The organism is Corynebacterium sp. ACRQP (genome assembly GCF_022345915.1).
Lineage (GTDB): Bacteria > Actinomycetota > Actinomycetes > Mycobacteriales > Mycobacteriaceae > Corynebacterium > Corynebacterium lehmanniae.
On sequence record NZ_JAKRMZ010000018.1, the window covers coordinates 1 to 54,381 of the forward strand.

Sequence of the window (54,381 nt, forward strand, 5' to 3'; positions counted from 1 at the left end):
TCCCAGAATCCTTGACCGGCTCGCCGCCGGTGCCGAGCCCGGGTGAGCCTCCGCTACCGGGTACTCACTCAGCCGCTACCGGATACTCACCACACCGCTACCATTTCGGTCTTTTGAACACTCCGTGTACGCATCCTGGCCGACGACCAATTCCACGTCCTCCGGAGCGTGGCGCACGTGGCTGCCGGTGGCGTCTTCCTTCAGGTCCAAGGTCAGCTCGCCGCCGTCCGCCGTGACGTTGAACGCATCGATGTGGCCTTGATCCAAGCGCTGCACCTGCGCGTGCGCCGGCGTGATGCCCAGCACCGCGAGTAGGAACACCACCAAACTAATGAAAACTCTTTTCAACACTTAATGGAGATTAGTTTCAATAGCTATTGGCGCGGGAAATTTACCCCCATCACGGGGAAAACGCAAGGGTCTTGTCCGGCTGTGGACAACGTTGTTACTGGTGTGGCGAGTTATCCACAGATTTTGGTTCGGGGGTTGTGCGGGGTTGTGTGCTGTTTAGTGTTCGTGGCATGAACCCGTTCGACGCGTTTATCGAGGCGATGGCCGCAGCATCCATGGAGACGCTGCGGCACTTCGACCTGCCTGTTGCGTTGGGCGCTGGGATGGCGCCGGATCGGGCGCGCGCGTGGGACGGGATGCAGAAGGTGTACTACGGGCCGACGAAATTCACCCGGAAGCAGGCCTTGGCAGTACAGAAGGCCCGCGGGTTCTCCCTGGACGAGCTCGCGCTGATTGAACGCCGCGTCGGCGGTGTGAAGGATCTTGGGAAGCGGTGGCGGCTTCGCCTGGCCTTGTTGGACGTTGAAGGCGGGTACCGCGCGATTGAGCGCGCCGCACGCGAGTTGGTGCCCCGCGACGATGACAGCCCGACAAAGAAACAAGTCGCGTTCTCCGCACCGAAGAACGGGCGGGCGCGCATCACCATCGACACCACCGACCGCAAAGCCGCAGACCTCGAACACCGCCTCAAGCAAGGCATCGACGCCACACTGCCGGCAGCACCCCAGATGGAGGAGGCGTTCTGGCGCATCGTCGAAGGCAAAACCGGCGGGGTCGTCGCCGCGGCACCCAGGCCCATTGTGATGGTGCCGATTTCGGAGCACGCACGCATCATGGCCGGTGACGGCGACGACGTCATCCTCACCTTGACTGACGGCACCACCATGACCGGGGCGGAGTACATGCAGCAAGAGTTCGGCGAGGCCTTGGAGGTTGCCGCCTTCCACCCGGAGGAAGGGGCGGTGAACCTCTACGACACCGAGCGTTTCGCCAACCAGAAGCAGCGCGACATGGCCTGCATGGTCTCACCCGTGTGCGCCTTCCCCGGGTGTAGGCACGGGGCGTACGGTGCCGAGATTCACCACGTGGATGCGTGGAAACACGGCGGCTACACCAACATGAACAACCTGGTGCCGCTGTGCCGCTACCACAACCGCATCAACGACGACGACCCCTGGCGCAAATCCCGCGGCCGCATCGCCATGATCAGAGGCGCACCCTGGTGGGTCTCACCACGCGGGTACCACCTGAGAAACACCGACCGCGGAGCACTCGACCAACTCTTCGGACCCCGAAGCACAGGCCCCTAACAACGCGAAACGCCGCCGCCCAACAACGGACGACGGCGATTCGGCGCGCGCGAAAGAAGACGAACTACTTGGTGGCGTAGTTCTTCTCCACGGAGGTGTCCACCGGAACACCCGGGCCCTGGGTAGCGGAGACGGTGATCTTCTTCAGGTAGATGCCCTTGGCGGACGCCGGCTTCAGGCGGATGACCTCGTCGAGCAGCGCGCCGTAGTTCTCAGCGAGCTGCTCCGGGGTAAACGACGCCTTGCCGATGATGGCGTGCAGGTTGGACGCCTTGTCCACGCGGAAGGCGATCTTGCCGCCCTTGGAGTCGGCGACAGCCTTAGCCACGTCCGGGGTGACGGTGCCGGTCTTCGGGTTCGGCATCAGACCACGCGGGCCCAGCACGCGGGCGACGCGGCCGACCTTGGCCATCTGGTCCGGCGTAGCGATAGCCACGTCGAAGTCGATGGTGCCTGCGTTGATCTGCTCGATCAGCTCGTCGGTGCCGACGATGTCCGCGCCAGCCTCCTGCGCCTTGGTTGCGTTCTCGCCCTCGGCGAAGACAGCGACGCGGACGGTCTTACCGGTGCCGTGCGGCAGGTTGACGGTGCCGCGAACCAGCTGGTCGGCCTTGCGCGGGTCGACGGACAGGCGCATTGCAACGTCGATGGTTGCGTCGTACTTGTCGGAGGAGGTCTCCTTCGCAAGCGTGACGGCGTCGAGCGGGTGGTAGAAGCTGTCGCGGTCGACCTTCGCCAGCTGCTCGATGTAGTGCTTGGACTTCTTAGCCATGTTGGGTTCCTTTCAGGAGTTGTGGTTTGCGGGCCTGGCTTACGGCCCTTCCACGTGAAGCTCTTTACTTCTCGACGTCAATACCCATGGAACGGGCAGTACCAGCGATGATCGCAGCACCTGCCTCGATGTCGCGGGCGTTGAGGTCGTTCTTCTTGGTCTCGGCGATCTCCTTGCACTGCTCCCAGGTGACCTTGCCAACCTTGTCAGTGTGCGGGACGCCGGAGCCCTTCTTCAGGCCTGCAGCCTTCAGCAGCAGCGACGCTGCCGGCGGGGACTTCAGGATGAAGTCGAAGGAGCGGTCTTCGTAGACCGTGATCTCCACCGGCACGATGTTGCCGCGCATGGACTCGGTTGCGGCGTTGTAGGCCTTGGTGAACTCGACGATGTTGACGCCGTGCGCACCCAGGGCCGGACCGACCGGCGGGGCCGGGTTGGCCATGCCTGCTTCGATCTGCAGCTTGATCAGGCCGGTGACCTTCTTCTTTGCCATCGCAGTACCTCCTAGTTACAGCACCCGCAGCCACGATGAGCTGCCGCGGGGCTTCCGGATGCCGGGGGTAGACCCAGCCACCGGGGATTTACAAGAATTGAAAACGTCGCGCGTGCGTGCACGCGCGACGAATTAGGATACGCCGTGAGGACGTCGAGAAGCAAAACGCTCCTACATGATGCGCTCGATCTGGTCGGCGGTCAGCTCCACCGGGGTCTCGCGGCCGAAGATGGACACCAGCGCCTCGATCTTGCCGGTCTCCGGGTCGATCGCGTTGATGGTGGCGGACACGCTCGCCAGCGCGCCGGAGAGGATCGTGACAGCCTCGCCAACCTTGTAGTCGTGCGCGAGCTTCTTCGGCGCCTCTTCCTCCGGCATCGCCACGACGGTCTCGCCCTCGGCGTTGACCTCCGGCTTCGCACCGGTTGCGGCGGACTTGGGAAGCAAGAACTTAGCGACGTCCCGGTGCTTCACCGGCGTCGCATTACCCTCATTGCCCACGAACGAGGTCACACCCGGGGTCTCGCGGACCACGGACCAGGCAGCGTCGTTCATGTCCATGCGCACAAGCACGTAGCCCGGCAGAAGCTTGCGCTTGACCAGCTTCTTCTTGCCGTCCTTGTTCTCGATGGCCTGCTCGATGGGCACGACAACCTCGTAGATGGAGTCCTCGACCTCGAGGGTCTGGGAACGCATCTCCAGGTTGGTCTTTACCTTGTTTTCGTAGCCGGAGTAGGACTGGATGATGTACCAGTCGCCCGGCTGCTTCTTCAGCTCGCGGGTGTACTCGCGCAGGCGGCGCTTGTACTCGCTGTCGGAATTGGCGTCAGCATCAGCCTCGCCTTCGACGGCGTTGAGGTCAGTCTCCTGGACCGGCTCCTCGACGGCACCGTCGGCGTCGGTCGCAGCGTCTGCCGCCTCGTCCGCCTCAGCGTCGACGGCGTCCTGCGCCGCGTCCTGCACCTCGGCGTCGCTTAGCTCCGCGCCAGCGTCGTCCGCGTCCGCAGCATCAGCGTCGCTGCTACTGTCGCTCTCCTCGTCGGAGGAGTCACCGCCCTCGGTGCCGGCCGGGTCGTCGTCGCCGCCGCTGAGGGCCGGGTCGGTGGACGGCTGCACGGGCGCGCCCTCGTCGATCATTTCCTGCTCGTTGTTCTCGATGGCGCCTTGAACGTCTTTGTTTGCCTCAGTCATGGCTTTGTCTCCTCATCCGTCGAAACGTGTGCGCCCCAGGGTACCGGGGCAAAAATTATCCCGCCCTCCTCGGCGTCCGAGGCGGCGGGAAAAGTTTGTGCGCGTTGAATTGTACCTAGCGGATGAAGATCCAGCGAATCAGCCACGATGCCAGCGCGTCGGTGCCCCACACGAAGATGGTCAGCACGATCAGGAACGCAAACACGATGAGGGTGTAGTTGAGCATCTGCTTGCCGGTCGGCCAGATGACTTTGTTCATCTCGGAGACGACTTCACCCGGGAAGGCGGCGACGCTGGAGCCGTCCTTCTCGTCCGCGTCGTCGGCGACGGGGGCACGCTTCGCTTCGTAGCCCTCGGAGGAAACGGGAGAAGCCCCACGCAGCTGACGCTTGCCGGTCGGCTGTGCGGGGTTTTGACCGTTGGGGTTAGTCACAAAAACTCCTCCAGGTTGTTTTGGCAGGGGCGACAGGACTCGAACCTGCAACCTACGGTTTTGGAGACCGTTGCGCTACCAATTGCGCCACGCCCCTAGGGCACTCGTTCAAGTGCGCCTAACCCTACCACGGTCACCTTTCGGCTCCCGTTTGAGGTGAGTAGCGATGGAGAGAATTGAACTCTCGACACAGCGATTATGAGTCGCTTGCTCTACCACTGAGCTACACCGCCCTGGTGTTCGCCGGGCCAAAAGGCCCTAGCAAACAACAGAGCCCCCTGACAGAATCGAACTGTCGACCTTTTCCTTACCATGGAAACGCTCTGCCGACTGAGCTAAGGGGGCACAGCCTCTGTGTTGTGAATCTTCGCTTTCGCTCTGACCCGCTCCGTTGAAGCCTTGGAAAGATTAACCTGATGTTGTTTTCAAACACAAATCGCCAGGCAGTTGCGGGTTTTTAGACGGTTACGGTGCGCACTTTAGGCGTCGTGAAGCAATTGCTTAACGACGAAACCCCGCCGGTGAAACCGACGGGGTTTGTGTGTGGTGCCAGGTAGAAGATTCGAACTTCTGAAGGCAATGCCGGCGGATTTACAGTCCGCTCCCTTTGGCCGCTCGGGCAACCTGGCAAGCACGTTCAAAGTGCGGGATTTACCTTACAACACCGCCCCGCGATCGGTGCAAATCGGCTGGTTAACCGACTCGTTCGACGGTCAGGCGGGTCATGGTGCGAAGCGCTTCGCGGGCGGGGCCGTCCGGCAGGGCGTCGAGTTCGCGCTCGACGTCGTCGACGTAGCCGCGCACGGTCTCCAGGGCGCGCTCGCGTCCGCGGGTCTGGCCGAGCAGTTCGAGCGCCCGGGCGACGTCCGCGTCGTCGGTCAGTGGGCCGGTGAGCAGGCCGCGCAGCGCCTCGCCGGCGGGCGAGTCCTCCTCGAGCGCGTAGAGCACTGGCAGGGTGAACACGCCCTCGCGCAGGTCGGTGCCGGGGGTCTTTCCGGACTGTTCGGGGTCGGAGAAGATGTCGATGATGTCGTCGACGATCTGGAAGACCATGCCCACCGCGTCGCCGATGCGGGAGCAGCGCGCCACCACCTCGTCGGAGGCGCCGGCGTGGCGTGCGCCCAGGTAGGCGGCCGAGGAGATGAGCACACCGGTCTTTTCCTCGATGACCTTCAGGTAGTGCTCCACCGGGTCTGCGGCGCCCGCGCCGTCCGCGCCGACGGTTTCGCGCATCTGGCCGGTGACCAGCTCGGAGAACGTGTCGGCGAAGTGGGCCACGGTGTCGAGGTCCATGAGCGCCATCTGGCGCGACGCGTGGGCGAACAGGATGTCGCCGGCGAGGATGGCCACGGTGTTGGTCCACCGGGTGTTGGCGGATGCCACGCCGCGGCGGCGCTCGGCTTCGTCCATGACGTCGTCGTGGTAGAGCGTGGCCAGGTGCACCATCTCGGTCACCGCTGCCCCGCGGATGACGTTTTCGGTGCCGGGGTTCGGCCCGAACTCGCTGCACAGCAGCGCCATCATGGGGCGGAAGCGTTTGCCGCCAGCTTTGGCCAGGTGGGTGACTTTGTCGGTGAGGAAGCTCTCCCCGCGGGAAAGTTCCGTAATCAGCAGCTCCTCCACCGCTTCGAGCCCGGTGTTGAGCCGGGTGTTGAGCGCGTCGTCGCCCAGGTCCAGGTTGAATCCGTGGCGCGGTGACGGAGTGGTGCCGTACGTCATAGATAACGTCCTTGCAGGTTGGATGGGCCCATGTGTAACGCACTAACCGTAGCCCAATTACCCCGCCGGGTGCACTTGCGGGTGGCGCTGGCAGAATGTGGCGCGTGAGTGAGTTGTTCGACCTCGTCGTTGTGGGCGCAGGCCCTGCGGGTTCCGCCGCCGCGATCGCCGCGCAAAGGGCCGGCATGAGCACCCTGCTTCTCGACGCGCAATCCCCCCGCCGCGACAAAACCTGCGGGGACGGGCTCACGCCGCGGGCCGTCGATACGCTTGCGCGCCTGGGGCTTGAGGTGCCCGCGTACCGCAACTTCGGGCTGAAGCTGCACGGCTTCGGCGGCGATGTGGTCGCGCCGTGGCCGCGCGGCGAGGGGTCCGCGTCCCCGCGCGCGAAATTCGACGCCATGCTTGTCGACGAAGCTTCGCTCGCCGGCGCCACCGTCCGCCACGACTGCGCCGCGACGGGGGTGCGTTTCAGCGACGGGGCGATCAGCGCGGTGGAGACTTCCGGCGGCGTGGTCCGCGCCCGCTGGGTGATCGTGGCGGACGGGGTGCGCTCCCCCTTCGGCAAGCTGCTGGGGCGAAAGTGGCACCGCGGGCAGGTCTACGGGATCGCGGCGCGCTCCTACTGCGCGTCTCCGTATGCGGACGAGCCGTGGATGCACTCGCACGTGGAGCTCCGCGACGCCGACCGGGTGATCCAGCCCGGCTACGGCTGGATCTTCCCACTCGGCGACGGCACCGTGAACCTCGGCTGCGGCGCACTGTCCACGGACGCGCGCCCGGCGAAGGTGAACACGAAGAAGCTGCTCGCCCTGTACGCCTCGCAGCAGCGCGAGGCGTGGCAGCTCGCCCCGGAGCAGTCGGTCGCCTCGGCGCTGCTGCCGATGGGCGGGGCGGTGTCCAACGTGGCGGGGCCGAACTGGGCGCTGGTCGGCGACGCCGCGGCGTGCGTGAACCCGCTCAACGGCGAGGGCATCGACTACGGGCTGGAAACGGCGGTCGCCGCCGTCGAGCTGATCGCGGACGGCGGGGACCTCACGCTCGCGTGGCCGGCGCTTCTGCGCGAGCACTACGGCGAGGCGTTCACCCTGGCCCGCACCCTGGCGCGTCTGCTCACCTACCCACAGTTTTTGCCGCTGGCGGGCCCGGTGGCGCTGCGCGGGCTGGGCGGGCGCTACCTCATGCCGGCGGCGGCGCGGCTGATGGGCAATCTGGTGACTGAGGAGGATACGGACCTCGTCGCAAGGCTGTGGCGTGCCGCGGGCAAGGGCGCGCGGGCGGTGTCGGGCGACCAGCCGCTTTGGGACGTGCGCTAGGCAGGCTTGACCGCGCTGTGCAGCGCGACAATACCGCCGGTGAGGTTCTGCCAGCCGGCATCGGCCCAGCCGTTGGCGTTAATCGCCGCGGCGAGCTCTTCCTGGCCCGGCCAGGCGCGGATGGATTCGGCGAGGTACTCGTAGGCCTCCGCATTGGAGGAAAATAGCTTCGCCAGCGCCGGCACCGCTAGCGGCAGGTACTCCTTGTACAGCGTGCGGAAACCCGGCACGACGGGGGTGGAGAACTCGTTGACGGCCAGACGCCCGCCCGGCTTGGTCACGCGCGCCATCTCGCGCAGGCCCGCCTCGAAGTCGTGGACGTTGCGCAGCCCGTAGGAGATGGTCACCGCGTCGAAGGTGCCATCGGCGAACGGCAGGTGCATCGCGTCGCCGACGACCTTGGGCACGTCGCGGTCCTTGCCGGCGGCGAGCATGCCCTGGGAAAAGTCGCAGGCAACCACCCACGCGCCGGACTTGCCCAGCTCCACGGTGGACACGGCGGTGCCGGCGGCGAGATCCAGCACGAGCTCGCCGGGCTGCAGGTTGAGGCGCTCGCGCGTGCGGCGTCGCCAGTACTTGTCCAGGCCGAACGACAGCACAGTGTTTGTTTTGTCGTAATTTTTGCCCACGTCGTCGAACATGCCGGCAACGTCGAAGGGCTTTTTCTCCAGATCCGCCTTGGCCATGGTGCGCAAGTCTACTTTGCCACCCACAAACGGAGGCCGTACGACAACACAACACTTGCAAGTTCGGCGTGCCGAACTTTATTATTCGCCGGTATGGGACTTGATGACTCCAACATGGGCGCATGGCTCGAAGCCATCGCATTGTTCGAGACCGCCCGCGAAGGCGACTACCTCGCGTCCGCGCGGCTCGTGCGCTCCAGCGCCAACCCGGAAGACGTCACGCTCAACCTGATGCGGCTGCTCGCCGTCTACCTGCACGACGAATCCCCGGAAAAGCTCGACCGATTCATTGCCACGTCCCACCGCGTCGGCCCGCCGCCGCTTCTCTAACCGCACGGAAAAGTACACAGAAAGAAAAGGACCAACATGCTGAAATCCAAGGTGCTCGCGCTCGCCGCCACGGCTGCGCTAACTGCCGGCCTCGCAGGCTGTTCGCAGGACAGCGCCGACGCCGCAGGCGGCAAAGACACCCCCGTGGTACTCACCACGTTCACGGTGATCCAGGACATCGCTTCGAACGTCGCCGGCGACCACCTGCGGGTGGAGTCCATCACCAAACCCGGCGCGGAAATCCACGGCTACGAGCCCACCCCGGGCGACATCTCGCGCGCCTCCGACGCCGACCTGATCCTGGACAACGGCATGAACCTGGAAAACTGGTTCTCCCAGTTCGTCGCCGACCTGGACGTGCCCCACGCCGTGGTCAGCGAAGGTGTCGACCCGATCGACATCGCGGAGGACGCCTACGCCGGCAAGCCCAACCCGCACGCCTGGATGAGTCCGGTGAACGTGCAGAAGTACGTGGACAACATCGTCGACGCGTTCAGCGAACTCGACCCGGAGCACGCCGATGATTTCAAGGCCAACGGCGAAACATACAAGCAGGAACTGCAGGCTGTGCAAGACGAGCTGGAAACCAAGCTCGCCGCTGTCCCCGACAAGCAGCGCGCCTTGGTCACCTGCGAAGGTGCGTTCTCCTATCTGGCTCGCGACGCGAAGTTGACCGAGCGCTACATCTGGCCGGTCAACGCTGAGCAGGAAGCCACCCCGCAGCAGATCGCCGGCGCGATCGAGTTTGTGAAGGAAAACAACGTCCCGTCTGTGTTCTGTGAATCCACGGTCTCTAACGCGCCGATGATGCAGGTCGTGAAGGCCACCGGCGCGGAGTACGGCGGCACCCTCTACGTCGATTCGCTTTCTGAGGAAAACGGTCCGGTGCCGACCTACCTGGATCTGATTCGCCACGACACGAAGGTGATCATCGACGGTTTGAACGGGGGCAAGCAGTGATCCCCGCAATCGCGGTTGACGATGTTGCGGTGCGCTACGGCGACGTCGTCGCGCTCGACGGCGCAACTTTGAGCGTCCAACCAGGCCGTATCTGTGGGCTGATCGGGATGAACGGCGCGGGCAAATCCACGCTACTCAAGGCGATCATGGGGTTGGTCAAGCCGGATCGCGGCACGGTTCGTATCAACGGCATCGACCCCATGCGCGCCCGCAAGACGCAGGTGCTGGGCTACGTCCCGCAGAGCGAGGACGTGGACTGGCAGTTCCCGGTCACAGTGCGTGATGTGGTCATGATGGGCCGCTACGGCCACATGGGCTTTACCCGCCACGCGCGTGCGGAGGACATTGCGGCTGTGGATCGCGCGCTTGAGCGCACCCACCTTGAGTCGTTCGCAGACCGCCAGATCGGTCAGCTTTCGGGTGGCCAGAAGAAGCGTGCCTTCATCGCCCGCGGTATCGCTCAGGGTGCGAGCATCATGCTTCTCGACGAACCCTTCGCCGGCGTGGACAAACATTCCGAGGCCACCATCACTGAGCTGCTGCGTGACCTCGCGGCAGAAGGCACCACTATTTTTGTGGTGACGCACGACCTGGTTGCCTTGCCCCAGCTCGCGCCGGAGACAGTGCTGTTGAACCGCCGGGTGTTGATGCACGCCCCGACTGAAGTGGTGTTAGAGCCGGACAATTTGGTACAGGGCTTCGGTATGGGGGTGTCAGCATGATTGCGCTGCTTACGGAGCCGTTTGGGTACGAGTTCATGATGCGTGCGCTTGCGACCTCGCTGGTGGCGTCGATTGTCTGCGCGCTGTTGTCGTGCTGGCTGGTGTTGGTTGGCTGGTCGCTGATGGGCGATGCGGTAAGCCACGCTGTCCTGCCCGGCGTGGTGCTGGCCTACATTCTGGGCGTGCCGTTTGCCGTCGGCGCGGTGGTGTTCGGGTTCCTTGCGGTGGCACTGATCGGGCTGGTGCGCGATACGTCCCGGGTGAAGGAGGATGCGGCCATTGGCATTGTGTTCACCACCATGTTCGCGCTGGGGCTCGTGCTCATTTCGGTAACCCCTTCGCACACGGATCTGAACCACATCATCTTCGGCAATCTGCTTGGTGTGTCCCGTGGGGACCTGCTGCAGGTGGCCATCCTGGGAGCGATCGTGTTGAGCGTGCTGGTGCTCAAGCGGCGCGACTTCACCCTCTACGCGTTCGATCCCACCCATGCACACGCGATTGGGTTGAATCCGCGCCTGCTCGGTGCGGCCCTGCTGGCACTGCTGGCGCTGACGTCAGTGGTGGCACTCCAGGCCGTTGGCGTGATCCTGGTGGTGGCGATGCTGATCATCCCGGGTGCGACCGCCTACCTGCTCACCAACAAGTTCGGCACGATGCTGGTCATCGCCCCGACCATGTCGGCAGCGTGTGCAATCGTGGGGTTGTACTGCTCCTACTACCTGGACACAGCCTCTGGCGGCATGATTGTGCTCGCCCAAGGTGTGGTGTTTGGTGTGGTGTACCTGTTCGGCCCGCATGGGGTGCTGCGGGGTCGTCGTTACGCATCCACGCGCACGAAGACGGAATCCGTGGCTTCCTCGCCGAGCGGCACCGCCTCCGCCGCGCCGGCAAGCCGGACCGCGACCGCGCCGGAGTAAGGGGCACCCTCTCCCACCTCGAGGGTTGCGCCGACGACGAGCCCATGGCTGTCAAGGAACTTCAGCAGCTTCGGGTCGTCGTCCGCGATGCGCTCGATCGTGGCCGTGTGCCCGGGTTGCACACCGGTCAGCGGCACCGCCGCGGGGGTGTCGACACGGCCGCTGGCTGAGGGGATGGGGTCGCCGTGGGGGTCGCGGCTGGGGTAGTCCAAAAACGCGTCGATACGGTCGACCATGAAGTCGCTCACCGAGTGTTCGAGGTTTTCGGCCTCGTCGTGCACCTGGTCCCAGGTGTAGCCCAACGCCTCCACCAAAAACGTTTCAATCAGGCGGTGGCGGCGGATCATCGCCACCGCGTACGTGCGGCCTGTGTCGGTCAGCTCGACGGCGCCGTAGGGCTTATGTTCCACCAGGCCCTGCTCGCCGAGCTTGCGCACCCCGTCGGAGACGGTGGATTTGCGCAGTCCAAGGTGCTTGGCCACCGACGACGGCGTCACCGGCGTATCTGACCACTCCGAAAGCGCCCAGATGCCTTTGAGGTAGTTCTGGGTGCTGGTGGACAGGTCGCCGACGGACATGCTCGCCACTCTACTTGGCGGCGCGCATGCGCCTACGCGGTATCGCCGCGCCGCGCTTGCCTGCGGGATTGGCCTAAGCGTGCCGGCGCCCAGCGCGGCAGGGCCACGTCGCGGCCGAACAGGTGCACCACGTTGCGCTCGTAGGTCTCCAGCACCTCGGTGTAGTAGCCCAGCAGCTGGTCGCCGAGAGCGGCCCAGGTCTTGTCAGCCACGGATTCGCGGGCGGCGGCCTGCAGGCTGGCGTGGCGGGCGTCGTCGAGGATCCAGCGCGCGGCGTCCGGCAGCTCGTCTTCGAAGGTGTCCACCTCAAGCAGCAGGCCGTTGTCTCCGTGCTTAATCAGGTCGATGGGGCCGCCGGCGCGCGGGCCGATCGTCGGCACGCCCGAGGCCTGCGCCTCCTGGATGGCCTGGCAGAACGTCTCAAACTCGCCGGTGTGCACGAACAGGTCCAGCGACGCGTAGGCGCGGGCGAGCTCCTCGCCGGACAGCGCGCCGGTGAACACGGCGGAAGGCAGGGTCTCGGCAAGGCAATCCCGCTCCGGGCCGTCGCCGACGATGACGAGTTGGACCGCAGGGTCGTCGACAAGCGGGGCAAGGCGGTGCACCGACTTCTCCGCGGCCAACCTGCCCACGAAGCCGACGATCTTCTTCTCGCCCGTGGGATCCCACATGCGGCGCAGCACGTCGGAGCGCTTTGCCGGATTGAACAGCTCGGTGTCCACGCCGCGGCCCCAGTGGCGCACGTTGTTGATGCCGTGGGACTCGAGCATGCGGATATAGCTCGACGACGGCGCCAGCGTCATCTCGCTCATATTGTGAATCGTGCGCGTCCAGTCCCACGCCAAATTCGCCACCATGGGCAGGTGGTACTTGGTGGCGAAGCCGGCGACGTCCGTCTGGTAAAGCGCCACCGCCGGCACCCCGAGCTGGCGCGCGGCGAACGCGCCCGCCCCGCCGAGGACGAACGGGCTGGCCAGGTGGATGATGTCCGGCTTGAACTGGGAAAGCGCCGCGGCGACGGTGGTGGTGGGCACGCCGATCGGCAGCGAATCCACCAGCGGGACCATCACAGTGGGCACGCGGACGATCTCGAAGCCGAGGTAGTCCGGGATCTCGTCCTGGAAGTCGCGCGCGCCTGGCGCGACCACCATCGCCTCGTGGCCTTCGCGCTTGAGGTGCTCGAGCACGCGCAGCACCGAATTGGTCACTCCGTTGACGTTGGGCAGGAAAGACTCCGCCACGATTCCCACTCGCATATCAGGCACTCTCCCACTGCAATTCGAACTTGCCACCAATTCTGGTTGAACCGGACATGAATTTTTTCTACCCCTCCGGCACCCACCGGCCCACGGCGAACCAGGCCCCGGCGGCGACGAGCGTGACCACAGCCCAGGTGGACAACGCGGGCAGAAGCGCCAGCGCCCAGCCGCGGCCCTCCACCTTGACAAGGTCGGGGTCGGTTTTGTCGTAGGTCACCCACACCTGCTGCCCCTCCCCCAGTCCGGTCGGGTACAGCAGCCCGCGCGGCGGGGAGACCAGCTGGCCGTCTTCCGTCTGGTACTCCACGAACGTGCGCATGGGTCCGGCTTCGGTGACGATGGCGGTGCCGCGGCCGGGGTTGGCTTGAATGCGGGCGTCGTTGAGCGCGGGGCCTGCGACCATGGCGACGCTGCCGAGGGTGGCAAACGCGTAGAGCGCGAGCACCACCTGGTGCGCGCGGCGGCGCCACCTCATCGGTTCAGGCGCGCCGCCAGCGCTCGACGGGTGGTGCGGGTGGTGGCGGCCTCCACGACGGTGATCGGGTTTGGCTGGGCCTCGAGCTCCAGCAGCACCTCGTTGAGCTCGGCGAGGGTGTCGGCGCGGCGGTAGTCGGCCCCGTACGCTTCCGCCAGCTTCTCCACGTCCGTGCCGTGGGGCGTGCCAAACACCCGCTCAAACGCGCCGCGGAGGTTGTCCGCGCCCGGCTCGAGGGCTTCGAAGATGCCGCCGCCGTCGTCGTTGGCCACCACGATGGTGAGGTTGCCCGGGCGTGGCTCGTCGGGCCCGATGAGCAGGCCGTTGGCTTCGTGGATAAAGGTCAGATCCCCCATCAGGGCGACGATACGCGGTGCGCGGATCTCGTCGGGCCGCAGCGCCTGGGTGGCAAGCGCCACGCCGACGGCCTGGGAGACGGTGCCGTCGATGCCCGCGGCGCCGCGCGCGGCATACGTGGATACCCCGTCGAAGGGCATGCCCACGAACGACGCGTCGCGCACCGGGTTGGACGAGCCGAGCACCAGCGTGTCGCCCACGCCGAGGGTGTCGCACACCGCGGCGGCGACGTGCAGGCCGGTGAACCCGAACTCGTCTTCGGTGAGCGCCTGGCGCACGGTGTCGGCGCCGACGTCGCCGGCGGCCTCGCAGATTTTCAGCCACGTGTCCGTGGGCTGGCCGGTGGCGTTGACGCGCGAGCCGCGTGTGTCCGGCTGGCCGGTAAACGTCCCGGTGCGCGAGATGCCGATGACCTCGATGTCCGGGTCCGCCAACAACGCCATCACGTCGCGGTGCAGCGTCGGGTGGCCCACCACGATGACCTGCTCCGGCTTGGTGTCGGCAGCGAAGTCGCCCCCGTCGTGGGAGATGGCCACCTCGGACTGGGCGAAAAATCGCGCGGCCAGCGGGTGCACCTGGTGGAACGGCGTGGGCGCGGTCGGCTCAGCGATGGTGGGCACGTGCTCCAGCCCCGGCACCTCCCAGGCCTCGTCGCCGGCAATGACCAGGGTGTTGCGGGTCAGGTCCACGTCCACGACGCCGTGATCCTCCCAGCCGCGCGAGCCCTCGAGGGCACCCGGCCCGACCCGGCGCGGCTGCCCCACCGGTTCCGGCAGCTGCTCCGGCACGAGCGGGGTGTCCAGGGCCACGTTGATGTGGACCTGGGGGGTGGCAAAGGAGGCTGCGTGGACGTCGTCAAGCGATTGCACCTGCTGCGTCTCGGCGTAGCGGCTGAAGATGCCCTGCTGCCAGATGGTCTGCGACGCGCCTGTGCCGACGAGGCGCTCCGGGCGGTCCGCGCTGATCACCGCGAGCGGGGTGTGGGACATGTGCGCTTCAATCACCGCCGGGTACGCATTCGCGACTGCGGTGCCGGAGGTCATCACCACGCCGACGTGGCGGCGCTGCACACGTGCCAAACCGAGGGCGGTAAACGCGGCGGAGCGCTCGTCGATACGCATGTGCACCCGCACGTCGCGGCGCGCCAAAAGCGCGTAGGCCAGCGGCGAGTTGCGCGAGCCCGGGCTCATGACCACATCGGTGCAATGCTTGGCGACGAGCTCCGCCACCGCCGCCGCAATCTCCATAGCTGCCATCTACTGCTCCTGTAGGTACTCGTCCGCGCCGCCGCGCAGCTGGTCCAGAATGTCGCGGGCGCCGTCGCGGATCTCGCGCTCAATCTCGTTCGGATCCGGAGCCGGCTCGGTCGGCTCCAGCGTGGCGGTGGGGTTGTCCCGGTCGCGGAAAATGGACGGGAACTTGGTGGTGGTCTCCGTCTTCGTCTCGCGCTCGGTGGTGGTTTGCACGATGGTGCTGGTCTCCGTCACCGGCGGCTTGTTCGCCTCCGCCGCCGCGCCGCGCCACAGCACGGCCAGCACCACCGCGGCGATGAAGCTCAGCGCCGCGAACACGCCGAGCGCAATCGCGCCTGCCGACGTGCCCTTCTCCGGCTCCGGCTCATACCCGTTGTCGTAGTACGGGTCCTGGTAGGGCTGCTGGTATTGCTGCTGCTCGTAGGCGGGCTGGGTGTAGCGCTCCTCGTAGCGGGGCTGCGCCTGCGGTTGCTGGTACTGGTTTTGGGACTGGTCCGGGAAGTACTGCCGGGGCCGCTCGCGGCGCGGCTCGCCACCCTGGGGGCCGTACTGTCTCGTCTCGTTATCCATGCGAAATACACTAGCGCGCCCCGCCAAAAGCTCTTGACGGGGCGCGGAAGTGTCGCAGCAGATTCGGGGCTTACAGCACCAGCCCGAACACAGGCACGGCGATGAAGTAGGTCGCCAGCGTGATCAGCACCATGGCGATGGCGTTGAGCCAGACGCCGCCCTTGATCATCTCGCCCATGGTGACGTAGCCGGAGGAGTACGCGATCGCGTTCGGCGGGGTCGCCACCGGCAGCATGAACGCACAGGTGGCGGCCAGTGCTACCGGGATGGCGAGGAGCATGACGTTCATCTCCGTGGCGTCGGTAAGCCCGATGCCCACTGCCACGCCGCCCATGATGGGCAGGAAGGTCGCCGCCGTGGCGGTGTTGGAGGTCAGCTCCGTCAAAATCAGCACGAGCGCTGCGACGGCGAGGATGAGCAGGAACATCGGCAGCGACGACAGACCCTTCGCCTTCTCGCCGATCCACAGGGACAGGCCGGTGGCGGTGAACATGGCGGACAGGGACAGGCCGCCGCCGAACAGCAGCAGCACATCCCACGGCATCTCGTTGGCCGTCTCCCAGTCCAAAAGGCGCTTGCCGTTGGACGTGCCCGGCACGATGAACATGAGCAGGCCGGCGATGATGCCCACGATGGCGTCGTCGTACGGGAAGTCCCAGCCAAACTGGTTGATGCCCAGCGGGATGAAGATCCACGCCAGGGCGGCCACCAGGAAGATCACGCCGACGGCGACCTGGGGGAAGGTCCAGGGGCCGAGCTTCTTCAGCTCGTCGTCGATGAGTTCGCGCCCACCCGGGATGTTGTCCACCTCCGGCTTGAACACGGTGATGAGCACCCACCACGCGATGAAGGTAAACAGCACGGCCACCGGCAGGCCCACCAGCATCCACTCGCCGAAGCCGATGACAATGCCGTGTGCTTCTTCCATGTAGCCCTTGAGCAGCGCATTCGGCGGAGTACCGATGAGCGTTGCCAGCGAGCCAATCGACGCCGAGTACGCGATCGCCAGCATCAGCGCGGTGGCGAACTTCTTCTGGTTGGCCATGCCGCCGACGGTGTCCGCGGTGAGCATGAGCACGGAGGTGCCGATGGGCAGCATCACCACGGCGGTGGCGGTGTTGGACACCCACATGGACATAAACCCGGTGGCGATCATGAAGCCCAAGATGATGCGCTTCGGGCTGGTGCCCACCACCTTGACCACCATCAGCGCCAGGCGGCGGTGCAGGTTCCAGCGCTGCAGGCCCAACGCCATGAGGAATCCGCCCATGAACAGGAAGATCGTCGCGGAGGCGTACGGCGAGGAGACGTCTTTAAACGGCGCGACTCCTGCCAGCGGGAACACGGCGATGGGCAGCAGCGCGGTGGCGGCCAGCGGGATCGCCTCGGTCATCCACCACGCGCCCATGAGCACAGTGGTGGCGGCGACGATGCGCATGGTGTCCGCGGAGTACTCCACGCCTTCCTTCGCGCCAGAGGACTGGGCGACGGTGTCCGCCGCGCCAGAGGGGAAGAAGATGTAGACAAGCACAGCCAGCACCACGCCGGTGATCAGGCCGATGAGCTGGCGGCGCCACTCGCCGGGTTCGGGCGATTTGGCCAGGTCGCCGTCGGAAAGTGCGGCGGATTCGTGGAGTACGGGAGTCGACATGGGCGAAAGATTAGCGGACACCCCCTATTCCCCACACCTGTTTCCGAAATTACACCCGGTTTCGGGGGTCTTGCCGCAGTACGTCTATGCAGGCGCGGACGCGGTCGAACCACCAGTCGCAGCGCTCGGCGGGCGCACGCAGCGCGTGCAGCCTGTCCGGATCGGGGGTAGTGCGGGAAACGGCCATGCGTCCGCGCACGATCTCGCGCGGCTCGGCGACGTCTTCGACAAACAGCCGCTGCGTGGCCAGCCCCGCCGCGCGCGAGCCGGCGAGTTTCGCGGCCACCAGCCCCGCGTCCATCCCGACGGCGGTGTCCAGCGCGCTGGCCACGGTCACACCGAGACGCAGGTCGCGGGCAATCCGCAGAAGCCTATCGACGCCACCTAACGGCGCGACCTTGCACACCGCCACATCAGCCGCCCCGAGCTCGGCCACACGGTACGGGTCGGCGGCGCGTCGGATGGACTCGTCCGCCGCAATCGGTGTCTTGGTGCGCCGTCGAACCTCCGCGAGTTCCTCCACGGTGGCGCAGGGCTGCTCGATGTATTCCAGCTCCCCCAGCTTCTCGGCGGCCTCGACGGCCTCGTCGACGCTCCAGCCGCGGTTGGCGTCCACGCGCAGTGTCGCGTCGGGGCGAAGCTTGCGGACGGCGGCGACGCGCCGGAGGTCGTCGTCAAGCGTCTGCCCCTTCTCGGCGACCTTGATTTTGAAGGTGGTGACGCCGGGGTAGCGCGCGAGCACCGGCTCGACGTCCTCCACGGCCGGGATGGTGCCGTTGACCTCGACTTCCCCGTGCGCTTCTGGCAGGCCCGTGAACGCGGCTTCGATGCCGGACGCGAGCCAGGCGGCGGACTCCTGCGGGCCGTATTCGGTGAACGGGGAGAATTCGCCCCAGCCGGCGGGGCCGTCGATGAGCAGGGCCTCGCGGGTGGTCACGCCGCGGAATTTCACGGCCATGGGCAGGGCGACGACGTGGGCGCGCTCGAGGATTTCGTCGGCGGAAGGCAGCATGGGTGCTTTATACCTCTTTATAGGTTGGGGTAGTTATAAAGAGTTATAAAGCAGGCGCATCGGCCAGTTCGCAGGACACTGCCCATCAAAGCAAAGCCGCCTGACTAGAAATGTCCGTGAGTACGATTACCCCATGCTGTACTCCACCGCCCAGCCCTTCGATCTCGCGCAGGGACCAACGGCAGGCAACATAACACTATGGGTCCTTTCAGTGATTCCGTCGAGGTCAGCACAGTTGGAATAACCTGCGACATCGTGAAGGCCCTCGCGTACACGCCCCATAACAATTGATTACGGCGCGGCATCCTCAGCCCATTTATAGAGACGCCCGCTGCCTGCAACGAATGCGTAGAGAAGAATCGGATAGAGCAAGGAAGCCGCAGAAAGTCCCCCCTGCCAAAACCCGATGACACCGGGGATGTACGCCGCAAACAATGGAGCAAAGGAACTGGGCAGAAATCGCCTGGGCTTCGTGCGGGAATACCTGGGAACCAAATAGAAGAGGGCTCCAAACACAATTACGGCTGCGGAGATGCCCCAACAATATTCAGCTGCAGACTGTGCATTGGTAATGCACGAATAAGCCAAGCCCAACGCGGGCACCGTCAGCGCGACCAGCCACGAGAGATTGAGGCCCCTCTCCCGCCTAGTGAGCCTGGCAGAGTGAAGATTTGCTCCAGAGATCGGCATCAGCTAAGCACATCCCTGCGTGTAGTGTTCCGGAGTTACTCCTAACGATGGAGGAGAAACGCTGCCCGTAGCGCCAACTTTGAGCGCGAGACATTTGTCCTGCGCCACCGCCGCTGTTGCCCAGACGGTCACGTTAACACTATTGTCTGCCCACCACGCCCCTAATACCTCGCCGAACGGGGGCGGAACCAGAACCCAGAAAGGTGAAATTGCTGCCCCCGCTGCCGATGAGGCAGCCATTCGCCGAGTTTCTTCCTTGCTGAAGTAAATATGACCGCTGACAATCCCCCAATTCACGCGGGGATCGGCTTCAATGGGATAGGCCACGTCGGGTTGATTCACCTCGACAACTTGGGTGAACGTATCGCCAGCGACTTCGTAGTGGGTGGGGAGCGCCTTTCCGGCAGCGTCGCGCGCCCACGGAGCGTCAATGAGCGCCACATCAGATCCGTCAACTCGGACGAGTAGAGCGCCACTGTTCCGATCGACATGCAGGTCAACCTGACCATCCGCCTCTACCCTGAACGACTTTTGATGTTCCTCTACGGGCGACTCAATACTCCACTCGAGTTGCACCCCCGAAGGAGTATCGATCTTCTCCCCGATCCCACCTCCCGAGGCATTCCGAATTGTAATGCTCTTTGCGGATGGAGAGACGCTACGCGCAGCGTCACTGTTGTTGTTCACGGTTACAATCTGATCTGAGTCGGTGACGTCTTTAGCATTCGCCTTTTCGGTCACAAATCCGCCGGAAAGGATCACCGAAACACTGAGACTTGCGAGCAATTTCTTCATGGACTACTCCTTGTGTCGACGCGAATCCAATACTCACGCATTGAATTAGGGCTGTCCCCAAAACCAGGGACTGCGAACTCCCTCTCCGAAGAGTCGGCCACTCGACTTAGGTTCTCCAGCCAAGAGGCTAGAACCCACATCCCGCGGGCGCAACCCGATTTTGAAAGTCGGCACTAAAGTAGATAAGAATTGCGTGAGTTTGCGCACGGGTGAGAATGATGGAAGGTATCGTCCGCACCCTTTACACGACAGTGGTGACGCCGTAAGCAAAAACCGACGCGAGCGATGTCGGAAAGGCCGTGGTTTTCACGATTACCCCCCGCCTGAGGTAAGCAATACCTAACTTCGGATTTCTCCACACTTCTGTTGTGAAATTGGCGACACGTAGGATGAGCCGCATGAGCTACTCCACCGCCCAGCCCTTCGACCCCAGCCAGTGGCGCGAGGTCGAGGGCTTCGATTTCACCGACATCACCTACCACCGCCACGTGGGCGACACGCGTGCCGACGGCACCGTGCGCATCGCGTTCGACCGCCCCGAGGTGCGCAACGCGTTTCGCCCCCACACCGTGGACGAGCTGTACCAGGCGCTCGACCACGCCCGGTGCGACCCGTCGGTGGGCGTGGTGTTGCTCACCGGCAACGGACCGAGCGAGAAGGACGGCGGCTGGGCGTTTTGCTCCGGCGGCGACCAGCGCATCCGCGGCCGCTCCGGCTACCAGTACGCGGGCGGCGAGACGGCGGAGACCGTCGATGAAGCGCGCGTGAAGGCCGAGGGCGGGCGCCTGCACATCCTGGAGGTCCAGCGTTTGATCCGCACGATGCCGAAGGTGGTCATCGCCGTGGTGAACGGTTGGGCGGCCGGCGGCGGGCACTCGCTACACGTGGTGTGCGACATGACCATCGCTTCGAAGGAGGAGGCCAGGTTCAAGCAGACCGACGCGGACGTGGGCTCCTTCGACGCCGGCTACGGCTCGGCGTACCTTGCCAAGATGGTGGGCCAGAAGTTCGCCCGCGAGATCTTCTTCCTGGGCCGGACCTACTCTGCGGAGGAGATGCAGCGCATGGGCGCGGTGAACATCGTCGCGCCGCATGCCTCGCTTGAGGACGAGGCGATCCAGGTCGCCCGCGAGATCAACGGCAAGTCCCCCACCGCGCAGCGCATGCTGAAATTCGCGTTCAACCTTGTCGACGACGGCCTGATGGGCCAGCAAGTCTTCGCCGGCGAGGCCACCCGCCTGGCGTACATGACTGACGAGGCCGTCGAGGGCCGCGACTCCTTCCTAGAGAAGCGCCCGCCGAACTGGGAGGAATTCCCCTTCTACTACTAGCGCTGCGTGGCCGCGCCGGCGAGCAGCTTCTCGACGGAGATCGCGCCGCCGGCGTTGCGGAACTCCTCCTGCGCGTCAGCGAGCAGCTGGGGGTCGTTGAGGATGTCCGCGATGGTTTGCGCCAGCCCGACCGCGGCGTCGAACGCGCCCTCAAACGCCTGGTCCGAGATCGCCGCCGCGGCGAAATCAGTGGTGTGCAGCGCGGTGCCCTCCGGCGCGATCTTCACCAGCGGATGGATGCCCGGAACCAGATGGGACACGTTGCCGAAATCGGTCGACGCGGCCTGCGAATCCGGCAGGGTGCCCGCCGGAAGCACGTCTCTTCCGCGTGACGCTTGCGTCGCACCCCACCGCCGGGCAAGCGTCGCGTTGTTGCGGACAGGCAGCGACATCGGATGTTCGTCCCACTGCGCATCTACGGTCGTGCCCGTCATCAGGGCCGCGCCTTTGAGGATGTCCTCCACGCGCTGGCTTAAGTCCATCAGCGTCTCGGTGTAGAGCGAGCGGACGTACATCTGCAGGGTGGCGGTCTCGGGGATGATCGAGGCGCGGGCTCCGCCGTCGGAAAGCACTGCATGCAACCTGTCCGAAGGCGGCATCTGCTGGCGCAGCAACCCGCACGCTTGATAGGCGAGCGTGGCCGCGTCGAGGGCGTTTCGCCCCATGTACGGCTGCATCGAGGCGTGCGCTGGCACACCGGTAAACGTCGCGGTCAGTGTGCGGCGCCCCACCCAGACGTGCGACACAAGGTCGTAGGAAAACGGGTGGATCATCACCGCGCAATCAACGCCGTCGAGCATCCCGCCGCGGATCATGTACTCCTTGCCGGTGTGCCCCTCCTCCGCGGGGGTGCCCAGGAACACGATCCGGCCGCTGCCACTTCCGACGGCGCCGAGGAATGCGCCGACCCCGGCCGCCGCGATGACGTTGTGCCCGCAGGCGTGGCCGATGCCGGGAAGCGCGTCGTACTCGGCCAACACGGCGACCGTGGGATGCACCGTCGAGTCAAAGTCGGCGCTGGACCATTCGGCCCGCAGTGCCGTCGATACGCCATGCGCTCCGCGTTCAACCTCGAACCCGTGGCGTTCAAGAACCCCGGCGATCACCGCTTGCGCGTGGTGCTCTTCAAACGCCTCTTCCGGGTGGGCGTGCAGGTCGCGAACGATGTGGTCGAGGTCCGCGCGGACCTTTTCCACCCGCGCCTCCGCGTCCTCCCAGGACTGCAGGTGCTCAGGGCTTCTGGTCCCAAGGTTAAAGTCCGGCTCCGCCTCCGCGAGCCGGTCCTGGACGGCTTCATCCATGCGCTCCAAGAACGCGCTGGAGGGGGCGGTCGGTCGGGCGGGTGGGTCGAAAGTAGACATTGGTGCTCAGCAGTGATCTTGTCGAAAAGGACATTTCGGCCGACGGTAACAAAAAGCCCGCGCACCACGTCGGAGCCAATTCCCCCGCTACTATTAGACACCTGTACGGGAATTTCAGGGCGCTTCAAGGTCCGCGGGTTACGCTCCGGGCATGTTGAGACGAACGATGACAGCCACAATCGTCGCCGCCTCGCTGACTCTGGCCGCGTGCGACGGGAACATTCCAGACACCCCGACCGCCGCTGATGCCGCCGATACCTCCGCGGAGGCGGCACCGCCTGCTGATGCCCCCGCCCCTGCTGAGCCTGCGACCCCGCCCGCCGACGATCCCGCTGCCGACCCTGTCGCGCCGGTTGCGGACGAAGACAACCTCCCCGCGCCCCCGCCATCGTCGGCGGTACCCAACAAGCGCGACGCGTACGCCGCAGCACTTGCGGACCCGGCGCAATACTTCGCCGACCAGGACGGCCTCGACGGCACGTTCACCTACGACCTCATCGATGTCGACGGCGACACCGAGCTCGAGCTGCTCCTGCGCGCCGGTAAGGAAGGCCCGGCACCGGTGCGCGTGCTGCAGCTTTTCGACGGCACCCTCACGGCCACCGCCGACTACCTGGTTGACGCCGCCGGCACCTACCCCACCGTGTTCACCGCCGGCGTGCAGCCGGGACTGACGCAATACGAAACGGACGGCACGACGCTGACCGCGACCCAGTTCGAACTGCACGGCAACCGCCTGGTCAAGGCGTTCGGCCCGGAGGAGACCGTCGTGGGCAACCCGCTGGACGACGTGACCCTGATCCACTGGACGCCCACCACGGACACCGCGCAGCTGGCGGAGATGGACCAGCCCGACCCTCTGAACGTGCCGCGCGAAGGCACCATGAAGCAGGTCTCCGACATCCCGGAGCTCAACGACCAGTCCTACCGGGTGCAGTTCGGCGCCCGCGACGGCGAGGGCCGCATCCCGGTGACCTACCCGGATCACGGCTGCGCCGGTCTCCTCGAGCCGGTGCACGCCTCCGCCGGCGAGGAGATCCAGGACGGTTTCCGCGAGAACATCACGGAAGGCACCTGCGACAACGGCGGCACCTGGCACTTCTCCATCAACGACTCCCGCGAGCGCGCCACCTACAACGCCCCCACCGGGCGCTACCACGCAGAAGGCCCGCTCAACCGCGCCGGCTGAGCGCGGCTCAGCGCCGAACCGGGCGCATCCCGCGCAGTACCCGGAGCAGCACAACCGCCACCGCGGCCAGCAGAATGGCGCCAACCGCGAGCGCAACCCACCCCCGCGGGCCAGTGGCGGTCACGGGCCAGGCGGGCACCGCGGCGATCCACAGGAAGGACTCCGCCAGCACGTCACCGCCGATGGTGGCAGAGACGATCGTGACCAGGATTGTCGCCGCCAGCGTCCACATCACGCCAAAGCGCACGGTCACGGCGAGCGCGGCGAGGGTGAGAACGGTGCCGGCAATCACGGCGAGCACACCAAAACGCGCGCTCCCAGCCACCACACCCGCGAGCAGGCACACAAGCGCAACAATGCTGGTAAACCAGCTCATCAACGCGACGCCGACTCGCGGGTGCTCCACTTGCATCAGCGCCCATGCCGGGCGGATCCGCGGCCACACAAGCGTGGGCAACACGCCCGCGCCTACCGGGAGGATCGCGTACGCGAACAGCGCCTGGCGCACGTCCGCCGGATAACGTATGGCGAACAGCAGCACCAGTGCGGTGAGCACAAGCACCATGCTTAACGACGGCATCCGCCCCGCCCTCGCAACCCCCTTCCACGCGGACACAAACCCGGTGCGCGCGGGCCTCGGCATGGCCGGCCCAGCAGGCGCGGGCGCAACGACTTCGTGGGTGGTGCGGCGCCTAAGAATGGGTCGCGTGCGGCGCGGGGTGAGCACGGCAGCGACGAATCCGGCCGCGGCTAGAAGCAAGGTGAGCGCGAGCGCAGGAAACGGCGACTCACCAGCCATGGGCGAGGTGTCCTCCAGCGGCAACAGGTTGAAGTGCATCTCCATCGTGGGCAGCGCCAAGCGCGCGGGCCAGGCACCGGGGTTGCACCACCACCAGCTTCGCTCCACGAAGTACCCGAGCTCGATGGTGAACACGAATGCGGCTACGAGCGTCGGCAACAGCCCAACACGGCGGGTGGCCGCGGCTGCCAGGCCCGCGGGGCCCAGCATGCCGAGCCACACAAACGCACCGACAAGCGCGACTCGCCCAGCGCCATCCAGGCCGAACACCAGCGCCACCGCAACGGGCACCGCGAAGTCCAAAACGACGAACACGGCCAAAGCCAGCCACACCACTGTGATGCGGGCAGCTCGGGTGCCCGTGGAAGAGACGGGCCGCCAGAGTGTGCCCCCGGCGCGGGTGTCGCGCTCGCGGTTTTCAGCCAGCCCCGCAAACAGCGCCGCTACGGGTGCGGCCATGCCGGTGACCAAAAGCCCCTGGGGATACAGCAGGGACTTCGCGGAGCCAACATCACCGACCAGCGAAAAAGCAGTCAGCAGCAGGCCAAGAAGCAGCCCCGCTCCTGCGAGCCACCACAGCGTTGAGCCTTTGGCGCGGATCCATTCGGCGCGAAGCAGACTCATTTCCTGCCCCCTGCGGTCAAGCGGAAGAAGGATTCCTCCAGGTTCGGGCCCAGCTCCGCAAGTTCTCCGGCGAAGCGGACGTCGCCGCCGGCGATGACGGTGGCGTCGTCCGCCATGTGCAGTACCTCGCCCAACTGATGGGAGCTGACCAGCACAGTGCGCCCGGCGCGGGCGTAGTCCTTCAGGTAGGCGCGCAGGTGGGCGATGCCCTCGGGGTCGAGGCCGTTTTGGGGCTCGTCCAAAATGAGCACCTCCGGCTCGCCGATGAGCGCCTGCGCCAGCGCCAACCTGCCTTTCATTCCGGTGGAGAAGGTGCCCGCCTTCTTCTTGCCTGCGCCCTGCAGGCCGACGAGTTGGAGCACCCGGTCAGCCTCCGAGTCGGGCAGGCCGAGCAGCGTCGTGTGCACGCGCAGATTGTTGCGCGCGCTCAGGTGGCTGTAGAAGGCGGGGTCATTGATCGAGGCGCCCACGTGCCGCAGCGCCTCGCGGGTGAACGGCTGGCCCATTAGTGTCACCTCGCCCGCGTCGGGTTGGATCAGGCCAAGCAGCACTGACATCAGCGTCGATTTCCCCGCGCCGTTGGGCCCCAACAACGCGTGGACGCGGCCCGGGGTGGTTGTCAGTGAAATATCGCGCAGCACCTGATGCCCGCCGAACGAAACTGCGACACCGCGGCAGGCGAGTTGTGTATCGGTCATGCCCCTATCGTCCGCGGTGAGCAAGCCTTACACATCGGTCGGCGGGACCACTATCCCTCCTCCTCTAGGAGGAGATGCCGGCGCGTTGCGCGATCAGCGCCAGCGCCACCCGGTCGCGCGCGCCGAGTTTGGCTAGCAGGCTGGATACGTGCGTTTTCACTGTGGTTTCCGCGATGTACAGCGCGGCGGCGATCTCTGCGTTGGTCGCTCCGCGGCCGATCTCGGCGAGCACGTCACGCTCGCGGGTGGTCAGCCCCTCCAGCGCAGTGGCCGACGCCGGGCTACCTGGACCTTCGCGCACCCACTCCATCACCCTGCCGGTCACGCCGGGCGCGAGGACGGATTCGCCGCTGGCTACCGCGCGCACCGCTCCCGCGAGCACGTCCGGCTCTGCGTCCTTGAGCAAAAATCCGTGGACGCCAGCGGCGATGGCTGCGTGGATGAGCGCGTCGTCGTCGAACGTGGTCAGCATGATCACCCGCGGGCCCAGCTCCATGATTGTGCGGGCGGCGCCGATGCCATCGAGCACCGGCATGCGGATGTCGAGCACGGCGACGTCGATGCGGTGCGCCCGCGCCTTCTCCACAGCCTCCGCCCCGTCGGCGGCTGTCGCCGCGACGGTGATGTCGTCTTGCGCGCCCAGGATGGTCTCGAGTGCGCTGAGCAGCAACGGTTGGTCGTCCGCAAGCAAAATCCGGATCATGCCGCCAACTCCGCCCGCACGGTGAATTCCTCTCCTGCCTGCCATGCTTCGAGCGTGCCGCCGGCGCTCGCGGCGCGCTCGCGCAGGCCTTCCAAACCGACGCCGGTGCCGGGCTGCGGGCACACCCGCCCGGTGGAGACCACCTCCACCACAACAGTCTGCCCCGGTGTCACTTTTACAGAGACGACCGGGTCCACTTGGTGGCGGGCCGCGTTGGTCAGCGCTTCAGTCACGATGCGGTGGATGGCAAGGGAGGTCACCGGTGGGACGTCGATAGGCGGGGCGTCGAGTGTGACCTGCATGCCGGCGTCGCGGAAGCGCTGCACCAGCGCGGGCAGCTCCGCGATCCCCGCCACCGGCGCGAACCCGCGATCACTTTCGCGCAGGCCGCGCACGAGCAGGCGGATCTCCGCCAGCGACTCACCCGCGGCAGCGTTGATTCGCTGCAGCGCCTCCCGCTCGCGCCCGGACGCGAGCCCCGCGTTGGCCTGCGCCTTGATCAGGGTCAACGAGTGCCCGAGCACGTCGTGGATGTCCCGCGCGATGGCCTGGCGCTCGTCCACCCGCGCCGCCGCCAGGCGTTGCTCCTTCGCTTCCGCGGCCCTGCGGCGGGCGGCCTCCTCCCCTGCCAGATTCGCACCCAGAAGGTACGCCACTGCGAACGCTGCCCAATGCAGCGCCAGCGTGAGCGCGCCGTCTGCGCCACGGCGGTAGAACAACACGAGTTGCTCGTCCCACGTCCACATAAACGGGGAGAGCAACGCCCACCCGCACGCCGCCGCCAGCACCCCAAGTGCGAAGCGTTTGCCGGCGTACCTGCCGGCGACGAACACCGCCACCGGCACTGCCAGCACCCACAGCGAATACCCCAGATTCACCGGCGCAGCCAGCCACACCAGCGCCCAGGCGGTGTTGAGCACCACTAACGCAGCCGACGCCGCCCGCGGCTTGCCGGTGAGCACCGCGAACGCAGCGACGAACCCCCACGACAGCAGCGCCTGCGCCCAGGCGGCGGCGCCCGGGCCGCTGATCGCACTCACGGTGTAGACGGCGGCAAGTACCGCCGCCGCCACCGCAAGCACTGCGTCACCCGTTTTCACATGCACGGGTGTCTAGCTTATCGACGGCTCCGCGCACCCACCTCCTCCCCAAGGAGGAGACCTACTTGGTCAACCCCGGGATCTGCGGAATGGTGGGCAGGCCCTTGACGCCCGCGTTCTGCAGCAGCGCGAACAGCGCGCCCAGGGCGGCGAGCACTGCGGCGACGATGCCGATGATCTGCGCCAGCTTGGCGTCGAAGGTCTCCGGTGCCTTTTCGTCCGGTGTCTCCACCGGGTCCTTCGGTGCGGGGCCCGGCTCAGGCGCGGTGTCGCCCAGGTCGGCGTTTTCCAGCTTCGGCGTCTCCGGCAGCTTCAGGTCCTGCGTGGGGAAGATGACGTGGCTGGTGCCGTCGTGGCAGGTCTTGGCCTCCTCGAGCGCGTAGTAATACGAGCTTTCCAACGTGTCCTGTACCTGGCCAAAGTAGGTCTTCTTCATGTTCGCGGCGAACGCGTCGCGCTGCCAACCCTCCACGTGTCGCAGCCACTGCGCGGTGTTCTGACCGGTGCGGCCGAACACGTAATCGTCGCCAAGCGGCTGCACCTTCGGCACTCCGCCGTCAATGCCCACGAACCAGTCGGCGTTGCCCTTCAGCGCGCGGCCGGCCGGACCCAGCGGAATTTGGGAGCCTTCCTTCATGTCCAGGTAGAAGTCGGCGTCGGTGGTGTGCAGGCCCAGCGGCGCCAGCTTCTCCTTCGCGGCGGCGCGGGCGTCGGCGCGGACGTCGCCCTCGGGCGTTTTGTCGTCCCGCAGCAGGCGCAAATGCTTGACGACGTCCGGCTCGGCCACGTAATCGTCGCCAAGCTTCTTAAGCTCCGGGAACGTCCCCTCGAACGCCTCGACGACCGAGGTGGCGTACATGCCGTGCGTGAGCGTTTTCGCGGCGCGTTCGGCTTGGTTGGCGGGGCCGCGCTCGACGTCGTTGAGCGTGACGCGGCAGTAGTTGGTGCCGTCCTTGGTGAACGGGGTCAAGGTGGCGGCGGTAGCAGTGGCAGGGACGGTGAGTGAAAGGGCGGTCGCCGCAGCGACGGCCGGTGCGATGATCTTCCTCATGTCTGTTTTATCGGTGGCAAGTGAGACCTGCGTTACAGGTGACTAGGAGCGGGGCAGCCAGGTCGATAGCTCGATGCCGATACTTCCAGGTCGATAGTTCCAGGTCAGCGCGTCGGGAGTATTTTCGGCCAAAACTCGACGAAACGCTGTGACCAGCAACTATCGACATCGAGATATCGACCTCGCCGCAAACGCCCGTTTATCCGCCCCGTCGCACCGCCCGCTCCACCGCCCACCGCGACCCGCCACGACCGCACCGGTATCGTTTCTGCCATGACGATGGGCCTTCTCATTCTGCAATTCGTCGGCTTGGCCGCTCTCGTGCTGGCCGCGTGGTTCGTGGGGAGGCGCAGGCTCGGCTTCAGGTGGGCGTCGCTCGGCTGGGGCACACTGGCGTTCCCACTGTCCCAGGTGGCCAGGTTCGCGCTGGTTATTCCGCTGCAGTTCCTGTTCAGCAAGACATTCGATCCAGCGACGGCCACCGCCCTGACCACTGCACTGTTCCTGGTCACCTCGGGCCTGTTCGAGGAGACCGCCCGCTGGATCGTGCTGCGTTTCTGGGACAAAAACACCCGCGAGTGGAACGACGGCGTCGGCTTCGGCCTGGGCCACGGCGGCATAGAGGCGCTGCTGCTCTTCACCAACCTGTTCATCGGCAACATCATGCTGCTGACCACCGGCGACGCAATCAAGGCGCAGGCCACCGGAAACGACGACCCCGCCACCGCGCAGGCCATTGCAGAGCAGATTGAGGCGCTGCAGAACATCGGCATGGGAATGATCGCCGCGAGCTGGTACGAGCGCGCGCTCGCGATCGCCGCACACGTGGTGTTCACCCTGATCGTGCTGCGCGCGGTGCGCGAGCGCCGCTGGCAGCTCTGGGCGCTGGCGGTTGTGTGCCACATCGGGTTCAACGCCGTTGCCGTGCTCATCGCGCCCCACAGCGCGCCGGTGATGTACGTGTTGCTCACCGCACTCACAGCCGCGGGGCTTTGGGCGACTATCGACGGCCCGCTGTCGCGCAAGACCTTCGCCCGCACCAACCCCACGACCCCTCTCGAGAACGAAACGCCCGCCAAGTGACCCACCTGCTGGAACTTCTCCCCGTCGACCCCGCCAACCCGCTGGCGATTGTCCCCGCGCTGGAAGAGGCGCTGACCGGCCAGCGCACACTCCTGCCAGTCCCCGCTAACGACCCGGCGCGCACGAACCTGCTGCGCAACACGCTGAAACCCGGCGCGCCCATCGACGACGACATCGCCCTGGTCGTGTCCACCTCCGGCTCCACGGGCAAGCCGAAGGGCGCGATGCTCACCCCGGCGAACCTGATCTCGAGTGCGGACGCGACCCACCAGGCGCTCGGCGGTGAGGGCCAGTGGCTGCTAGCCATGCCCGCCGCATACATCGCCGGCCTGCAAGTCCTCATCCGCAGCATGGTCGCCGGGGTCGAGCCCGCGTTCATTGACCTGACCCGCGGCTTCAACGTCGCGGAGTTTGCCGCCCGCGCCCACGAGCTCGCCCAAACCGGCGAGCGCACTTACACCGCGCTGACCCCGATGCAGCTGGCCAAGGCCACGTCCACGCTCAAGGGCATCGACGCGCTGCGCACGTTTTCCGCGGTCCTCGTCGGCGGAGCAGCAACCAACCCGCGCCTGCTCGACTCGGCTAAGAAGCTGCGCATCAACGTGGTCACCACCTACGGCTCCTCCGAAACCTCCGGCGGCTGCGTCTACGACGGCCGCCCCATCGCCGGCGCCCGCGTGCGCATCCAGAACGGCCGCATCCACCTCGGCGGCCCCATGGTCGCCCGCGGCTACCACCAGCTCGACTCCCCCGACCTCTCCGGCGGCTGGTTCCGCACCTCGGACGCCGGCGAGCTCGACGGCGGCGTGCTCACGGTCCTCGGCCGCACGGACAACGTCATTTCTTCCGGCGGCCTCAAGCTCCACCCCGAGGTGCTAGAAGAGGAGCTTTTGCTTATCGACGGCGTCACCGCCGCCACCGTCATCGGCAAAGACGACGACCGCTTCGGCCAGCGCATCTGCGCCGCCTACACCGGCTCCGCGACAGTGCCCGATATCCTGGACGCCCTCGCCGACGCGGAGGACGCTGGCCGCATCGCGCACTGGCAGATCCCCAAAGAACTCAAGATAGTGGCCGCGTTGCCGCAGCTCGGCCCGGGCAAAGTGGACCGCGCGGCCGTCAAGGAGCTGTTCGACTAAGACGGTTTTTCGGGGGCCTGCATGTAAGCGGCAACACCCCAAACTGCAGCACAGCAAAGAATCACCGGCACAGTGCCTGGCCACTCGATGAGTGCAATACCGAATATCGCAAGCGCCGATATCAAATCTCGAATAAGAAGTGATTGAACCGATTGCTTGGTCCTGTCTGCTTTCAACGCGGCCACTGCAACGAAGCACAGTGCCGCAGCGGCCATGACTGCGAAGAACACACCGGTAACCACAGGTGCATCTGCATAGGTGCCGTCATCGAGGTTGTGGCGTAGCGCAAGAGCAACGCCACCTACTAGCAGCGGACTCCAAAACCGCAGTCCCAGTTTCTTTTGCATAGCGCACGCCCTTTCTCATTCAATCTTTGGCTTAACTGGCGGAACCCCGGCCAACGTACTATGCAACGCCTTTATCTTGGAGCATCGCGCCCGTAATCTTGGCAGCAAAATCGATGAAGAAGCCGATTCCAAGGAGCGCTACTCCACCCGACAGCGCTACCCGGCCAGCTTCATTACAGCTACGACCGGTTTCGCCAGCTGGTGGCGATCTCCCCCTGGTGCGGCGGACGCTTGAGGCGCAGTCCGTCGAGAGACTTGATTTCCTTGTAGCTATACCGCATCTTCGCCGCTCCTTTTCCTTACCCGGCCGCCAACTCCGACGCTCGCTGGTACGACACCCCGAGCACCTGCCCCATCTCGCGGAGCGTGAACCCCTCGTCCTTCAACTTGCGGGCCAGCGCCGACCTCGCCGCCGCAGCATCATCCGATGCGGCTTTCGCCTTCACGCCGAGTTCGTCGGCACGCTTACGCAACGACTCAACCTCAGCAGGCAGGATAGGCACGACCTCGATCTTGAACTCGCCCGGCTTCAACCTGGACTGAAACGCGATCGCCTCCGCGACTTCATCCTGTGCGCGGTCGAGCCTCAGAGTCTGCGAGACCACCCCCAGTTCGTCGCATTCCAGCACCCAAGCGCCGCTCGGCCCACGCTCTGCAGTCACCGTGAACGCCTTCATCGCCACCACCCTTTTCCTAATTCGTTCTGAAATTGGTCAAAGAACTTCCGCGCCGCAAGATCATCAATCTCGTTATGTCTGCCCAGCGTCCGAGTCGTGTCTCCAACCCGGTATGCGTCATGGCGAGTTAGGCGTATCTCCTCAAATTCGAGTCCGCGTCTGCGCGCTTCAGCTCGCAACTTCCTAATTACTGCATAACACTTCATAGTTCAACCTCCCCCATCGCATATCTGTCAACCATAGATTGACACTCCGACATTCGCCCTTCACTTCTTTAGACGAAATGAACCCGCCGCCGGTTCCATGGAGCTTTTGCCTATCGACGCCCTCCGGTCCCCTCCCCCGCCGCCAACTCCGACGCCCGCTGGTACGACACCCCGAGCGCCTTCCCCATCTCGCGGAGCGTGAACCCACGTCCTTCAATTTGCGAGCCAGCGCAGTAGGCCACTTACTGCTCTAGTCTCGGGGAAGAAGATAAACGCACCGCCGGATGGAGAAGCAATGGACCAGGAGACAACCCGCACGGGACAGCCAGGCGATCCGCAGAGCAACGTATTCAGCCGTATTCCGGAGCCGCTACCTCCCCACGGTGCTCAGCTGGACTTGACCACACGACCTCTCCAGCCCGCTGAGGCAACGCCCGTCGCCGAACCGCAAGCACCCGCACCCTCAGACCCGACCCCCGAAGAGCTCCTCACCGCTGCGAACGCTCCGCAGTACACCCCTGCGCCGGTGCCCTCATCCTGGAGCACCCCAGCTCCGACGGAACCCACACCCGCGCCGGTCAAGCGCCCGAAAGCCGCCAAGGTGTTCAAGTGGTCCGCGGGCCTCGGTGTGCTGTGCTTCTTCCTGTTCGGTTTGTGCATCGAGACCTTCGACCCGGACGCCGAGTCCTTCATCGCGGGAGTATTCGCATTCGGCTTCTTCTTCGGTGGCCTCACCGCTGCGATTTCGGGAGTAATGGCGCTTTTCAACTTGTTTCGGAAGTGACGGAAAGCTCTCGAATCCCTCATCCCTAAATGAAGGAGAGTCACTCGAGAGACATCGACCGATCGTCGAACCCCCTCGCCAGTCCGCCTAATCGCATGACTCACAGGAAAAACCCTCGCGTTTGCGCGATAGTGGATCCGAGAACATATTGGCGACGCAACTTCCACTCAGTCTTTGAGCACGGATTCTGCGAAGCCCGCCGAGGACGAGCTCTCCTTCGAGGCCCTGCTCGACGGCAACTACCTGCTGCCAGGCGATCTACTCGACCCCATCGACCCAGATTGGGAAATCGATGCCGTCATTACCGACGACCGGACCATTCGCATCGACGGTGTAGACGAATTCGACAGCCTTGACGAAGCGGCACAGCACGTCGGTGTCGAGAACCTCAGCGGTTTCAATTTTTGGGCCCTCGAGAAGGACGGTGGTCTCGCAACGATGGCCGAACTCGTTACTGATGGGCCGCGTGAACCGGAAACCGTCGAGTTGTTTGGACCACGTATTTAGTAACGGTGTGGTGGGTTTCGGGTAACGCTCGGGTGGGTATCGAGTAACAGCCGGGCCAGTGCGCCTTGAACGTATGCCATGGGTTCTCCCAGCTGTCCGCTCAGCCGATTCGACGTGTTGAGCTACGAGCTAGCGAAGCAGCACGTACAGCGGAACCGCCGGCCCGGGCCAAAAGGAGGGGCCTGGTAGCGGCTGAGTATTGACCGCGCCCAGCTGGGCCCATGTGAACAACCACACCACGACCCTATGCGCAGAGGGTGATGTTTTGTTCTGCGAGAGCTCACGGGCATTTTGCACGTTGCAGTGCCTCTGACAACGTCGGCGCACTGACGGGGCGCGTCACCAGTACCCCGTTCCGGACTGTTACTGGATGCTCACCATCGCGTTACTCGATACTCACCACGGTGTTACTAGATGCGACCACGCAACATCGAGTAGCGCAACTCAGCTTCGAGTGTTTCAGCCGCCTTCTCGTGTCGCGCTTCCAACCAATTGTCTACTGAAATGCGCAGGTCCGAGCCACTGATAGCAGCTACGCAGGCTAAACTTCACTAAAACCTACGTGCCAGAAGCTGTGAGGAAGGAGGTCCGCTGTGTCATACGACTCCAAACTCGCGTCGTTCCTCAGCGGCGCCACCCGTTCGCAGTTAGACGGGTGGGCAAAGAGCGGCGTGCTGCGACCCGAAATCTCGTCCCGCCCTAGGCGATATTCTTTTCGCGATGTCGTGGCTTTACGGACCATCGCCAAGTTGCGTTCAAAAGTGTCACTGCAGAAGATCCGGGCCGCTCTTGCCACCTTGAACGACCAAGAATTCAACGAGCACATCTCCACGTACAGGTTCGCTACCGACGGCGAGTCCGTGAAACTGTGGACGGACGAGGGCTGGCTGGATCTGGTGTCCAATCCAGGGCAGTGGGAGCTCTACACCTTCGAGGATATTTACGGCGAATTCCCCAACTGGAAGAACAGGATTGTTCCTCCGCTTCTGCGGCCGCACGAGGGAATTGAAATTGACCCTCAGAAAATGCACGGCACTCCCGTGCTTACTGGCACAAGGGTTCCATTCGACCTAGTTATCGACCTATGCAGTGGCGACGAGGCGATGGATATGGAAGAACTCAAAGACGCATACCCATCACTAGACCGGGACGCCATTGCACATGCCCTTGACTTTGAATCAGCCGTTAAAGAGTGGTCTGCGTGAGGGGTCCGCACGAGCGCCCACCGAAGGCCCGTCGATAGGCGAAGGCCCTAGGACTTCGTCGCGGTGATGGCGAATTGGAGCGGCAGGCGCTCGGGGTTGTCGCGGAGGATGAATCCGCGGGAGTCCTCCACCATCAGCTCCGGCCAGGGGCACCACGCGGAGTAGGGGGTTTCTTCGAGGGCGGTGACGGTCAGGCCAGCGTCGATGAGCGCGGTGACAATCTCGCCGAGCGAGTGGTTCCACTGGTGGTTACGCGGGCTCGTCAGCTTCGGTGCACCCGGGGTGGTGACGTAGCTGTCCTCGTCCTCCCAGGTCAGCGGGTCGGGCATTTCGAAGTACGGCTGCTCAATGCGCAGGCCCTGGGAGACGTCCTCGCCGATGGTCATGAACATGGGGTGGTCGTCGCGGATGAAGAAGGTGCCGCCGGGAGCAAGCAGCTTTGCGACGACCTCCGCCCACCCCCGCACCTGCGGCAGCCAACACAGCACGCCGGCGGAGGTGTAGACGAGGTCGAATTCGCCGTCGACAGCGTCGCGGGCGTCGTAGACGTTGCTCTGGATGAACTCGACGTCCGCGTCGGCCTGGGCAGCGAAGTCGCGGGCGTAGTTGAGCGACTCGGCGGACAGATCCACGCCCACAACTCGGGACGCCCCGCGGCGGGCAAACCCGATGGTGTCGGTGCCCACGTGGCACTGCAGGTGGCACACGGACTTCCCGGCGAGGTCACCGAAGCGGTCGATGTCCACCGCGAGGACGCTGCTGATGGCAGTTTTGTCCGCGATCAGCTCGTCTTTGCCGCCGTAGTTACCGAACATGTGGGCGTGGGCACGGGAATCCCAGTTGGCTTGGTTGTCAGCGAACCAGGACACGGTCTCGGGCTGCGGTGCGTTGGTCTGCTCGTCGCTCATGGTGGCCGAGGTTACACGCCGCGGGCTTCGTCGATGAGGCGAAGGAGCTTGCTCACTGGAATTGAGGCTTCGGCCCCAGCCCGATCATCCACTCCGGCTTCAATGAATCGCCGGAGCACATCGTTGGTCGAAACTCCCTCGGCTGCGGCAATTCCTCGTGCGGCGCGGAGAACCCGATTGGGCATGGTGACAGTAAACGCAACGGCGGCTTCGGGGTCGGCGACATTGCCCAGGTCGCCTGGTTGGGCATCTTCCATGAGATCGGAGGTGTCGGTGTTGTCGTAAGAGGACCGTAGTTTTTCCAACTGCTGCTCGTTCATCGTTGCCCCTTCCTCCGGAATTGCGTGATTTCTTGGACCGCGCACACTTGGTCGGCATTTTTATCACCCGCTGGCGAGACTAGCTTGCGCGAGAGTAGAAACCTACCCATTTAGCTGTCTAAAATGCGTAATTATCTTCCCCATCTTAAAAACTAAGAACGGAGGTGCCATGAGAAAGTCTCTGACCCCAGTTCGGAGAACTGTGGAGGAATTGGATGAAGAACTCGCCAGTTTGAAAGCCCAAATGGCACCTCTCACCGTCGAGCACCTTCGTCGCTTACGGGATGCTGGTGCGATTGAGTATGCGGAAGAGCGACTCTTGGAGCGGTACGAGGCCTGTATGTGGCTCCGATACGGAGTGGCGTGACTTCATCACGGGGCCTCGAAAACGCAGTGCGCGCCTTCATGCTGCTGACGGTGCAATTGCTCGAGAGGACCCTTGAGGGCTCATCGCCGATCGACGCGGAGATTCTGGCTGACGGACAACGAGCATTCGTCGAGGGTACTCATCCGGTCATTATTGCCCACTCTGGGAGCGACCGCCTAGTCCTCCGCTATGAGTATCTACTCAGATATGACGATGTCAACGACGATGTCGAAATAGAGAAAAGCACCTTCAAAATCGAGTTCAGGGCGAGAAAGAAGCCCGCCCCGGTCGTCCGGTTCGAGTACGAATCGCAAGCCAGGAACAAACCCGCTTCGCATTTCCAGTTCCACGCTGACTCGGTGCCACTAGGACTACTGCTTGCCCGTGCGGGAAGGTATGACACCGCAGCCCAGCAGCAGGACATCCATTTCCCGATGGGCGGACCTCAATTCCGTTTGCAACTCACGGATGTCGTCGAACTGCTTATCCGAGAGTTCGGCGCTGCGCCCGAGACAGGATGGGAAGAGTGGCTCGATTTTCACCGCACCCTCTACCACGACGCGGAGGTGGATCGGGTGATCCGCGGAAATCTTTCCCGGGCGGTGACCATTCTGGAAGAGAGCGGGTACAGGGTCGAAGGACCAGAATAAGGACTGCTACCGAAGGTCCGTCGATAGCCAACCGCTTGCAAAGCACAATCGTGTAATTCGTGCCACAATGCGGTGGTGTGAGGCACGAGAAGCTACGCTCCCGCAAACCGTCCACGAATCCGAAGTACGCAACCTCCCCCTCCACCACCCACTACCGCGGCACCTCGCCGGCGCGCATGCAGGCGTCGAGGTTCCGCAACAAACAGCGAATCCCGATGATCCCGGCCAGGTGATAGTGCACGTTTGGGCCGGGCGTAGGGGTTAGGCAGTTTCAGTTGTTGTTTCAGCAGTCGGTGCCTTCGAGCGATCGAAGGCCAGCAGGAGTAGGCCGAGGAGAATCCAGCAGCACAACACTATCCAGGGCTGCGTGGACCCGGCACCATCGAAAAAGCTTAGCGAGCGAACGAGGAAGCCCGTCGCGCCAATCGGCATCAGCTGGCCGAGCGTGGACCAACCCGCCGGCAGCAACCACGGGCCCGTGGCCAGGCCGGACAAGGGGTTGGCAACGAAGATTGTCAGCACCGCGCCCAGGCCCGCACCCGGCATACCCATAAGCGCGCCGAGGCCCGCGGTCACCGACGACGTCGCGGCGATGCCGAGCGTCACAGCCAACCATTCCATGAACACGCTGCCGGAGAGGGTGCCGTATACGCCGTGCAGCATCCAGACCGCGACACCGGCGCCAATCATTGCAACACCAGCAATCACGGCAGCCTTCGACCACTTCTTCCCGCGAAGCAGCAGCGTCGGCAAGATGCCCGAGATCACGCCGCCGAACGCGAGCGGCAGTCCGAGCAGCGCGAGGCCTTGGGCCTGCGGGTCATCTTTGGTGGTGGGGGCGAGATCCTTCGTTTCCACAGGCATGCCGCTGGCCTCCATGTTTTGAGCGACACCGCTCAGCATTTGCACGTACGGTGCGCCATTGCCGGAGGCGGTATACACGGTCGCGCCGCCTTCACCGATCGCGATCGCGCCAACCGCCTCGCGGTCGCGCACCATCGTCTCCGCCTCCTCCGGCGAGCTCACGGTGATGAAGTCCGGGTGCTCCTCTTGCTGTTCAGCTTGAGCAATGAGCTTCTCGACGACAGGCCCCGGACCGGCCACCGCAACCGGCACCCCGTCCGGCCCGGACGCGAATGTCGGGGCCAAAAACGCCCAGAGCATCAGTCCGATGACGACGGGGATGCCAAGGATCATGGCGAGTGCCTTCTTTGTTGCGCCCTGCGTGGGTGCGGGGCGCGCCACGGTTGTGGACATAATCTCCTCCAAATGGAACAGTGTGTTTCAATTACACAAATGGATCATACTGTTCCACTTCTGGCGCGTCAACGGTAAGCTGCGGGTCATGCGAAAAGATGCTGCCGAAAACCGTCAAGCGATTGTGGAGGTCGCCTCCACGCTCATCGCCCAGATGGGGCCTGGCGTGTCGCTGCGCAACATCGCTAAGGAGGCAGGCGTGGGCGTGGCCACCGCGAGCCGCCACTTCCCCGACAGGGACGAGCTCTTCCGCGCGGTGCTCGAACACATCATGAACAGCATGCGCGACGTGGTGGACAAGCACCTCCTGCGTTTCCCCGACGCACCCGAAGACACCTGGCGTTCCGCGATCGGCGAGATGGTGAACTTGAACTTCCCCGCCGTCGGCCAGGAAATCCTGCCCAAACTGCTACCCACGTTGTCGCACGAAGACAGGGCTGTCGCCACCGCGCAGCTGCAAGCCATCTACGACCCGCTACTTGCGCAAGCCAAACAGCACGAACTGTGCCCCCCGGACCTCGACTACCTGTCGTTCCACTTCGCCATCATCGCGCTCTCACGCCCGCTGCCCGAGCCCGCGGAGGAAGCGTTCGCGGGCAGGCGCGCCTGGCTCGTCGACGTGTTCATTGATGGATTGCGCACCCAGCAAGCGAGCTAATGTACGGCTCCTACTAGCTCGTCGATAAGCGAACGCACACGGGCGTCAATGTCGTCGCGCACCAGGCGCATGCGCTCCATGCCCTCGATGCCGCGGTGCGAGGGTTCGTCGGTGTGCCAGCGCTCCAGCGTGCCGCGGGCGCCGTCAGGCATCTCCACCTGCGCGTCTTCGCCGAGCACCACGACGCGATCGACGTTGCGCAGCAGTTCCGGATCGATGGGTTTGGGCGTTCCGTGCGACATGTCGGCGCCAGCCTCTGCGATCGCTTCGACCGATTCCTGGTTCAGCTTCGTGCCGGGTTTGGTACCCGCGGAGTGGATGCCGAGCTTGCTACCAGCGTGCTTCTCGGCGAGCGCCGCCGCCATCTGGGACTTGCCGCCGTTGCCGACGCAGACGAACAGGACTGAGGGCTTCATGTAAGGCTCCTTTGGTTAGGCAGGGTTGGGTCACCGGGGAACAGTTTCGGGCCGATGGCGCGCATGAGGTAGACCAAGCCGACGAGCACCGGGATCTCGATGAGCGGGCCGATTGTGCCCGCCAGCGCCTGGGCGGAGGTGGCGCCGAAGGTGCCGATGGCCACCGCGATGGCGAGCTCGAAGTTGTTGCCGGCGGCCGTGAATGCCACCGAGGCGGACTGGGCGTAGTCCATGCCGGACAGCTTTGCCACTACAAGAGCCACAGCGAACATGCCCACGAAGTAGCACAGCAGCGGCAGCGCCACCGTGGCCACGGTCAACGGCCTGGACAGAATCTGGTCGCCCTGCAGCGAAAACAGCAGCACGATCGTGTACAGCAGGCCGACCAGCGCCAGCGGGGAGATCCGGGGCAGGAAGGTGTTTTCGTACCAGTCGCGGCCCTTGGTGCGCTCGCCGATGATGCGGGACAGCAGCCCGGCCAGCAGCGGGATGCCCAAAAAGACGAGCACGGAGGAGACGATCGCCCAGAAGGAGAACTCCACCGAGGTGGTCTCCAGGCCCAGCCAAGACGGAAGGACCTGCAGGTAGAACCAGCCGAGCACGCCGAACATGAGCACCTGGAACACCGAGTTGATGGCCACAAGCACGGCGGTGGCTTCCCGGTCGGCGCAGGCGAGGTCGGACCACACCAGCACCATGGCGATGCAGCGCGCCAGACCGACGATGATTAAGCCGGTGCGCAGCTCAGGCTCGTTGGGCAGGAAGATCCAGGCGAGCGCGAACATGAACGCGGGGCCGACAATCCAGTTCAAGATGATGGACACGGTCATGAGCCGTTTGTCGGTGGCGATCTCGCGGGTCTTGTCGTAGCGCACCTTGGCCAACGGCGGGTACATCATCACCAGCAGGCCGAGCGCGATCGGCAGCGAGATCCCGCCGACCTCCAGGCGCTCGAGTACGCCCGAAAGCCCCGGCACTGCGCGGCCGATGGCGAGGCCCGCCGCCATGGCGAGCATGATCCACACCGGCAGGAAGCGGTCAAGAAATGACATGCGCTCTACTGGCTGAGAGGTTGTGTCTTCCATCTGGAATCCTTATCTATTGACGATTATCAATACGAACACTAAAAGCCACATTTATCGCTGTCAATATGAAAAGGTAGGAAGCATGAAAGATTCTGTCGCCACGACAGCAGTCACTGGCCTCGACTGCTGCTCGCTGGGCTCCGGCTTGCTCTCCGCAGACGACGCGACGCGTTACGCGGCCCTGTTCAAAGTTTTGGCGGACCCCGGCCGGCTGCAACTACTCTCCTGGCTCGCCGAAGAGGGCTGCGAGCCGATGACCGTGAGCGAACTGACGCGACGCTCTGGGCTAAGCCAACCGACGGTTTCCCACCACCTCAAAAAACTTACCGAGGCCGGGCTCCTAGAAAAGAGCCGCCTGGGCAGGTCGGTCCTCCACCGGCTGCGCCCGGAGCTGTTCGCGGAACTTCGCACCGTGCTGCAGATGGACTGAGACTTACCAGCTGAGACAGAACCACTCCCAGCAGAACTGGTCCAAAGACTGCCACATGCCCCTACTGCTGGGAGAAACGCTCTAAGTCGTCCGGCGCACCCGCCATCACAATCAGGTTCGACGGGGAGAGCTCCTGGCCCGGCACAAACGGCTGCCACTCGCCGTTGCTGTTGCGCACGGAGACCACCTGCACGCGGTGCTTGTCCCACAGCTTTTCCGCGTCGCAGGGGCCGGACAGCAGCGCACGCGGCGGGGCCATCTTGATCACGCCGTAGTTCTCCGCCAGCTCTGCGAAATCCTGGAACCTCCCGCCGAGCAGATGCGCCACCCGGCGGCCGGTGTCGTGCTCCGGGCGCACCACGTGGTGCACGCCGAGGCGTTGCAAAATGCGGGCGTGGGACTCCGAATCAGCCTTCGCCCAAATGTCGGGCACCCCTAGATCCACCAGGTTGGAGGCGGTCAGGATGGACGCCTCCAGCGCGGAGCCGATGCCGAGTACAGCGCGTTTGAAGTCGTGAACACCGAGCTGGCGTAAGGCTTCGGGGTCGGTGGTGTCGGCGACGGTGGCGTCGGTAAGCAAAGGCGCATGCTCGCGTACCAGCCGCTCATCCGCGTCGACGCCTAGGACCTCCACGCCGTAGCGGGTGAGCTCCTGGGCGATCGCACCGCCGAAACGGCCCAGGCCAATGACCACCACGGGCGGGATATTCAAACGCTGCGTGGACGTGAAACGGGGGAAGTTAACCAATGAACGGCCTTTCTGTGGGGTAGTCGAACCTGCGGGAAACGGTGCGCAGCGCCAGCGCTGCGACGAGTGTGAACGGGCCGATGCGCCCGAGGTACATCAGCAGGCACAGCGCGAGCTGGGACGGGGTGGACAAATCCGCGGTGATGCCGGTGGAAAGCCCCGTGGTGGCAAACGCCGAAATGACCTCGAAGTTGACCTGGTCGGCGGTGAACTGGGGGTCGCAAATACGCAGCGTAGCTACGCCTGCGGTCACCGCTACCAGTCCCGCCGCGGCCACCGTCATCGCCTGTCGCACCACACTTTTTGGCACGGTGCGGTGGCCCACGGTGGTGGCGTCGCGGCCTTTGAATTCCGCGAGCATGGCCGCTAGCAGCACGGTCGCGGTGGTGATCTTGATGCCGCCGGCCGTGCCCGCGGACCCGCCGCCGATGAACATGTATATGTCCGTGACCATCAGTGTGATCGGGTGCGCCTCGGCGTAGTCGACAGAGTTGAACCCCGCGGTGCGCGGTGTCACCCCGGAGAAGAACGCGTTGAGGCACTTGACGCTGGCTGGCATACCGGCGAGGAAGCCGCGCCACTCCAGCAGCGCGATGATAAGCGTGGCGCTGACCACCAGAAACGCGGTCGCCTTCAGCGTCATGCGGGTGGTGATTGACAACCGCCGCGAGCTCACCGGCGCGCCGTGGACCAGACCGCGCACCCGCTCGCGGCCGCGGCGCACCAGCTCGGAGAGCACCGGGTAGCCCAGCCCGCCAATCATCAACGCACCCGCCAACGGGATGAGGATCCACCCATCCGTGTTGTAGGAGACCAGGCTGTCCGAACGCAGACCAAAGCCGGCGTTGTTGAACCCGGAAATCGCGTGGAACACGCCCTCGTATGCGGCACGCCCCGGCGCCATGCCGTAGACGGTGGCGAAGCGAATGCCCAAGATCACCGCCACCGCCCCCTCAAAGAAGAAGGTGAGCAGCAGCGTTGCCACGAGCGTCCGCCTCACCCCACCATCCAAAATCGGCCGCCCCTCAGCGGCCGTGGAATACCGCGAGCGCAGCTTCACCCTGCCGGTGAGCAGCATGCCGGTCAGCGAAGTGATGCTCATGATGCCTAGGCCGCCCACCTGGATCAGGGCAAGCACAATGAGCTGTCCGGCCAGGCTCCAGTGACTGCCGGTGTCCTCGGTAACCAGGCCGGTCAAAGTGGTCGCGGACGTGGCGGTAAACAGCGCGCTCACCAGCGCCGTCGGCGCGCCGTCAGCGGAGGCGAACGGCATGGAAAGCAGCGCTGTGCCGGTGAGGATCAGAGCTAGAAAGCCCAGCGCAGTTAGTTGCGCGGGGCCGAGCCACCTCGTGGAGGCTGTGTCATTCACCGGCCAAACGCTACTCCGCGGCGCGCAGCTTGGCTACATCTTCCGCCGAATACGTCGCCGCGATTTGGACGTCGTTGCCACCGGAGAGGTTCACCCGCGACAGGCGCACACGCTGCGAACCCGGCACCAGCGGGAAGTTCGCCGAGCGCTCCGAAACTTGCTTCACCGGGAACCCGGCGCGCAGGGCGCAGTGGTTCAGCCACACATCGTCGGCGCGTGGGGCGAGGTCCAAAAACTCCGTGCCGCGCTCGGCGACGTAGCGCACCATCTCCTTCGGGTAGCGCACGCCGTCCACGCCGGTGGCGAAGTGCAAAATCGACGGCTCGGCGCTGCGCACCGGCTTCCACTTCTTATACGGGGCGATGCCGTTATCATCCAGCACGACTCTGTGGGCGCGGTAGGCGGTGATGGTGGTGGCCGGCGGGGCGTCGATAAGCTTCTGCGCGAAGGTGCGCGGGTAAAGCACATCGTCATCGACGGTGATGACGTTGCGGTCCGGGTACCGCTGGAACGTGCCGTAATACTTGGTGTGCGGGCCCAAGCCGCCGGTGGACTCGTGCACCTGCAGGCCGCGATCCGCCAGCGCCTGCAGCGACTCCGGCCAGCGGGCGTGAAAATCCACGGGATCCAGCCACAGGTGCACCGGCAGGCGCACCGTACCCACCAGAAGCGACGCGATCGCCGCGGCCGCGGAGCGCAAACGGGTGCCGTGGGTGGTCAAAGAAATGACGGTCTCGCCGTCTTCCGGGAAGCGCTTGTCAGAGTTGTGCGCCGCGTTGAGCAGCAACGGGAGACGAACGAATGCGCCGGTGGCCACGAACCCCTGCCGCACGGCGTAGTCAATCCACATGGCGCATTACCCTAGCCCACCGGCGCGGGAGGGTGCATGATGGAGGGCATGACTGATACTGGGACTAACACCGCCACTATCCGCGACTGGTGGGAAGCCGCCCGCCCCCACACCTGGCCCAACGCATTCGCCCCCGTCATCGCCGGTACCGGCGTGGCGGCCCTGACCTTGCAGGCCCACCCCGGCCGCGCCGTGCTGGCGCTTCTGGTGGCGTGGGCGCTGATCATCGGCGTCAACTACGCCAACGACTACTCCGACGGCATCCGCGGCACCGACGACGACCGCACCGGGCCGACGCGCCTGACCGGCTCCGGGCTGGCCGCGCCGGAGCAGGTAAAGCTGGCGGCGTTTATCGCGTTCGGCGCCGCCGCTGTGTTCGGCGTGATCCTGTCCGCGGTGGCGGGCGCGATGTGGCTCGTGCTGGTGGGCGCGCTGTGCATCGCCGCGGCGTGGTTCTACACCGGCGGCGACAGCCCGTACGGCTACTCCGGCTTCGGCGAGGTCTCGGTGTTCGTGTTCTTCGGCCTCGTCGCCGTGATGGGCACCGAGTACACCCAGTCCGGGATGGTGTCGTGGGAAGGCTTCCTGTGCGCGCTGGCCATCGGCGCGATCTCCGCGTCGGTGAACCTGGCCAACAACATCCGCGACATCCCCACCGATGCGGCCGCCGGCAAGCGCACACTCGCAGTAAGGCTTGGCGACGATAAAGCGCGCACCCTCTTCACCGTCCTGACTTTGTTCCCGTTCTTCATTTCCGTGGTGCTGTCGATGACCACCGTGTCTGCGCTTGCGGCACTGGTGGCGCTGCCACTGGCGGTGGCGAGCGTGCAGAAGGTGCGCGGCGGCGCTTCTGGTGCGGAGCTGATCCCGGTGCTGGGGCTCAACGGCAAGACGATGCTTTTGTGGGCCGTGGTCACCGCGGTGGCGTTCGCATGGTTCGGCTGGTCGTTCTGGGGCGGGTTCAGCGGCATCGGCGAGGCCGTGCCGTACGCGCCGTTGTCCTAAGTGTTGCGTTTGGGAATGTGGCAAATATTTGCCGCATTCCCAAACGCGACCACCCCCAGCGATACACTCAGCCGCATGCTTGACGTCCTCACCGGTTTTGCCATCATCTTCACCGTCATCGCGGCGGGGTGGTGGCTCGCGCACAAGCGCGTCATCGGGCCGGGCGAGGAGCGCCTGCAGCTCAACCGCATAGCGTTCTACGTGGCCACCCCGTCGCTGATCTTCTCCTCGGTGGCGGTCTCGGACACGGACGCGTTCTTCTCCCCGGTCATCCTGGTCATCGCCGTCGCCACGGTGGTGACCATGCTCATCTACTGGGCGATCAGTGCGGTCTTCTTCCACCAGGACGCCGCGGAGACGATGGCGGGCGCGGCGTCCTCGAGCTACTACAACTCCGTCAACATCGGCCTGCCCATCGCGACCTATGTGCTTGGCGACGCCACCTTCGTCGTGCCCGCCCTCGTCCTCCAGATGGCGGTGCTCTCCCCCATCGTCATTGCGGGGCTGGACCGGGGCGCGAAGGGCGTCGGCAAGTCCGTGGTGGCCGGCCTGACCGCGCCCGTGGTGGTCGCGGCGTTCGCAGGCTTCGCCGTCTCCGCGGCGTCCTGGACGGTGCCGGAGCCGGTGCTCGCGCCGCTGGAGATTTTGGGCGGGGCGTCCATCCCGCTGATCCTGATGAGCTTCGGCGCCTCGCTGACCGGCGAGAAGGTGCTGCAGAGCCACCGCGGACCCACCCTTACCGCCACCGCGCTGAAGCTGGTGGGCATGCCGGCGGTGGCGTGGGTCGTCGCTAGGCTGCTGGGCCTTGACGGCCAAGAGATGTACGCCGCACTGATCCTGTGCGCGCTGCCCACGGCGCAAAACGTGTACAACTACGCCGCGACGTACCGCTCCGGCGAAGTGATCTGCCGCGACACCGTCTTCCTCACCACGTTCCTGGCGCTGCCCGCGATGCTGCTCATCGCCGGGGTGTTCTAGCGAAAAAACTCCCTGCGCTTGACGGAGGCGAGTGGAGTGGTTCACACTTTGGCAATGAACAAGGCGCGGAAAACAGTGGCCGCCGTGTTGCTTGCGGTGGTGGCGGTGTTGGGCGGATGCTCGTCGACAGGCGGAGCCCCCCGCAACGAAAACGGCGGCGGCACGGCGGGCGGTGTGGACACCCCGCGGTACGTGGTGGCGATGGTCACCCACGGCGCGCCCGGCGACACCTACTGGGACCTCGTGCGCAAGGGCGCCGAGGACGCCGCGAAGAAGGACAACATCGAACTGCGCTACTCCTCTGACCCGCAGGCGCCCAACCAGGCGAACCTCGTGCGCTCGGCGGTGGACGCGGGCGTGGACGGCATCGCCGTGACCATGCCGAATGCCGAGGCGATCGGCCCGGCGGCGCGCGACGCCGTGGACCGCGGCATCCCCGTCGTCGGGCTCAACGCCGGCATGACCGCGTACCAGGACTACGGGATGACCGGCTTCTTCGGCCAGGACGAGACCGTCGCCGGCCGCGCCGCCGGCGAGCGCCTCAAGGATGAGGGCAAGAAGAAGGTGCTGTGCGTGATCCACGAGCAGGGCAACTCCTCCCAGGAGGCGCGCTGCGCTGGTGTTCGCGAGGGCCTCGGCGGCGGCGCAGTGGAGCTGCTGTACGTCAACGGCCAGGACCTCACCTCGGTGCAGTCCACCATCTCCTCCAAGCTTTCCCAGGACCGCTCCTTCGACACCGTGTTTGCGCTGCAGGCGCCGGTGGCGATGCGCGCCGTGGAGTCTGTGAACCAGTCCGGCGCGCAGGCGCAGGTGGCCACCTTCGACACCAACGCGGAGCTCGTCGGCGCCATCGCGGACGGGCGCGTGGCGTGGGCCGTGGACCAGCAGCCGTACCTGCAGGGCTACCTGGCCGTGGACTCGCTGTGGATTGCAAAACGTAACGGCGGCACCCTCGGCGGCGGGCGCCCGGTCTACACCGGCCCGAGCTTCGTGGATACTACAAACGTGGACAAGGTCGAAGAGGCAGCGAAGGCAGGTATGCGATGAGGGACGACCGCCTGAAAACCCGCACCGGGTTCGCGCGCCTGATCCGCCGCCCGGAGTTTGCCAGCCTGCTCGGCTTCATCGCGATCTTCGTCTTCTTCCTCTCCGTGGCGCCGGCGTTTCGCTCGTTTGAGGCGCTGGCCACCACGTTGTACGCCAGCTCCACCCTGGGGATTGTGGCGCTGGCGGTGGGCATGCTCATGATCGGCGGGGAGTTCGACCTCTCCTCCGGTGTGGCCGTGACCACCGCCGCGCTCGCCGCGACGATGCTCAACTACAACCTGCACCTAAATTCCTGGGTGGGCGCGTTCCTGGCGCTGGGAATCTCGCTGTCCATCGGCGCGCTCAACGGCTTTTTAGTCACGCGCACCGGCATCGATTCATTCCTGATCACCCTGGCTGCCTTCCTCATGCTCCAGGGCCTGAACCTGGCGGTGACGAAGCTGGTCACCGGCCAGGTGGCCACCCCCACCATCGCGGACATGGAGGGCTTCCCGTCCGCCCACGCCGTGTTCGCCGGCAACTTCCACATCGGCAACGTGCGCATCTCGGTCACCGTGCTGTGGTGGATCTTCTTCGTCGCCGTGGCGTCGTTCGTGCTGTTCCGCACCAAGCTCGGCGGCTGGATCACCGCTGTCGGCGGCAACGCCGAGGCCGCCCGCGCCGTAGGCGTGCCGGTGCGCCGCGTGAAGATTCTGCTGTTCATGGGCGTCGGCTTCGCCGCGTGGTTCGTTGGGATGCACACCCTGTTCGCCTTCGACTCCATCCAGGCCGGCCAGGGCGTGGGCAACGAGTTCCTCTACATCATCGCCGCGGTCATCGGCGGCTGCGCCATGACGGGCGGGCGCGGCACCGCCGTCGGCACCGCCATCGGCGCGCTGATTTTCGGCATGACCAACCAGGGCATCGTCTACGCCGGTTGGAACCCGGACTGGTTCAAGTTCTTCCTCGGCGCGACACTGCTGGTGGCGGTGCTCGCGAACACCTCCTTCGCCAAATACACCAAGGGGCGCTAAGTGGCTGTCATCGAACTGGAAAACATCACCAAGTCCTACGGCAGCTTCGAGGCACTGCGCGGCGTCAACCTCGCCGTGCGCGAAGGCGAAGTCACCTGCGTGCTCGGCGACAACGGCGCCGGCAAATCCACCCTGATCAAAATCCTGTCGGGCCTGCACACGCCCACTTCGGGCACCATGCTTATCGACGGCTCCGCCACCACCCTCACCTCCCCCCGCGACGCCATCAGCGCTGGCATCGCCACCGTCCACCAGACGCTGGCGATCGTCGACGAGCTCAGCGTGTGGCGCAACTTCTTCCTCGGCCAGGAACTCACCGGCGCGCTCGGTGTGCTGCGCCAGGCGAAGATGAAACGGATCTGCTCCGAGCAGCTTTTGGAGATGGGCATTGACATCCCCGACGTGGACGTCGAGGCCGGCAACCTCTCCGGCGGCCAACGCCAGGTCATCGCCATCGCCCGTGCCGTCTACTTCGGCGCCCGCGTGCTGATCCTTGACGAGCCCACCGCAGCGCTTGGCGTGAAACAGTCCGGGGCGGTGCTGCGCATGGTCGCCGCCGCCCGCGATCGCGGCATCGCCGTCGTGTTAGTCACCCACAACCCCCACCACGCATTCTTGGTGGGCGACCACTTCACCATTCTGAAGCTCGGCCACCAGGAGCTCGACGCACCACGGTCCCAGGTCACCCTCGAGGAGCTGACCCACCGGATGGCCGGGGGTGGGGAGCTGGAGGCGCTCAGCCATGAGCTGAGGCGGGACTAAACCTTTGGTGCGTCGATTAGCGAGCTAGCGTTCGGCGAGCTCCGACTGGATCCAGTCCTTGCGCGCCTGGCGCTGGTGCTTCAGCTCCGCGACAGCCTCATTCGCCTCAATGCGGTGGCGCTTAAACAGCAGCATCGACAGCGGGAACGCCACAATCAGCGCCAGCAGCGCCGACATAATCACCGGCACCGGCGCGCCAATGAGCACCGCGGCGAGCTGGATCACCACCGTCAGCGCGATGAACAAAAGCAGGCGGTCCAAGCCGTAGATGGCCACGGCCTTGTTCGCCCTCGATTTCGCCCCGGGGTCTACCTGCGGAGAACGTTGATCAGTCACGGTTGTTCACCCTATCCGGTGGCCAAGTATGTTTAAAACCATGGGAAGGTTGCTACTCCTCGCATTGGTCGTCCTGGCCGCCGTGCTGCTCTGGCGCGCGTTCGGCCCCGGCTCCGCCGAGCGCTACGGGTCGCTGCGCGGCGGTTCGCAGCGGCAGGTGGAGCAAAAACCCGTGATTAAGGGCCCGGACGACGACGAAGAGTTCCTCTGGAACATCGAAAAGAACCGGTTCAAGGAGCGCCGCGCTCGTGAAGAGGCCGAGCGCAAGCGCAGGGAGGAAGAAGAACGCCGCCGGCGCCGCGACGACAGCTAGATACTTGGGGCTAGGCGGACCCTATCCAGATTTGTTCACTAGCCCAGTGAACAAATTCGGGTTTCGGGCCCATTTCTCGGGGCGGCGGGCCACATTTCCCCAGGTCGCGACCCGGTCGCCCGAAATCTATTCACTCGCGACGAGCCTGAGAGTGAACAAATTTCGAAAAGGCGCCAGATTCCTGACAGATCACGGCAGCCGTTTGCGCCGACCTGGGGAAATAGGGCCTGCCTGACAGATTCGCTTTGTGTCAGCGGCGGGGCGGAACGCGGCCGGGAGTCCCAGGCGCGGCGGCCGGCGGCTGCCCGCGGAACCCCCTACGCCTCGGTGAACCCGACCTTCAGGCCGAGCTCGGCCGCCACGGCGATGACCTTCTCCCAGCGCACGCCGGCGCCACCGTGCTCGATGGTGTGCAGCGTGGAGCGGGAGACCCCGGCGGCGTCGGCGACGTCCTGCTGGAGGCGGCCGGCGGCGCGGCGCCGGGAGGCGATCTGCTCCCCGAGGGCGATCAGCACCGGGTCGTCGCTTGCGGGTTTGCCCTGCTTGTTGCGGGGTTTGTGGTGGGCGTCGCTCATCGGCCGGCCTCCTTCAGGCCCTCTTCCTCGGCGAGCACTGCGGGCAGTTTCTCGGACCAGGCGAGGGCGTCGCGGACGCCGTCGACAAGCGAGCGCTCCGCGGACCACCCCAGGACAGACTTCGCTTTGTCGGTGCGCGACGCGCTGCCGACGACGTCGCCGGGGCGGGCGGGGCCGGTGCGGACCTCGAGTGGCGTGCCGGTGGCTTCGCCGAACGCCTCGGCGAGCTCGAAGACGGTGGTGCCCTGGCCGGTGCCGAGGTTGATCACGTCGTAGCCTAAATCCCCCACCACGGAGTCGAAGCGCTGCAGCACCGCGACGTGCGCGCGGGCGAGGTCCCAGACGTGGATGTAGTCGCGCAGGCCAGAGCCGTCGCGGGTGGGCCAGTCCACGCCGGTGACGGTGAACGGCTCGCCGGCGGCGTGGGCCTCGATCATCTTGCCCATCGCGTGGGTGGGGTGCGGGTTCTGCAGGCCGGTGCGCAGCGCGGGGTCGGCGCCGATCGGGTTGAAGTAGCGCAGCGCGACGACGCCGAGGCGGCCGGTGGCGGATTCGTCGCGAAGCACCCGCTCCAGCAGCCACTTCGACGCCGCGTACGGGCTCTGCGGGTCCACGGCGCTGGTTTCGTCCACCATGTACTCCGGCCCCGGCTCGTACATCGACGCCGTCGACGACAGCACGAAGCGGCGCACGCCGAAGCGCTCCATCACCGACAACAGCGTGATGGCTTTGCCCACGTTGTTGTCGTAGTACACCAACGGCTGCTCCACCGACTCGGGCACGACGATCTTGGCGGCACAGTGGATTACAGCGTCGATGTCCGGGTGCTCCGCGAACACCCGCTCCAGCAGATCAACGTCGGCGACGTCGCCCTCGTAGCAGGCGAAGCGCTGGCCGAAGACGCGCAGGCCGGTGGAGAAGTCGTCCACAATCACCGGGGTAATCCCGGCGTCCGCGCAGCACGACGCGATAGAGGACCCGATGTAGCCGGCGCCGCCGGTGATCAGGACCTTCACTAGTTCAGCCCCGCGTAGGAGTGCAGGCCAGCGACCACGGTGTTGACGTAGGTCATGTTAAAGATCGTCATGGCCATGGCGAAGACGTTGATCCAGGCGGCGGCGGTGGACTTCCAGCCGGCCGTGGCACGCGCGTGGAGGTAGGCGGCGTAGAGGATCCAGGTGACCATGGAGACGGTTTCTTTGGCGTCCCAGCCCCAGAAACGGCCCCAGGCCACCTCGGCCCAAATCGCGCCGAAGACGATGCCGATGCCGAACAGCGGCAGGGTCACCACCGCGGTTTTGTACGCGATCTGGTCCAGCGTTTTCGCGTCCGGCAGCGGGCGGAGGATCGCACCCAGGAATCCGTGCTCTTTACCGCGCGGCTGCCACATGCGCAGCAGGTACAGCAGGGCGAACACGCCGGAGACCAGGCCCACGGACGCGCCGATGGACACCGTAGACACGTGCACTGGCATCCAGTATGACTGCAGCGCCGGCACCACGGGGGCTGCCTGCATGTGGAACACCGTGGAGTTCAAGAACATGGCGATGACCATGGGGAACAGCAGCCACGGCCAGACGGTGTGCCAGTTCTTGCGCTGCACCACTACGGCGGCGACGACCATGATCACGGCGGTCATGAACAGGATGTACTCGTACAGGTTGCCCAGCGGGAACCGCCCGGCGGCGAGCCCGCGGGTGACAAACGCCACCAGGTGCAGCGCCACGCCGACCCAGACAAGCGCCTGGGTCATGCCAGCCCATTTGCGGGCGTTGGCGATCATGTCCTCGTCGGGCTTTTGCTTCTCGACGACCTCCGGTCCCCCAGCGCCAACCAGCACCTTCTGCTCCGCCAGGGCCTCGCGGCGCGCTTCGATGACGCTGTTGACGCGGCCGTAGTAGATGAACGCCATAATCAGCGCCACGATGTAGACGATGAATGCGGTGCGGAACGTCAGGTCAGACAGCTCCGCCATGGTTGTGTTGACGAGCATGCCCATAACCTACCCCACTAGCAGGCGTTATCAAAGGTCATAGGGGTTGAACTCCCCCTGCTCGCCCTCATCATCGTCGGGGTCGAGCCCGAGGATGGCGGCGGCGATGTCGTCGAATTCGCGGCCCCACCCGGCGCGGTCGGTGCGGGCGAGCCCGGCGATTTCGACGTGGGTGTGGCCCGAGGTACCCGGGCGAATTCTTACCCACACGCGGCGGCGCTTGATGGCCAACGAGCCGGCGAGCGCACCGAGCATGATCGCGGTGGAGACCAGCGCCCACACCTGCATCGGGTCGCGGGAGATCTGGTAGTTGGCGTACTCGGCGGCGCCGTCGAAACGCACGCGCACCTCGCCGTCGCCGGTGTCCACGGTGGCCTCGGAGCCGGGGGTGAGCTGGACGCGGGAGACCTTTTCCAGGCGCCCGTCGGCCACCAGGGACTGGTCCAGCACGAAGATGTTTTGCGGCCGGCCGGTGTCCAGGCCTGCGTCGCCGACGTAGACGTCCACGGACACTGCCGGGTCGTCCATGGAGGGGAACGCGGACTGCAGCTGGTCGCCGTTCGGCCCGGCCCAGCGGGCGGTGGGCGCGAAGTTGCCCTCGATGGCGATCTGGTGCTGGCGGCGCTCCGCCAGGTCCGGGTACATGCCGGCGGGCGGGTCGAAGCGCATCACGCCGGAGGACAGGAACGTGAACACGTCAGTGGGCCGAAACTGCATCATCTGCGTGCGGGTCTCCCCGTTCGGCCACGTGATGGTTACTTGCGGGGCGAAGCCGTGGCCCTGCAGGTAGACACGGTCGCCGCCCACGCGCAGCGGGTGGTTCACCGCCAGGCTCGTGGGCGTCCACTCCTCCTGCGGGACCGACAGGTCGTCGGTGTAGGTGATGTCGGAGGAGAACTCGTTGGCCTGCCCGTTATTCAGGTAGGTGGCCGAGAAGTTCTGGGATTCGAAGCAAAACGGGGTCAGGCCGGTGCCGTCGAAAAGCGGGCCTGCCCGGAAGACGTCGAAGTTGGCGGGCGAAGTGTTGCAGAACACCCGCGATTGCTCCACCGGCACCGCGGATTCGGCCTCGGAGTTGGTGACCACGATGACCTGGCCTTCGTAGAAGACCATGCGGCCGGCCACGAAGGTGAGGATCATGGCGACGATGCCGATGTGGAAAATCAGGTTCATCAGCTCGCGGGTGTAGCCGCGCTCCGCGGAAATCGAGAACGCCCCGGCGCGGTCCTCGTCCGGTTTGTAGGACGCCACGTGCCAGCGTTTCAGCTGCTTGCGCAACTGCTTCTCGACGTCCTCCGGCGCCCCCGCAACCTCCCCCTCCACGTGGTGCGGCATGCGCCCCAAGTACTTGGGCGCGCGCGTCGGCTTGGCCTTGTACGCGCGCCAGTGGTCGATGGAGCGCGGGATGATGCAGCCGACCAGGGAGATGGTCAGCAGCAGGATGATGGCGAGGAACCACGTGGACTGGAAGACGTCGAAAAGCTGCAGCTTGTCGTAGATGGGGCCGGTGGTGGGGTTGGCCTTGAGGTAATCGTCCACCAGCGAGGACGACACGGTGCGCTGCGGCAGAAGCGCGCCCGGGATGGACGCCACGGCCAGCACGAACAGCAGCATCAAGGCGGTGCGCATGCTGGTGAGCCAGTGCCACGCCTTTTTCAGCCAGGTCTGTGCCGTCTTCATTTAGATGATCGTCCCTCCGAATCCGTCGACGAGTTGGCGCGACCAACCGATAAACGCGTCCCAGGCGCCGGTGAGCAGCATGATGCCGACAACGATCATGGCGATGCCGCCGGCGATCTGGATGCCGCGGGAGTGGCGGCGCAGCACGTCGATGCTGCGCACGGCCTTTGACGAGCCGAACGCGACAAGCAGAAACGGCAAACCCAGCCCGATGCAGTACGCGATGACGAGCAGCACGCCGCGCGCCGCGGTGAAGCCCTGGGTGCCCACGGACACCGAGATGATGGCGCCCAGCGTCGGCCCCAGGCACGGTGTCCAGCCGAGCGCAAAGATCCCGCCGAGCAGGGGCGCGCCGATGATAGTGGTCCATTTCTTCGGCTGGAAGCGGGTGTCTTTTTGCAGCGCGGGCACAGCCCCCATGAACACCAGGCCCATGAGGATGGTGACCACCCCGCCGATGCGGGTGAGCGTCTGCGCGTTGAGCGCGATGGCGCTGACCGCGCCGAACACCGTGACGGTGGCAAGCAGAAACACGACGGTGAACCCGGCGATGAACAGCAGGGCGGCACCGGCAACCGCCCAGTGTTTGCGGGACACGCGCGCGCCCTTTTCATCCAGCGTCATCTCGCCGCCGACCACGCCGGTCAGATACGAGATGTAGCCCGGCACCAGCGGGATCACGCACGGGGAGGCGAAGGAGACTAACCCGGCAACCGCGGCGGCGAGCAGGCCGAGCAGCAGCGGGCCGTCGGCGACAAGATCGGCGAAGCCCACCTAGGCCTCCCCGTCGAGGCGGTCGATGACCTCGAGCAGATCGTCCGCGGTGATCTCACGGAGGAACACCGCCGCCGGGCGGTGCTGCTTGTCCAGCACGATCGTCGTCGGGATCACCGAGGACGGCACGCCGCCCAAGTTGGCGGCGGTCTTAAACGGCGGGTCGTAGATGGACGGGTAGGTCACCCCGTTATCCGCCAGGAAATCCCGCGCGATCTGCGGGTTCGGGTCGCGTACGTTGATCCCCAGCACGGTGCCGT

The 54,381-nt window shown here is 65.4% G+C and carries 60 protein-coding genes, 4 tRNA genes and 1 pseudogene (1 of these 65 only partly in view); 23 read left to right on the forward strand and 42 right to left on the reverse strand.

The features are described from left to right. Positions 1–120: 120 nt before the first annotated feature. Positions 121–333, reverse strand: a pseudogene (locus MHY23_RS08060) (hypothetical protein); the annotation flags it as partial. Between the two features lie 188 nt (positions 334–521). Between MHY23_RS08060 and MHY23_RS08065 the strand changes: the two are divergent. After that, positions 522–1,601, forward strand: coding sequence for an HNH endonuclease signature motif containing protein (locus tag MHY23_RS08065; protein ID WP_239307124.1), 1,080 nt, complete (start codon positions 522–524; stop codon positions 1,599–1,601). Between the two features lie 64 nt (positions 1,602–1,665). Here the strand turns inward: MHY23_RS08065 and rplA are convergent, their stop codons facing one another. The 9 genes from rplA to MHY23_RS08110 all read right to left on the reverse strand — a co-directional run bounded on the left by rplA (position 1,666) and on the right by MHY23_RS08110 (position 6,209). Further along, positions 1,666–2,373, reverse strand: a complete 708-nt coding sequence (gene rplA, locus MHY23_RS08070) for a 50S ribosomal protein L1 (protein WP_181889764.1) — start codon at positions 2,371–2,373, stop codon at positions 1,666–1,668. A gap of 64 nt (positions 2,374–2,437) precedes the next feature. After that, positions 2,438–2,866, reverse strand: a complete 429-nt coding sequence (gene rplK / locus MHY23_RS08075; protein ID WP_034997189.1) for a 50S ribosomal protein L11 — start codon at positions 2,864–2,866, stop codon at positions 2,438–2,440. Between the two features lie 171 nt (positions 2,867–3,037). Then, positions 3,038–4,057, reverse strand: a complete 1,020-nt coding sequence (nusG, locus tag MHY23_RS08080) for a transcription termination/antitermination protein NusG (protein ID WP_239307125.1) — start codon at positions 4,055–4,057, stop codon at positions 3,038–3,040. A gap of 115 nt (positions 4,058–4,172) precedes the next feature. Beyond that, a complete protein-coding gene (secE, locus tag MHY23_RS08085; protein ID WP_181889763.1) occupies positions 4,173–4,490 on the reverse strand; it encodes a preprotein translocase subunit SecE in 318 nt (105 codons plus the stop codon). Between the two features lie 21 nt (positions 4,491–4,511). Then, positions 4,512–4,587, reverse strand: a tRNA-Trp gene (locus tag MHY23_RS08090). Positions 4,588–4,651: 64 nt separating this feature from the next. Continuing rightward, a tRNA-Met gene (locus tag MHY23_RS08095) sits at positions 4,652–4,723 on the reverse strand. A gap of 39 nt (positions 4,724–4,762) precedes the next feature. Beyond that, a tRNA-Thr gene (locus MHY23_RS08100) sits at positions 4,763–4,835 on the reverse strand. 199 nt (positions 4,836–5,034) lie between these two features. Then, positions 5,035–5,119: transfer RNA gene (locus MHY23_RS08105), tRNA-Tyr, on the reverse strand. Between the two features lie 64 nt (positions 5,120–5,183). Then, positions 5,184–6,209 carry a polyprenyl synthetase family protein gene (locus MHY23_RS08110; RefSeq protein ID WP_239307126.1) on the reverse strand — a complete coding sequence of 342 codons (1,026 nt, stop codon included), beginning with the start codon at positions 6,207–6,209 and terminating at the stop codon, positions 5,184–5,186. 95 nt (positions 6,210–6,304) lie between these two features. On the opposite strand from MHY23_RS08110, the gene MHY23_RS08115 reads away from it, so the two are divergent. Next, a complete protein-coding gene (locus MHY23_RS08115) occupies positions 6,305–7,525 on the forward strand; it encodes a geranylgeranyl reductase family protein (RefSeq protein WP_370645834.1) in 1,221 nt (406 codons plus the stop codon). On the opposite strand, the gene MHY23_RS08120 is transcribed toward MHY23_RS08115, so the two are convergent. Beyond that, on the reverse strand, positions 7,522–8,211 hold the full coding sequence (locus MHY23_RS08120; RefSeq protein ID WP_239307128.1) for a demethylmenaquinone methyltransferase: 690 nt from the start codon (positions 8,209–8,211) through the stop codon (positions 7,522–7,524). The genes MHY23_RS08115 and MHY23_RS08120 overlap by 4 nt on opposite strands. A gap of 93 nt (positions 8,212–8,304) precedes the next feature. Here MHY23_RS08120 and MHY23_RS08125 point away from each other — a divergent pair, with 93 nt between their 5' ends. The 4 genes from MHY23_RS08125 to MHY23_RS08140 are packed head-to-tail and all read left to right on the forward strand — an operon-like array spanning position 8,305 to position 11,143. Further along, positions 8,305–8,541, forward strand: coding sequence for a hypothetical protein (locus tag MHY23_RS08125; RefSeq protein ID WP_038609556.1), 237 nt, complete (start codon positions 8,305–8,307; stop codon positions 8,539–8,541). A gap of 36 nt (positions 8,542–8,577) precedes the next feature. Further along, positions 8,578–9,501 (forward strand): metal ABC transporter substrate-binding protein, encoded by a 924-nt coding sequence (locus MHY23_RS08130; protein WP_066529067.1) that lies wholly within the window; start codon positions 8,578–8,580, stop codon positions 9,499–9,501. After that, positions 9,498–10,223, forward strand: coding sequence for a metal ABC transporter ATP-binding protein (locus MHY23_RS08135; RefSeq protein WP_034997179.1), 726 nt, complete (start codon positions 9,498–9,500; stop codon positions 10,221–10,223). Before MHY23_RS08130 ends, MHY23_RS08135 begins: the two co-directional genes overlap by 4 nt. Next, positions 10,220–11,143 carry a metal ABC transporter permease gene (locus MHY23_RS08140; RefSeq protein WP_051106251.1) on the forward strand — a complete coding sequence of 308 codons (924 nt, stop codon included), beginning with the start codon at positions 10,220–10,222 and terminating at the stop codon, positions 11,141–11,143. Before MHY23_RS08135 ends, MHY23_RS08140 begins: the two co-directional genes overlap by 4 nt. On the opposite strand, the gene MHY23_RS08145 is transcribed toward MHY23_RS08140, so the two are convergent. The 8 genes from MHY23_RS08145 to MHY23_RS08180 form a co-directional block, all read right to left on the reverse strand. Continuing rightward, positions 11,044–11,721 (reverse strand): metal-dependent transcriptional regulator, encoded by a 678-nt coding sequence (locus MHY23_RS08145; RefSeq protein ID WP_070474791.1) that lies wholly within the window; start codon positions 11,719–11,721, stop codon positions 11,044–11,046. The two genes, MHY23_RS08140 and MHY23_RS08145, sit on opposite strands and share 100 nt — an antisense overlap. A gap of 32 nt (positions 11,722–11,753) precedes the next feature. Then, positions 11,754–12,977: a glycosyltransferase family 1 protein gene (locus MHY23_RS08150; RefSeq protein WP_239307129.1), complete on the reverse strand. Its 1,224-nt coding sequence runs from the start codon at positions 12,975–12,977 to the stop codon at positions 11,754–11,756. Positions 12,978–13,044: 67 nt separating this feature from the next. Beyond that, on the reverse strand, positions 13,045–13,455 hold the full coding sequence (locus MHY23_RS08155; RefSeq protein ID WP_239307130.1) for a DUF3592 domain-containing protein: 411 nt from the start codon (positions 13,453–13,455) through the stop codon (positions 13,045–13,047). Further along, positions 13,452–15,068, reverse strand: a complete 1,617-nt coding sequence (gene menD, locus MHY23_RS08160) for a 2-succinyl-5-enolpyruvyl-6-hydroxy-3-cyclohexene-1-carboxylic-acid synthase (protein WP_239307131.1) — start codon at positions 15,066–15,068, stop codon at positions 13,452–13,454. Before menD ends, MHY23_RS08155 begins: the two co-directional genes overlap by 4 nt. Next, complete coding sequence (locus MHY23_RS08165; RefSeq protein WP_239307132.1) at positions 15,069–15,635, reverse strand: hypothetical protein; 567 nt, start codon at positions 15,633–15,635, stop codon at positions 15,069–15,071. It abuts the gene before it with no gap. A 70-nt stretch (positions 15,636–15,705) separates the two neighbouring features. Continuing rightward, the gene (locus MHY23_RS08170) at positions 15,706–17,286 is read right to left on the reverse strand and encodes a DASS family sodium-coupled anion symporter (RefSeq protein WP_239307133.1); all 1,581 of its coding nucleotides are present in this window, start codon (positions 17,284–17,286) and stop codon (positions 15,706–15,708) included. Between the two features lie 49 nt (positions 17,287–17,335). Further along, positions 17,336–18,298, reverse strand: coding sequence for an o-succinylbenzoate synthase (locus MHY23_RS08175; protein ID WP_239307134.1), 963 nt, complete (start codon positions 18,296–18,298; stop codon positions 17,336–17,338). A gap of 693 nt (positions 18,299–18,991) precedes the next feature. Then, the gene (locus tag MHY23_RS08180; protein ID WP_194560160.1) at positions 18,992–19,783 is read right to left on the reverse strand and encodes a hypothetical protein; all 792 of its coding nucleotides are present in this window, start codon (positions 19,781–19,783) and stop codon (positions 18,992–18,994) included. Positions 19,784–20,181: 398 nt separating this feature from the next. On the opposite strand from MHY23_RS08180, the gene MHY23_RS08185 reads away from it, so the two are divergent. Continuing rightward, entirely contained in the window at positions 20,182–21,114 is a 933-nt protein-coding gene (locus MHY23_RS08185) for a 1,4-dihydroxy-2-naphthoyl-CoA synthase (RefSeq protein WP_085956856.1), read from the forward strand. Here the strand turns inward: MHY23_RS08185 and MHY23_RS08190 are convergent. Beyond that, positions 21,111–22,475, reverse strand: coding sequence for a M20 family metallopeptidase (locus MHY23_RS08190; protein ID WP_239307135.1), 1,365 nt, complete (start codon positions 22,473–22,475; stop codon positions 21,111–21,113). The genes MHY23_RS08185 and MHY23_RS08190 overlap by 4 nt on opposite strands. Positions 22,476–22,641: 166 nt before the next feature. Between MHY23_RS08190 and MHY23_RS08195 the strand changes: the two genes are divergently transcribed. Continuing rightward, positions 22,642–23,664, forward strand: coding sequence for a hypothetical protein (locus tag MHY23_RS08195; RefSeq protein WP_239307136.1), 1,023 nt, complete (start codon positions 22,642–22,644; stop codon positions 23,662–23,664). 7 nt (positions 23,665–23,671) lie between these two features. On the opposite strand, the gene MHY23_RS08200 is transcribed toward MHY23_RS08195, so the two are convergent. The 5 genes from MHY23_RS08200 to MHY23_RS08220 form a co-directional block, all read right to left on the reverse strand. Then, positions 23,672–25,087 (reverse strand): hypothetical protein, encoded by a 1,416-nt coding sequence (locus MHY23_RS08200; RefSeq protein ID WP_239307137.1) that lies wholly within the window; start codon positions 25,085–25,087, stop codon positions 23,672–23,674. Further along, a complete protein-coding gene (locus MHY23_RS08205; protein WP_239307138.1) occupies positions 25,084–25,785 on the reverse strand; it encodes an ATP-binding cassette domain-containing protein in 702 nt (233 codons plus the stop codon). The genes MHY23_RS08200 and MHY23_RS08205 overlap by 4 nt, the downstream gene beginning before the upstream one ends. Positions 25,786–25,849: 64 nt before the next feature. Next, positions 25,850–26,488, reverse strand: coding sequence for a response regulator transcription factor (locus MHY23_RS08210; RefSeq protein ID WP_085956860.1), 639 nt, complete (start codon positions 26,486–26,488; stop codon positions 25,850–25,852). Next, positions 26,485–27,594, reverse strand: coding sequence for a sensor histidine kinase (locus tag MHY23_RS08215; RefSeq protein WP_143338953.1), 1,110 nt, complete (start codon positions 27,592–27,594; stop codon positions 26,485–26,487). The genes MHY23_RS08210 and MHY23_RS08215 overlap by 4 nt, the downstream gene beginning before the upstream one ends. 55 nt (positions 27,595–27,649) lie before the next feature. After that, positions 27,650–28,639: a hypothetical protein gene (locus MHY23_RS08220; protein ID WP_239307139.1), complete on the reverse strand. Its 990-nt coding sequence runs from the start codon at positions 28,637–28,639 to the stop codon at positions 27,650–27,652. 273 nt (positions 28,640–28,912) lie between these two features. Between MHY23_RS08220 and MHY23_RS08225 the strand changes: the two genes are divergently transcribed. Together MHY23_RS08225 and menE are read left to right on the forward strand one after the other, a co-directional pair. Continuing rightward, entirely contained in the window at positions 28,913–29,722 is an 810-nt protein-coding gene (locus MHY23_RS08225; protein WP_239307140.1) for a YhfC family glutamic-type intramembrane protease, read from the forward strand. Continuing rightward, positions 29,719–30,861 carry an o-succinylbenzoate--CoA ligase gene (menE, locus tag MHY23_RS08230; RefSeq protein ID WP_239307141.1) on the forward strand — a complete coding sequence of 381 codons (1,143 nt, stop codon included), beginning with the start codon at positions 29,719–29,721 and terminating at the stop codon, positions 30,859–30,861. The genes MHY23_RS08225 and menE overlap by 4 nt, the downstream gene beginning before the upstream one ends. Here menE and MHY23_RS08235 read toward each other — a convergent pair. Beyond that, the gene (locus MHY23_RS08235; protein WP_239307142.1) at positions 30,858–31,208 is read right to left on the reverse strand and encodes a hypothetical protein; all 351 of its coding nucleotides are present in this window, start codon (positions 31,206–31,208) and stop codon (positions 30,858–30,860) included. The genes menE and MHY23_RS08235 overlap by 4 nt on opposite strands. A 299-nt stretch (positions 31,209–31,507) precedes the next feature. Further along, positions 31,508–31,885: a hypothetical protein gene (locus MHY23_RS08240; protein WP_239307143.1), complete on the reverse strand. Its 378-nt coding sequence runs from the start codon at positions 31,883–31,885 to the stop codon at positions 31,508–31,510. A 603-nt stretch (positions 31,886–32,488) separates the two neighbouring features. Here MHY23_RS08240 and MHY23_RS08245 point away from each other — a divergent pair. From MHY23_RS08245 to MHY23_RS08255, 3 genes are all read left to right on the forward strand, one after another. Next, complete coding sequence (locus MHY23_RS08245) at positions 32,489–32,875, forward strand: hypothetical protein (protein WP_239307144.1); 387 nt, start codon at positions 32,489–32,491, stop codon at positions 32,873–32,875. A gap of 174 nt (positions 32,876–33,049) precedes the next feature. Beyond that, positions 33,050–33,382: a hypothetical protein gene (locus tag MHY23_RS08250; RefSeq protein ID WP_239307145.1), complete on the forward strand. Its 333-nt coding sequence runs from the start codon at positions 33,050–33,052 to the stop codon at positions 33,380–33,382. A gap of 593 nt (positions 33,383–33,975) precedes the next feature. Then, positions 33,976–34,587 (forward strand): DUF433 domain-containing protein, encoded by a 612-nt coding sequence (locus MHY23_RS08255; protein WP_286204874.1) that lies wholly within the window; start codon positions 33,976–33,978, stop codon positions 34,585–34,587. 47 nt (positions 34,588–34,634) lie between these two features. Here MHY23_RS08255 and MHY23_RS08260 read toward each other — a convergent pair whose 3' ends face one another. Both MHY23_RS08260 and MHY23_RS08265 read right to left on the reverse strand, forming a co-directional pair. Then, on the reverse strand, positions 34,635–35,495 hold the full coding sequence (locus MHY23_RS08260) for a bifunctional 2-polyprenyl-6-hydroxyphenol methylase/3-demethylubiquinol 3-O-methyltransferase UbiG (RefSeq protein ID WP_239307146.1): 861 nt from the start codon (positions 35,493–35,495) through the stop codon (positions 34,635–34,637). A gap of 11 nt (positions 35,496–35,506) precedes the next feature. Next, positions 35,507–35,815: a hypothetical protein gene (locus MHY23_RS08265; protein ID WP_239307147.1), complete on the reverse strand. Its 309-nt coding sequence runs from the start codon at positions 35,813–35,815 to the stop codon at positions 35,507–35,509. A 363-nt stretch (positions 35,816–36,178) separates the two neighbouring features. Here MHY23_RS08265 and MHY23_RS08270 point away from each other — a divergent pair, with 363 nt between their 5' ends. Together MHY23_RS08270 and MHY23_RS08275 are read left to right on the forward strand one after the other, a co-directional pair. Then, the gene (locus MHY23_RS08270) at positions 36,179–36,832 is read left to right on the forward strand and encodes a hypothetical protein (RefSeq protein ID WP_239307148.1); all 654 of its coding nucleotides are present in this window, start codon (positions 36,179–36,181) and stop codon (positions 36,830–36,832) included. Positions 36,833–36,909: 77 nt separating this feature from the next. Beyond that, positions 36,910–37,065, forward strand: coding sequence for a hypothetical protein (locus tag MHY23_RS08275; RefSeq protein WP_158407438.1), 156 nt, complete (start codon positions 36,910–36,912; stop codon positions 37,063–37,065). 28 nt (positions 37,066–37,093) lie between these two features. Here MHY23_RS08275 and MHY23_RS08280 read toward each other — a convergent pair whose 3' ends face one another. Beyond that, the gene (locus tag MHY23_RS08280; RefSeq protein ID WP_038609485.1) at positions 37,094–38,089 is read right to left on the reverse strand and encodes a membrane protein; all 996 of its coding nucleotides are present in this window, start codon (positions 38,087–38,089) and stop codon (positions 37,094–37,096) included. An 88-nt stretch (positions 38,090–38,177) separates the two neighbouring features. On the opposite strand from MHY23_RS08280, the gene MHY23_RS08285 reads away from it, so the two are divergent. Further along, positions 38,178–38,747 carry a TetR/AcrR family transcriptional regulator gene (locus MHY23_RS08285; RefSeq protein ID WP_179154772.1) on the forward strand — a complete coding sequence of 190 codons (570 nt, stop codon included), beginning with the start codon at positions 38,178–38,180 and terminating at the stop codon, positions 38,745–38,747. Here the strand turns inward: MHY23_RS08285 and MHY23_RS08290 are convergent. Continuing rightward, positions 38,744–39,163 carry a low molecular weight phosphatase family protein gene (locus tag MHY23_RS08290; protein WP_070475257.1) on the reverse strand — a complete coding sequence of 140 codons (420 nt, stop codon included), beginning with the start codon at positions 39,161–39,163 and terminating at the stop codon, positions 38,744–38,746. The two genes, MHY23_RS08285 and MHY23_RS08290, sit on opposite strands and share 4 nt — an antisense overlap. Beyond that, positions 39,160–40,215: an ACR3 family arsenite efflux transporter gene (gene arsB, locus MHY23_RS08295; protein WP_179154867.1), complete on the reverse strand. Its 1,056-nt coding sequence runs from the start codon at positions 40,213–40,215 to the stop codon at positions 39,160–39,162. The genes MHY23_RS08290 and arsB overlap by 4 nt, the downstream gene beginning before the upstream one ends. Before the next feature lie 115 nt (positions 40,216–40,330). On the opposite strand from arsB, the gene MHY23_RS08300 reads away from it, so the two are divergent. Then, the gene (locus MHY23_RS08300; RefSeq protein WP_070475259.1) at positions 40,331–40,678 is read left to right on the forward strand and encodes a helix-turn-helix transcriptional regulator; all 348 of its coding nucleotides are present in this window, start codon (positions 40,331–40,333) and stop codon (positions 40,676–40,678) included. Between the two features lie 61 nt (positions 40,679–40,739). Here MHY23_RS08300 and MHY23_RS08305 read toward each other — a convergent pair whose 3' ends face one another. The 3 genes from MHY23_RS08305 to MHY23_RS08315 are packed head-to-tail and all read right to left on the reverse strand — an operon-like array spanning position 40,740 to position 43,645. Continuing rightward, complete coding sequence (locus MHY23_RS08305; protein ID WP_070475260.1) at positions 40,740–41,426, reverse strand: TrkA family potassium uptake protein; 687 nt, start codon at positions 41,424–41,426, stop codon at positions 40,740–40,742. Next, positions 41,419–42,795: a TrkH family potassium uptake protein gene (locus tag MHY23_RS08310; protein ID WP_070475261.1), complete on the reverse strand. Its 1,377-nt coding sequence runs from the start codon at positions 42,793–42,795 to the stop codon at positions 41,419–41,421. Before MHY23_RS08310 ends, MHY23_RS08305 begins: the two co-directional genes overlap by 8 nt. A gap of 10 nt (positions 42,796–42,805) precedes the next feature. Further along, positions 42,806–43,645 carry a glycosyltransferase gene (locus MHY23_RS08315; protein ID WP_239307149.1) on the reverse strand — a complete coding sequence of 280 codons (840 nt, stop codon included), beginning with the start codon at positions 43,643–43,645 and terminating at the stop codon, positions 42,806–42,808. A gap of 39 nt (positions 43,646–43,684) precedes the next feature. On the opposite strand from MHY23_RS08315, the gene MHY23_RS08320 reads away from it, so the two are divergent. The 5 genes from MHY23_RS08320 to MHY23_RS08340 all read left to right on the forward strand — a co-directional run bounded on the left by MHY23_RS08320 (position 43,685) and on the right by MHY23_RS08340 (position 48,450). Further along, a complete protein-coding gene (locus tag MHY23_RS08320; protein WP_239307164.1) occupies positions 43,685–44,650 on the forward strand; it encodes a 1,4-dihydroxy-2-naphthoate polyprenyltransferase in 966 nt (321 codons plus the stop codon). 75 nt (positions 44,651–44,725) lie between these two features. Beyond that, positions 44,726–45,628, forward strand: a complete 903-nt coding sequence (locus tag MHY23_RS08325; RefSeq protein WP_239307150.1) for an AEC family transporter — start codon at positions 44,726–44,728, stop codon at positions 45,626–45,628. A 54-nt stretch (positions 45,629–45,682) separates the two neighbouring features. Beyond that, on the forward strand, positions 45,683–46,675 hold the full coding sequence (locus MHY23_RS08330) for a substrate-binding domain-containing protein (protein WP_239307151.1): 993 nt from the start codon (positions 45,683–45,685) through the stop codon (positions 46,673–46,675). Continuing rightward, a complete protein-coding gene (locus MHY23_RS08335) occupies positions 46,672–47,688 on the forward strand; it encodes an ABC transporter permease (protein WP_239307152.1) in 1,017 nt (338 codons plus the stop codon). The genes MHY23_RS08330 and MHY23_RS08335 overlap by 4 nt, the downstream gene beginning before the upstream one ends. Then, complete coding sequence (locus tag MHY23_RS08340; protein WP_239307153.1) at positions 47,689–48,450, forward strand: ATP-binding cassette domain-containing protein; 762 nt, start codon at positions 47,689–47,691, stop codon at positions 48,448–48,450. 24 nt (positions 48,451–48,474) lie between these two features. On the opposite strand, the gene MHY23_RS08345 is transcribed toward MHY23_RS08340, so the two are convergent. After that, positions 48,475–48,786, reverse strand: coding sequence for a DUF4229 domain-containing protein (locus MHY23_RS08345; protein WP_083290284.1), 312 nt, complete (start codon positions 48,784–48,786; stop codon positions 48,475–48,477). A gap of 40 nt (positions 48,787–48,826) precedes the next feature. Between MHY23_RS08345 and MHY23_RS08350 the strand changes: the two genes are divergently transcribed. Beyond that, positions 48,827–49,099 (forward strand): hypothetical protein, encoded by a 273-nt coding sequence (locus MHY23_RS08350; protein WP_181889724.1) that lies wholly within the window; start codon positions 48,827–48,829, stop codon positions 49,097–49,099. A gap of 317 nt (positions 49,100–49,416) precedes the next feature. Here the strand turns inward: MHY23_RS08350 and MHY23_RS08355 are convergent, their stop codons facing one another. The 6 genes in view from MHY23_RS08355 to MHY23_RS08380 are tightly spaced (at most 30 nt apart) and all read right to left on the reverse strand, a layout consistent with a single transcriptional unit that may run on beyond the window. Beyond that, positions 49,417–49,674 carry a helix-turn-helix domain-containing protein gene (locus MHY23_RS08355; RefSeq protein ID WP_239307154.1) on the reverse strand — a complete coding sequence of 86 codons (258 nt, stop codon included), beginning with the start codon at positions 49,672–49,674 and terminating at the stop codon, positions 49,417–49,419. After that, positions 49,671–50,690, reverse strand: a complete 1,020-nt coding sequence (gene galE, locus MHY23_RS08360; protein ID WP_239307155.1) for a UDP-glucose 4-epimerase GalE — start codon at positions 50,688–50,690, stop codon at positions 49,671–49,673. Before galE ends, MHY23_RS08355 begins: the two co-directional genes overlap by 4 nt. After that, positions 50,690–51,667 (reverse strand): c-type cytochrome biogenesis protein CcsB, encoded by a 978-nt coding sequence (gene ccsB, locus MHY23_RS08365; protein ID WP_239307156.1) that lies wholly within the window; start codon positions 51,665–51,667, stop codon positions 50,690–50,692. The genes galE and ccsB overlap by 1 nt, the downstream gene beginning before the upstream one ends. 30 nt (positions 51,668–51,697) lie before the next feature. Next, positions 51,698–53,347 carry a cytochrome c biogenesis protein ResB gene (locus MHY23_RS08370; protein WP_239307157.1) on the reverse strand — a complete coding sequence of 550 codons (1,650 nt, stop codon included), beginning with the start codon at positions 53,345–53,347 and terminating at the stop codon, positions 51,698–51,700. Continuing rightward, positions 53,348–54,121 (reverse strand): cytochrome c biogenesis CcdA family protein, encoded by a 774-nt coding sequence (locus MHY23_RS08375; RefSeq protein WP_239307158.1) that lies wholly within the window; start codon positions 54,119–54,121, stop codon positions 53,348–53,350. After that, positions 54,122–54,381, reverse strand: the 3' end of a protein-coding gene (locus MHY23_RS08380; protein ID WP_239307159.1) for a TlpA disulfide reductase family protein. Its footprint extends 313 nt past the window's final position; 260 of the gene's 573 nt are visible here — the last part of the coding sequence; the start codon falls outside the window, past its right edge; it ends in the stop codon at positions 54,122–54,124.

Bases quoted from the DNA above. Each gene is read 5' to 3' on its own strand.
- MHY23_RS08065 (WP_239307124.1), top strand. From the start codon at position 522: ATGAACCCGTTCGACGCGTTTATCGAGGCGATGGCCGCAGCATCCATG.
- rplA (WP_181889764.1), bottom strand. From the start codon at position 2,373: ATGGCTAAGAAGTCCAAGCACTACATCGAGCAGCTGGCGAAGGTCGAC.
- rplK (WP_034997189.1), bottom strand. From the start codon at position 2,866: ATGGCAAAGAAGAAGGTCACCGGCCTGATCAAGCTGCAGATCGAAGCA.
- nusG (WP_239307125.1), bottom strand. From the start codon at position 4,057: ATGACTGAGGCAAACAAAGACGTTCAAGGCGCCATCGAGAACAACGAG.
- MHY23_RS08110 (WP_239307126.1), bottom strand. From the start codon at position 6,209: ATGACGTACGGCACCACTCCGTCACCGCGCCACGGATTCAACCTGGAC.
- MHY23_RS08115 (WP_370645834.1), top strand. From the start codon at position 6,305: ATGTGGCGCGTGAGTGAGTTGTTCGACCTCGTCGTTGTGGGCGCAGGC.
- MHY23_RS08120 (WP_239307128.1), bottom strand. From the start codon at position 8,211: ATGGCCAAGGCGGATCTGGAGAAAAAGCCCTTCGACGTTGCCGGCATG.
- MHY23_RS08125 (WP_038609556.1), top strand. From the start codon at position 8,305: ATGGGACTTGATGACTCCAACATGGGCGCATGGCTCGAAGCCATCGCA.
- MHY23_RS08130 (WP_066529067.1), top strand. From the start codon at position 8,578: ATGCTGAAATCCAAGGTGCTCGCGCTCGCCGCCACGGCTGCGCTAACT.
- MHY23_RS08140 (WP_051106251.1), top strand. From the start codon at position 10,220: ATGATTGCGCTGCTTACGGAGCCGTTTGGGTACGAGTTCATGATGCGT.
- MHY23_RS08145 (WP_070474791.1), bottom strand. From the start codon at position 11,721: ATGTCCGTCGGCGACCTGTCCACCAGCACCCAGAACTACCTCAAAGGC.
- MHY23_RS08150 (WP_239307129.1), bottom strand. From the start codon at position 12,977: ATGCGAGTGGGAATCGTGGCGGAGTCTTTCCTGCCCAACGTCAACGGA.
- MHY23_RS08155 (WP_239307130.1), bottom strand. From the start codon at position 13,455: ATGAGGTGGCGCCGCCGCGCGCACCAGGTGGTGCTCGCGCTCTACGCG.
- menD (WP_239307131.1), bottom strand. From the start codon at position 15,068: ATGGCAGCTATGGAGATTGCGGCGGCGGTGGCGGAGCTCGTCGCCAAG.
- MHY23_RS08165 (WP_239307132.1), bottom strand. From the start codon at position 15,635: ATGGATAACGAGACGAGACAGTACGGCCCCCAGGGTGGCGAGCCGCGC.
- MHY23_RS08170 (WP_239307133.1), bottom strand. From the start codon at position 17,286: ATGTCGACTCCCGTACTCCACGAATCCGCCGCACTTTCCGACGGCGAC.
- MHY23_RS08175 (WP_239307134.1), bottom strand. From the start codon at position 18,298: ATGCTGCCTTCCGCCGACGAAATCCTCGAGCGCGCCCACGTCGTCGCC.
- MHY23_RS08180 (WP_194560160.1), bottom strand. From the start codon at position 19,783: ATGAAGAAATTGCTCGCAAGTCTCAGTGTTTCGGTGATCCTTTCCGGC.
- MHY23_RS08185 (WP_085956856.1), top strand. From the start codon at position 20,182: ATGAGCTACTCCACCGCCCAGCCCTTCGACCCCAGCCAGTGGCGCGAG.
- MHY23_RS08190 (WP_239307135.1), bottom strand. From the start codon at position 22,475: ATGTCTACTTTCGACCCACCCGCCCGACCGACCGCCCCCTCCAGCGCG.
- MHY23_RS08195 (WP_239307136.1), top strand. From the start codon at position 22,642: ATGACAGCCACAATCGTCGCCGCCTCGCTGACTCTGGCCGCGTGCGAC.
- MHY23_RS08200 (WP_239307137.1), bottom strand. From the start codon at position 25,087: ATGAGTCTGCTTCGCGCCGAATGGATCCGCGCCAAAGGCTCAACGCTG.
- MHY23_RS08205 (WP_239307138.1), bottom strand. From the start codon at position 25,785: ATGACCGATACACAACTCGCCTGCCGCGGTGTCGCAGTTTCGTTCGGC.
- MHY23_RS08210 (WP_085956860.1), bottom strand. From the start codon at position 26,488: ATGATCCGGATTTTGCTTGCGGACGACCAACCGTTGCTGCTCAGCGCA.
- MHY23_RS08220 (WP_239307139.1), bottom strand. From the start codon at position 28,639: ATGAGGAAGATCATCGCACCGGCCGTCGCTGCGGCGACCGCCCTTTCA.
- MHY23_RS08225 (WP_239307140.1), top strand. From the start codon at position 28,913: ATGACGATGGGCCTTCTCATTCTGCAATTCGTCGGCTTGGCCGCTCTC.
- MHY23_RS08235 (WP_239307142.1), bottom strand. From the start codon at position 31,208: ATGCAAAAGAAACTGGGACTGCGGTTTTGGAGTCCGCTGCTAGTAGGT.
- MHY23_RS08240 (WP_239307143.1), bottom strand. From the start codon at position 31,885: ATGAAGGCGTTCACGGTGACTGCAGAGCGTGGGCCGAGCGGCGCTTGG.
- MHY23_RS08260 (WP_239307146.1), bottom strand. From the start codon at position 35,495: ATGAGCGACGAGCAGACCAACGCACCGCAGCCCGAGACCGTGTCCTGG.
- MHY23_RS08265 (WP_239307147.1), bottom strand. From the start codon at position 35,815: ATGAACGAGCAGCAGTTGGAAAAACTACGGTCCTCTTACGACAACACC.
- MHY23_RS08280 (WP_038609485.1), bottom strand. From the start codon at position 38,089: ATGTCCACAACCGTGGCGCGCCCCGCACCCACGCAGGGCGCAACAAAG.
- MHY23_RS08285 (WP_179154772.1), top strand. From the start codon at position 38,178: ATGCGAAAAGATGCTGCCGAAAACCGTCAAGCGATTGTGGAGGTCGCC.
- MHY23_RS08290 (WP_070475257.1), bottom strand. From the start codon at position 39,163: ATGAAGCCCTCAGTCCTGTTCGTCTGCGTCGGCAACGGCGGCAAGTCC.
- arsB (WP_179154867.1), bottom strand. From the start codon at position 40,215: ATGTCATTTCTTGACCGCTTCCTGCCGGTGTGGATCATGCTCGCCATG.
- MHY23_RS08300 (WP_070475259.1), top strand. From the start codon at position 40,331: ATGAAAGATTCTGTCGCCACGACAGCAGTCACTGGCCTCGACTGCTGC.
- MHY23_RS08315 (WP_239307149.1), bottom strand. From the start codon at position 43,645: ATGTGGATTGACTACGCCGTGCGGCAGGGGTTCGTGGCCACCGGCGCA.
- MHY23_RS08320 (WP_239307164.1), top strand. From the start codon at position 43,685: ATGGAGGGCATGACTGATACTGGGACTAACACCGCCACTATCCGCGAC.
- MHY23_RS08325 (WP_239307150.1), top strand. From the start codon at position 44,726: ATGCTTGACGTCCTCACCGGTTTTGCCATCATCTTCACCGTCATCGCG.
- MHY23_RS08330 (WP_239307151.1), top strand. From the start codon at position 45,683: ATGAACAAGGCGCGGAAAACAGTGGCCGCCGTGTTGCTTGCGGTGGTG.
- MHY23_RS08335 (WP_239307152.1), top strand. From the start codon at position 46,672: ATGAGGGACGACCGCCTGAAAACCCGCACCGGGTTCGCGCGCCTGATC.
- MHY23_RS08350 (WP_181889724.1), top strand. From the start codon at position 48,827: ATGGGAAGGTTGCTACTCCTCGCATTGGTCGTCCTGGCCGCCGTGCTG.
- MHY23_RS08355 (WP_239307154.1), bottom strand. From the start codon at position 49,674: ATGAGCGACGCCCACCACAAACCCCGCAACAAGCAGGGCAAACCCGCA.
- ccsB (WP_239307156.1), bottom strand. From the start codon at position 51,667: ATGCTCGTCAACACAACCATGGCGGAGCTGTCTGACCTGACGTTCCGC.
- MHY23_RS08370 (WP_239307157.1), bottom strand. From the start codon at position 53,347: ATGAAGACGGCACAGACCTGGCTGAAAAAGGCGTGGCACTGGCTCACC.